The sequence below is a fragment of the Burkholderia sp. APQ4-4ca genome (genome assembly GCF_057837105.1).
In genome coordinates, this window is record NZ_JBYQCG010000234.1 from 57,672 (window position 1) to 105,565 (window position 47,894).

The 47,894-nt window shown below is 66.3% G+C and carries 39 protein-coding genes and 1 pseudogene (1 of these 40 only partly in view); 14 read left to right on the forward strand and 26 right to left on the reverse strand.

The features are described from left to right. Window positions 1-1,129: the beginning of an ATP-binding protein gene (locus tag AC3IFE_RS29290; protein ID WP_489193670.1), read on the reverse strand. The gene continues 1,439 nt to the left of window position 1, outside the view; 1,129 of the gene's 2,568 nt are visible here — the first part of the coding sequence; its start codon is at window positions 1,127-1,129; its stop codon lies beyond the left edge, outside the window. 249 nt (window positions 1,130-1,378) lie between these two features. Here AC3IFE_RS29290 and AC3IFE_RS29295 point away from each other — a divergent pair, with 249 nt between their 5' ends. Continuing rightward, the gene (locus tag AC3IFE_RS29295; protein WP_489193672.1) at window positions 1,379-2,350 is read left to right on the forward strand and encodes a LysR family transcriptional regulator; all 972 of its coding nucleotides are present in this window, start codon (window positions 1,379-1,381) and stop codon (window positions 2,348-2,350) included. A gap of 307 nt (window positions 2,351-2,657) precedes the next feature. On the opposite strand, the gene AC3IFE_RS29300 is transcribed toward AC3IFE_RS29295, so the two are convergent. After that, a complete protein-coding gene (locus AC3IFE_RS29300) occupies window positions 2,658-3,704 on the reverse strand; it encodes an MBL fold metallo-hydrolase (RefSeq protein ID WP_489193674.1) in 1,047 nt (348 codons plus the stop codon). Window positions 3,705-3,920: 216 nt separating this feature from the next. On the opposite strand from AC3IFE_RS29300, the gene AC3IFE_RS29305 reads away from it, so the two are divergent. Then, window positions 3,921-4,826, forward strand: coding sequence for a LysR family transcriptional regulator (locus AC3IFE_RS29305; RefSeq protein WP_489193675.1), 906 nt, complete (start codon window positions 3,921-3,923; stop codon window positions 4,824-4,826). 23 nt (window positions 4,827-4,849) lie between these two features. Here the strand turns inward: AC3IFE_RS29305 and AC3IFE_RS29310 are convergent, their stop codons facing one another. The 5 genes from AC3IFE_RS29310 to AC3IFE_RS29330 all read right to left on the reverse strand — a co-directional run bounded on the left by AC3IFE_RS29310 (window position 4,850) and on the right by AC3IFE_RS29330 (window position 10,392). After that, entirely contained in the window at window positions 4,850-6,322 is a 1,473-nt protein-coding gene (locus AC3IFE_RS29310) for an alginate export family protein (protein WP_489193677.1), read from the reverse strand. 14 nt (window positions 6,323-6,336) lie between these two features. Continuing rightward, window positions 6,337-7,290, reverse strand: coding sequence for a VOC family protein (locus AC3IFE_RS29315; RefSeq protein ID WP_089471100.1), 954 nt, complete (start codon window positions 7,288-7,290; stop codon window positions 6,337-6,339). Between the two features lie 170 nt (window positions 7,291-7,460). Then, a complete protein-coding gene (locus AC3IFE_RS29320; protein WP_089471676.1) occupies window positions 7,461-9,350 on the reverse strand; it encodes an amidohydrolase in 1,890 nt (629 codons plus the stop codon). Window positions 9,351-9,369: 19 nt separating this feature from the next. Then, window positions 9,370-9,537 carry a DUF1427 family protein gene (locus tag AC3IFE_RS29325; RefSeq protein ID WP_014725963.1) on the reverse strand — a complete coding sequence of 56 codons (168 nt, stop codon included), beginning with the start codon at window positions 9,535-9,537 and terminating at the stop codon, window positions 9,370-9,372. 168 nt (window positions 9,538-9,705) lie between these two features. Next, window positions 9,706-10,392 carry a hydrolase gene (locus AC3IFE_RS29330; protein ID WP_301736789.1) on the reverse strand — a complete coding sequence of 229 codons (687 nt, stop codon included), beginning with the start codon at window positions 10,390-10,392 and terminating at the stop codon, window positions 9,706-9,708. 306 nt (window positions 10,393-10,698) lie between these two features. On the opposite strand from AC3IFE_RS29330, the gene AC3IFE_RS29335 reads away from it, so the two are divergent. Both AC3IFE_RS29335 and AC3IFE_RS29340 read left to right on the forward strand, forming a co-directional pair. Further along, window positions 10,699-10,977: a XapX domain-containing protein gene (locus AC3IFE_RS29335; RefSeq protein WP_301736788.1), complete on the forward strand. Its 279-nt coding sequence runs from the start codon at window positions 10,699-10,701 to the stop codon at window positions 10,975-10,977. A 158-nt stretch (window positions 10,978-11,135) separates the two neighbouring features. Next, on the forward strand, window positions 11,136-12,044 hold the full coding sequence (locus tag AC3IFE_RS29340; protein ID WP_301736786.1) for a LysR family transcriptional regulator: 909 nt from the start codon (window positions 11,136-11,138) through the stop codon (window positions 12,042-12,044). A gap of 155 nt (window positions 12,045-12,199) precedes the next feature. Here the strand turns inward: AC3IFE_RS29340 and AC3IFE_RS29345 are convergent, their stop codons facing one another. Beyond that, the gene (locus AC3IFE_RS29345; protein WP_301736784.1) at window positions 12,200-12,937 is read right to left on the reverse strand and encodes a YoaK family protein; all 738 of its coding nucleotides are present in this window, start codon (window positions 12,935-12,937) and stop codon (window positions 12,200-12,202) included. Continuing rightward, on the reverse strand, window positions 12,919-13,260 hold the full coding sequence (locus tag AC3IFE_RS29350; RefSeq protein WP_489193682.1) for a hypothetical protein: 342 nt from the start codon (window positions 13,258-13,260) through the stop codon (window positions 12,919-12,921). Before AC3IFE_RS29350 ends, AC3IFE_RS29345 begins: the two co-directional genes overlap by 19 nt. Window positions 13,261-13,305: 45 nt before the next feature. On the opposite strand from AC3IFE_RS29350, the pseudogene AC3IFE_RS29355 reads away from it, so the two are divergent. The 3 genes and pseudogenes from AC3IFE_RS29355 to AC3IFE_RS29365 all read left to right on the forward strand — a co-directional run bounded on the left by AC3IFE_RS29355 (window position 13,306) and on the right by AC3IFE_RS29365 (window position 16,221). Next, a pseudogene (locus AC3IFE_RS29355) lies at window positions 13,306-14,025 on the forward strand (TetR/AcrR family transcriptional regulator). A 136-nt stretch (window positions 14,026-14,161) separates the two neighbouring features. Continuing rightward, window positions 14,162-15,037, forward strand: a complete 876-nt coding sequence (locus AC3IFE_RS29360) for an alpha/beta fold hydrolase (protein ID WP_301736781.1) — start codon at window positions 14,162-14,164, stop codon at window positions 15,035-15,037. Between the two features lie 41 nt (window positions 15,038-15,078). Next, window positions 15,079-16,221, forward strand: coding sequence for an FAD binding domain-containing protein (locus AC3IFE_RS29365; protein ID WP_489193685.1), 1,143 nt, complete (start codon window positions 15,079-15,081; stop codon window positions 16,219-16,221). A 193-nt stretch (window positions 16,222-16,414) separates the two neighbouring features. Here the strand turns inward: AC3IFE_RS29365 and AC3IFE_RS29370 are convergent, their stop codons facing one another. The 5 genes from AC3IFE_RS29370 to AC3IFE_RS29390 form a co-directional block, all read right to left on the reverse strand. After that, window positions 16,415-16,693 carry a DUF4148 domain-containing protein gene (locus AC3IFE_RS29370; RefSeq protein ID WP_089471675.1) on the reverse strand — a complete coding sequence of 93 codons (279 nt, stop codon included), beginning with the start codon at window positions 16,691-16,693 and terminating at the stop codon, window positions 16,415-16,417. 173 nt (window positions 16,694-16,866) lie between these two features. Then, entirely contained in the window at window positions 16,867-17,616 is a 750-nt protein-coding gene (locus AC3IFE_RS29375) for an amino acid ABC transporter ATP-binding protein (protein ID WP_301736775.1), read from the reverse strand. Beyond that, a complete protein-coding gene (locus AC3IFE_RS29380) occupies window positions 17,603-18,253 on the reverse strand; it encodes an amino acid ABC transporter permease (protein WP_089471090.1) in 651 nt (216 codons plus the stop codon). Before AC3IFE_RS29380 ends, AC3IFE_RS29375 begins: the two co-directional genes overlap by 14 nt. Then, the gene (locus tag AC3IFE_RS29385) at window positions 18,250-18,936 is read right to left on the reverse strand and encodes an amino acid ABC transporter permease (RefSeq protein ID WP_089471089.1); all 687 of its coding nucleotides are present in this window, start codon (window positions 18,934-18,936) and stop codon (window positions 18,250-18,252) included. The genes AC3IFE_RS29380 and AC3IFE_RS29385 overlap by 4 nt, the downstream gene beginning before the upstream one ends. An 89-nt stretch (window positions 18,937-19,025) precedes the next feature. Continuing rightward, window positions 19,026-19,832, reverse strand: coding sequence for a transporter substrate-binding domain-containing protein (locus AC3IFE_RS29390; protein WP_089471088.1), 807 nt, complete (start codon window positions 19,830-19,832; stop codon window positions 19,026-19,028). 469 nt (window positions 19,833-20,301) lie between these two features. Here AC3IFE_RS29390 and ansP point away from each other — a divergent pair, with 469 nt between their 5' ends. Continuing rightward, window positions 20,302-21,792 (forward strand): L-asparagine permease, encoded by a 1,491-nt coding sequence (gene ansP / locus AC3IFE_RS29395; RefSeq protein WP_301736774.1) that lies wholly within the window; start codon window positions 20,302-20,304, stop codon window positions 21,790-21,792. A 67-nt stretch (window positions 21,793-21,859) separates the two neighbouring features. Here the strand turns inward: ansP and AC3IFE_RS29400 are convergent, their stop codons facing one another. Beyond that, window positions 21,860-22,186 (reverse strand): DUF4148 domain-containing protein, encoded by a 327-nt coding sequence (locus AC3IFE_RS29400; RefSeq protein WP_489193689.1) that lies wholly within the window; start codon window positions 22,184-22,186, stop codon window positions 21,860-21,862. 141 nt (window positions 22,187-22,327) lie between these two features. Continuing rightward, the gene (locus AC3IFE_RS29405; RefSeq protein ID WP_489193796.1) at window positions 22,328-22,591 is read right to left on the reverse strand and encodes an AbrB/MazE/SpoVT family DNA-binding domain-containing protein; all 264 of its coding nucleotides are present in this window, start codon (window positions 22,589-22,591) and stop codon (window positions 22,328-22,330) included. A 207-nt stretch (window positions 22,592-22,798) separates the two neighbouring features. On the opposite strand from AC3IFE_RS29405, the gene AC3IFE_RS29410 reads away from it, so the two are divergent. The 4 genes from AC3IFE_RS29410 (at window position 22,799) to asnB (ending at window position 31,467) form a co-directional block, all read left to right on the forward strand. After that, window positions 22,799-26,038, forward strand: coding sequence for an efflux RND transporter permease subunit (locus tag AC3IFE_RS29410; RefSeq protein WP_489193691.1), 3,240 nt, complete (start codon window positions 22,799-22,801; stop codon window positions 26,036-26,038). A 49-nt stretch (window positions 26,039-26,087) separates the two neighbouring features. Continuing rightward, window positions 26,088-27,542 carry an efflux RND transporter periplasmic adaptor subunit gene (locus tag AC3IFE_RS29415; RefSeq protein WP_489193693.1) on the forward strand — a complete coding sequence of 485 codons (1,455 nt, stop codon included), beginning with the start codon at window positions 26,088-26,090 and terminating at the stop codon, window positions 27,540-27,542. A 31-nt stretch (window positions 27,543-27,573) separates the two neighbouring features. Then, window positions 27,574-29,082, forward strand: a complete 1,509-nt coding sequence (locus AC3IFE_RS29420; protein ID WP_489193695.1) for an efflux transporter outer membrane subunit — start codon at window positions 27,574-27,576, stop codon at window positions 29,080-29,082. A 612-nt stretch (window positions 29,083-29,694) separates the two neighbouring features. Continuing rightward, window positions 29,695-31,467 carry an asparagine synthase (glutamine-hydrolyzing) gene (asnB, locus tag AC3IFE_RS29425; RefSeq protein WP_489193798.1) on the forward strand — a complete coding sequence of 591 codons (1,773 nt, stop codon included), beginning with the start codon at window positions 29,695-29,697 and terminating at the stop codon, window positions 31,465-31,467. A 245-nt stretch (window positions 31,468-31,712) separates the two neighbouring features. Here asnB and AC3IFE_RS29430 read toward each other — a convergent pair whose 3' ends face one another. From AC3IFE_RS29430 to AC3IFE_RS29455, 6 genes are all read right to left on the reverse strand, one after another. Beyond that, window positions 31,713-33,173, reverse strand: a complete 1,461-nt coding sequence (locus tag AC3IFE_RS29430) for a heavy metal sensor histidine kinase (protein WP_489193697.1) — start codon at window positions 33,171-33,173, stop codon at window positions 31,713-31,715. After that, window positions 33,170-33,847 carry a heavy metal response regulator transcription factor gene (locus AC3IFE_RS29435; RefSeq protein WP_050014215.1) on the reverse strand — a complete coding sequence of 226 codons (678 nt, stop codon included), beginning with the start codon at window positions 33,845-33,847 and terminating at the stop codon, window positions 33,170-33,172. The genes AC3IFE_RS29430 and AC3IFE_RS29435 overlap by 4 nt, the downstream gene beginning before the upstream one ends. Window positions 33,848-34,167: 320 nt before the next feature. Continuing rightward, window positions 34,168-35,568, reverse strand: coding sequence for an efflux transporter outer membrane subunit (locus tag AC3IFE_RS29440; RefSeq protein ID WP_301736767.1), 1,401 nt, complete (start codon window positions 35,566-35,568; stop codon window positions 34,168-34,170). Between the two features lie 71 nt (window positions 35,569-35,639). Next, window positions 35,640-37,634, reverse strand: coding sequence for a MacB family efflux pump subunit (locus AC3IFE_RS29445; protein WP_489193699.1), 1,995 nt, complete (start codon window positions 37,632-37,634; stop codon window positions 35,640-35,642). A gap of 4 nt (window positions 37,635-37,638) precedes the next feature. Beyond that, window positions 37,639-38,820 carry an efflux RND transporter periplasmic adaptor subunit gene (locus AC3IFE_RS29450; RefSeq protein WP_489193701.1) on the reverse strand — a complete coding sequence of 394 codons (1,182 nt, stop codon included), beginning with the start codon at window positions 38,818-38,820 and terminating at the stop codon, window positions 37,639-37,641. A 322-nt stretch (window positions 38,821-39,142) separates the two neighbouring features. Then, window positions 39,143-39,388 carry a hypothetical protein gene (locus tag AC3IFE_RS29455; RefSeq protein ID WP_089471077.1) on the reverse strand — a complete coding sequence of 82 codons (246 nt, stop codon included), beginning with the start codon at window positions 39,386-39,388 and terminating at the stop codon, window positions 39,143-39,145. A gap of 457 nt (window positions 39,389-39,845) precedes the next feature. Here AC3IFE_RS29455 and AC3IFE_RS29460 point away from each other — a divergent pair, with 457 nt between their 5' ends. Both AC3IFE_RS29460 and AC3IFE_RS29465 read left to right on the forward strand, forming a co-directional pair. Further along, the gene (locus tag AC3IFE_RS29460) at window positions 39,846-41,498 is read left to right on the forward strand and encodes a sensor histidine kinase (protein WP_489193703.1); all 1,653 of its coding nucleotides are present in this window, start codon (window positions 39,846-39,848) and stop codon (window positions 41,496-41,498) included. Continuing rightward, a complete protein-coding gene (locus tag AC3IFE_RS29465; RefSeq protein WP_489193705.1) occupies window positions 41,480-42,859 on the forward strand; it encodes a sigma-54-dependent transcriptional regulator in 1,380 nt (459 codons plus the stop codon). The genes AC3IFE_RS29460 and AC3IFE_RS29465 overlap by 19 nt, the downstream gene beginning before the upstream one ends. Window positions 42,860-42,939: 80 nt before the next feature. Here AC3IFE_RS29465 and AC3IFE_RS29470 read toward each other — a convergent pair whose 3' ends face one another. The 4 genes from AC3IFE_RS29470 to AC3IFE_RS29485 all read right to left on the reverse strand — a co-directional run. Beyond that, on the reverse strand, window positions 42,940-44,505 hold the full coding sequence (locus tag AC3IFE_RS29470; RefSeq protein WP_489193707.1) for a methyl-accepting chemotaxis protein: 1,566 nt from the start codon (window positions 44,503-44,505) through the stop codon (window positions 42,940-42,942). Window positions 44,506-44,606: 101 nt separating this feature from the next. Further along, window positions 44,607-45,080: a hypothetical protein gene (locus AC3IFE_RS29475; RefSeq protein ID WP_489193708.1), complete on the reverse strand. Its 474-nt coding sequence runs from the start codon at window positions 45,078-45,080 to the stop codon at window positions 44,607-44,609. A gap of 91 nt (window positions 45,081-45,171) precedes the next feature. Continuing rightward, a complete protein-coding gene (locus tag AC3IFE_RS29480; RefSeq protein ID WP_489193710.1) occupies window positions 45,172-46,458 on the reverse strand; it encodes an MFS transporter in 1,287 nt (428 codons plus the stop codon). A gap of 54 nt (window positions 46,459-46,512) precedes the next feature. Continuing rightward, window positions 46,513-47,894: M20 family metallopeptidase (locus tag AC3IFE_RS29485; protein ID WP_489193712.1), on the reverse strand; the 1,382-nt coding region annotated here is incomplete at its 5' end.

The following is a 47,894-nucleotide window of genomic DNA, read 5'->3' on the forward strand; positions in this document are numbered from 1 at the left end:
CCTGCGTGAGCAGCGCGAAGCGGTCGTCGAGCCGCGCTGCAATCGAATGCACGTCCATCAAGCCGACGCGCGCCGCCGCAAACTCGATCGCGAGCGGGATACCGTCGAGCCGTCGGCAAATATCGATAACGGGGCCCAGATTCGCGTCGCTCAACGCAAACCGGTCATTGGCGGCGCGCGCGCGGTCCTGAAACAGCGCGATCGCCGGGAACTGCACGGCGTCGTGGAGGCTCACGCCTGCGTCGGTTTCGGGCGACGGCAACGCGGCGAGGCGATGGACGGATTCGCCTTCCGCGCGCAGCGGCTCGCGGCTCGTAACCAGCAGATGCACGCCGGACGCGCCTTGCAGCAGTTGCTCGGCGAGCACGGCAATGGCATCGATCAGATGCTCGCAGTTATCCAGCACCAGCAGCACCGGCGATGCTCCCAGCGCCTGGATAAGGTCGGGTACCGGATCGCCGCTGGAGACGGCAACGCCGAGCGCCGAGGCGACCGTACTGGCCGCGCTCGCGGCCGCCGAAACCGGCGCGAAATTGACGAACACGGCGCGCATGCCGGTGCGCTGTGTGAAGCGATGCGCGACAGCGATGGCGACGGTCGTCTTGCCCATGCCTCCCGGGCCCGCGATGGTCAGCAAGCGTCGCTCGGGCAAGTGGTCGGTCAGGCCTGCGATGACGTCGTCGCGGCCTATCACGCGAGCGAGCGTGACCGGTAGACCGCGTGAACCGCTTTCGGCCCCGGCGGAAGGCCGGGCGGCGTGCGTATGAGGCCGTGGCGCGGCAGGGTCCACGGCTTCGGCCCGGGTAACGGGCGCGGCGAAACGATAGCCGCGTCCGGTCTCATTGACGATGTAACGCACACCGTCCGGTCCGTCACCGAGCACCTTGCGCAGCGCCGACAGATGCACGCGCAGCGCGCCTTCCTCGACGACGTTGTCCACCCAGACGCTGTCGCACAGATTGCGCGTGGAGACCAGCGCGCCCGCCTGCTCGACCAGTACGACGAGAATGTCGAGCGCGCGGCTACCGATTTTCAGCGGCGTCCCGTCCTTGAGCAGGACCCGTTGCGGAAATTGCAGCGTAAAAGGGCCGAACGCGAGGCTGTAAGGAGCGGTCATCGAGAGCGTCATCGCGCGGGTTGAGTGTCGGCCAATACGGTGCGCCGGGCGCGCGCATTGACGCAAAAACAGCCAATCATTGCTCAAAAGCGCGGTACGCGCCCTTAAAATATCTTAAAAAAACCTGTCTTGTTGCAGCCGACGAGGATCGGCACGGCTCCGGGCGCCGACTTAGCAACGCTTAACAAGTCGTAACTGGCCCGATGCGCGTCTCCCCGCCAACATGGCTCCATGCAAGCCAATCAATGATCGGAGGTCGAGATGGAGCGTCTGAAAGCGCTGGAGGTATTCAAGGCAGTGGCGGACCACGGCAGTTTCACGCGGGCAGCGGACGCCACCAATCTTGGCGTACCGTCGGTGAGCCGCGCGGTGCAGGATCTCGAAACGATGCTCGGTGTGCAACTCTTCAACCGGACCACGCGCCGCGTCGCGTTGACCACGGCGGGCCATGCGGTACTCGAGCGCGTCGCTGGCGTCCTGTCCTCCTATGAAGACCTCGCGCGCACCGGCAGCGACGAAGCCGGCGATTGCGCGGGTAACGTCCGCATCGAGGTGCCGGCAATCTTCGATACCGCCCGCCTCACCTCCGTCCTGGTCCGCTTCATGCGTGCGTGGCCGAAAGTACGGGTCGACGTGCGGCGCGTCGATCACCTGGCCGATACGCTCGGCGATCTTGCGGACCTCGCAATCGTCGTCGGTCGCTCGGCGCCGTCGTCGTGCATCGCGCGATCGCTCGCGGCCGTGCCTCTCGGGCTCTATGCGAGTCCTGCCTGGCTCGAACGGACCAACGATCTCGCTCACCCGCTCGACGTGCCTGCCGAAGCTTGCCTCGCGACCGGCGCACAGCATTCGGTATGGACGGTCAGCCATGAAGCATCCGGGGAGTGTGTGTCGCTTGCCCCGCGCGCGGCGCTGCGCACGAATTGTCCTCATGCGCTGCTCGCGGCGGCCGTCGACGGCGAGGGAGTAGCAATCCTGCCCGACCCGCTCGCACACGCGGCGCTCAATCGCGGCGAACTCGTGCGTGTGCTCGATGCGTGGCAGGTGGCGCCACTGGAAGCCTGCCTCGTCTACCGGTCCAGACGCAATCTCCCCGCGCGGGTGCGCAGATTGACCGAGTATTTGCTCGACGCCTTCGCCGAGCAACGAGACGAGGTTGGCGCCATGGCGGCTGTACCGAACATTGCCCGAATTGCAGCGACGCAGGCGACGCTCACGCCGTGCGCAGCTTGATGAAGATTTTGCTGATACGAATGCAGGGGAAACAACGAAATGATGGTTGATTTTGCTGGATGTCTGCTGGACGTGTCGTCGCGGTATCTCGGACTCGCGATCAAGAACCGCACGGTCGTGGCTTACGTCGAGGCCGGACCAGGACACGCCACGCGCGCGAGCGATTCACCTCGTGGCGCGTCGTCCGCCAGAACGCCGCAGCATGCGCGCGGCCACGGACGTGGCCTCGCCGATGTAGCCGGCCCGTCAGAGGAGCGATGTGACGGCACTTCGCGTGCGGTGACGAAGGACGCCGGGCGCCGGCTCGTCACCGCACCGGCGTCGCGTCATAGTTGACCGGCACCCAGTCGTATTGCGCACCATCCCGGCGCAGGTGGCCGAGCCCGGGAAAGGCGATATGCGCGGCGCCGACGAGATAGCGCCGATCGGCGACGCGCTTCAGCGTGTCCCGTCGCGTGCGGCGGGCCGCGCCCGCATCGCTGTCGTACTGGACCGTCGCGTCGACGTCGCGCAACTGGATCGCCGCCACGTGCACGATGTCGCCCCACGCGAGCAAGCCCGCATTGCCGCTCTCGATCAGATAAGCCGTATGGCCCGGCGTATGGCCGGGCATCGGCACCGCGCGAATGCCGGGCGCGAGGGTCGCTTCGCCGCGAAACGTCTTGAAGCGGCCGGCCGCGACGTAAGGCGCGACCGCCGCCGCGGCCGCATCGAAGAACGACGCGAGGAACGCCGGCGCTTGCGCCTTGTTGGCGGGATCGAGCCAATACGCAGCCTCGACGGCGTTCACCCGAACGACGGCATTCGGAAACGTCATCGCGCCGTTCGATACGATGCCGCCCACATGATCCTTGTGCAGATGCGTGAGCAGCACTTCGTCGATCTGCCCCGGCGCGTAGCCGGCCGCGCGCAGGTCGTCGACCAGCTTGCCGCAGCAGTCGCCGTACAGCGTGCCGGCGCCCGCATCGACGAGGATCCGTTTCGATCCGGTATCGACCAGGAATGCGTTGATCGATCCCTGCACGGGCGGTTCGAGGAACGCGCGGTCGAGGTCGCGCCGGATCTCGTCCTTCGAGATGTCGCGAAACACCGTGTCGACCGGAAACGGATGGGTGCCGTCGGACAGCGCGATCACCGTGAAGTCGCCGATCTTCTGCCGATAGAAGCCGGGGGGCTGCCGGCCCGCGCCGGGGGCCGGCGCCGTGGACTGCGCTTCGGGTTGCGCATTGGCACGGGCGTCGGACGACGCCTCGGCCTGCGCGAACGCCGCGGATGCGAGCAGGCCCGCACATCCGGCCACGACGAGCAAACGGGCCGCATGCACGACGCACCCGTGCCGGAACAGGGTCTTCATATGTTCTCCGTGACGAACCGGACGCCCGCCCGGCCACGAACGGACCGACCCGAGCGACACGCGATGTGGCCGAGCTTATCGGGCGCCTTGGCGAAAATCCCGCGCGTGGCCTGAATTGTCCTGAAGACTGGTACGCGCGCGCGGCCACCACGCCGGCCGGCGCTAGAATGCGAACCGCATGCACCCGGACCTTACGACCCGCATCGAGGCGACCCCATGGACAAATTCTCCGCGCTGCGCGCCTTCGTCGAAGTCGCGGAAGCCGGCGGCTTCTCGAGCGCGGGGCGCCGGCTCGATCTCGCCGCTTCGTCGGTCGTGCGCGCGGTGGACGCGCTCGAGGCGTCGCTCGGCACCGTGCTGCTGAACCGCACGACACGGCAGGTCACGCTGACCGATGCGGGCGCCGTCTACTATGCGCGGGCGAAACGCGTGCTCGGCGAACTCGCCGATGCCGACGCGCTGGTGGCCGATCGCGGCGACGCGCCGTCCGGCCCGCTGCGCGTGTCGGTCCCGGTCGCCTACGGTGTACGCCGCATCGCGCCGCACGTCGCCGCGTTCGTCGCGCGCCATCCGAAGCTCGACCTCGACCTGCAACTGACCGACGAACGCGTCGATCTCGTGTCCGCGCGGATCGACGTCGCGATCCGGCTCGGCGACGCGGCCCCGACCGCGGAAGTCGTCGCGCGGCCGCTCGGCACGTTCCGGCGCTACGTGGTCGCGAGCCCTGCCTACCTCGACGCGCACGGCACGCCCGCGACCCCGGGCGAACTGGTCGATCACGCGTGCCTGCGCTTTCACTTCGGCGTCGACCAGCAGACGTGGACGTTCGCCGGCGCGCAACGCACGACGCAGGTCGTCGTCACCGGCCGGCTGAAATCGAATCACAGCGAGGTGCTGCGCGAGGCCGCGCTCGACGGCGCCGGCATCGCGCTGTTGCCCGACTGGCTGATCGATGCGGACCTCGAAGCAGGCCGCCTGCAGCGGCTGTTCGATCAATACGACGTGACGCCGGGCTCGGCACGCGCGGTGATCACCGCGCTGTACCTGCCGAACCAGCGCGGCTCGAAGCGCGTGAGCGCGTTCATCGATTTCGTCGAATCGCTCGCCCGCGCACAGGCCTGACACGCGCGGCGCCGCGCGACGCGTCACCAGCCGAACTTCGCTTCCATCCCGAGATAGTCGGCATTGCGTGCGCCGAGCGCGCGAATCGACGAGCCGAGCTGGAAGTGCACGGCCTCGAGCGCGAGCGCGACGTTCGCGTTCACGAGCCAGTCGACACGCGCCTGTGCATACATCCCCGTCCACGCGCCGCCCTTGCCGGCCGTGCCCGGCACCGCCGACATCCCCTGCCCGTAGATCGCGTCGGCGGTCGTCTGCCGCCACTGGAAGCCGACGGCGGTGAGCACCGTCACCGAGCTGGCCGGCTTGAACGTCAGCGACGGCTTCACGTGGATCAGGTTGCTGTATCCGGTATAGCCGGCCAGCGTGAAGTAATAGCCGTTCGGAAACATCGGGTTGAACGTCCCGACGCGCCGGTCGCCCGGATGCGCGTCGCCCGATGCGCCATCGACCTGGATGCCGACGCGCGGCGTGCCGGCCGTCTTCGCGAACGTGTAGCCGCCCAGCGCGCCGAACGCCCACGCGCCGACCGTGTCCTGCCCGACGTGGCCGGTCTGCAGCATCGCCTCGACGTCCCAGTCGAACCCGTCGGTCTTGCCCGCGTAGCGCATGTCGAACACGTCGCGCCGCTCGGTGCCGGAGGCATCCGGATAGCGCGCGTTGTCGCGCGTATAGCGCGACCAGTACGCGGACAGATCGCCGGGCCCCGTGCCGGTGCGCTCGACGCGCACGCCGTCGAACCGCAGGTGCCGGTTCGACACGTCGTCGAACACGGCCGCATTGCGATACTGCACCGGCCGCGTCACATAGCCGATCAAGCGCCATTTGCCGATTTCGTAATCGGTCCACAGTCCGTCGTACGCCTGCCGCACGTTCGGGCCGTCGCGCACCGACACGAAGCGCTGCAAGTCGAACGCCATCTCCTGCCGGCCGACCCGCGTCTTGAACGTGCCGGGCCCCAGTTGATCGACGTACGCGACGAACGCCTGTTCGAGGTCGAGCTGATCCTTGTCGACCGGGCCGACCGTGTCCTTGCCGAACGGCCGCGCATCGACGAACTGCACGAACGCCTGGAAATGCCCGCGATAGCGCAGGTCCGCATGCACGTTCGCGCGCTGGATCACGTAGTTGTCGTCGTGCGCGGCGCCGAGGCCGAACAGCGGCGCGTTGTTCAGTTCGAAGCGCTCGCGCAGGTTGGCGCCGAGCGACAGGTAGGTCGACGGGTCGTCGCCGAGCCGTATGTATTTCAGCGCGTCGAACGGCTTGCGCGGCACGCACGGATTCGCGAGCACCGACCAGTCTTCCTGCCAGCGGTTGAACGACACCGTCGGGCGCTTCGCGGTGCACGCCGCCGCGGCGGCGGCCGGCGACGCGGCCGCGCCGGCCGCCGCCACATTGGCATCGACAGCGGCATCGGCGCCGACGGCCGACCCCGCGTGCAACGCGGCGCCGCCCGCCAGCACGACGCACGGCAGCGCACCGCGCCACGATCGCTTCATCGGCCGGCGCACCGTCATTTCGACCGCGCGTGGATTTCGGCGACGTAGCCGCCCGGGAACTGCACGAGCGCCGCGTCGCGGCCGTCCGACTTGAACGGCGGCACGAGCACCGTCACGCCCGCGGCTTCGGCCTGCTTCAGCGTCGCGGCGAGATCGGCCACTTCGTAGCCCGTCATTTCGCGCCCGAACGGGTAAGGCAGGTGGCCGTCGGTCGCGAGCACGGTCATCTTGCCGAAGCCCGACTCGATGCGAATGCGGCGGTACGTGTCGTTCGGCCGGCCGATCTCGATGCCCGGCGCATGGCGCACGTCGGACACGATCTTGCCATGCGAGAACGCGGCGAAATCGCGTGCGAGCTTGCTCGCGCTTTGCGGCGATACGTACACGCGGTTCTCCGGCACCGTCTGCAGCGGGTCGTAGTTCGGCGCCTGCGTGTGCCAGTACAGCTGCATGTTCACGCCGCCCGGCCAACGGACGATCGCGTCGCGGCCGATCGGGTCGGGGAACGTCGTCACGACGATGTCCGCGCCATGCGCGCGCGCCGACTTCACCGCGACGTCCATGTCGGTGACGAGATAGCCGGTGCGTTCCTCGCAGAACGGATACGGGATCGGCGTCTTGAAGCCGAACACCGAGATCGTGCCGACCGGCGTCAGCACGAGTTGCGACATCGTCTGGCTCGGCGTCGGCGTGACCTGGAACACGCCCTGCTTCGACTTCTTGCCGCCGAACGTCGCGACGAAGCTGTCCGTGAAGCGGTCGAAGTCTTCGGGTGCGACGCACACGTGGGTCGTGTCGTATTGCGGGCCGACCGCAATCGCGGGGGAGCGCGCCGCGGCGGCCGGCGACGCGATGTCGTCGAGGTGGGTTTCGTCGGCGAGTGCCGGCGCGCCGGCCAGCAGCGCGGCGAGCACGGCCGACGACGCGGCGGTGATGCGCAGCATGTTGCGCAGATTCAGTGAACTCATCGGTTTTCTCCTTGATGGTGACGCGCGCGGCGTGGCGCCGCGCGCGGATTCGGATTCAGCGGAAGGCAAGCCACTCATCCAGGCGGCCCGGACGGCAGGCGAGAAACACGCGCCGCGAGCGGCGGCGTGCGGCTCCCTGCCGGGGCGTTGCAAGCGGTATGCACGCGATATCAGATCGCCCAGCACGAACAGCCGAACGCGCCCCAGAAGCCCTTCGCGTCCGACGTCGGCAACGCGCTGGCCCATGCGCTCGCGTGCGCATGCTGGTGAAGGTTGCATTCGTTCGCGCAGCCGCACATCGCGGCGGCCGCCGCACGTTGCAGCGGCGCGCCGCTACGCTGCGTCGCGCCCCAGCCGCCATAGCCGCCGAACTCGCGCACCGGCGACCAGTCCGGCATCGCCGGCGGGATCGGCGCGTCGTGCGACGCGAACGGCCCCGCGCCCCACACGATCTTCCCGTCGACCACCGTCAACAACGCGGTCGTGGCGGCGATATCGTCCTCCGCGCACCCGAAGAAATCGCGATCCGGGACGACCAGGTCGGCAAGCTGCCCCACCGCGATCCGGCCTTTCTTGCCTTCCTCGTTCGAGAACCACGTCACGTACTCGGTCCACATCCGCAGCGCGGTTTCGCGATCGAGCAGGTTGCGCTGCGGATACATGCGCATGCCGCCCACCGTCTTGCCCGTCACGAGCCACGCGAGCGACACCCACGGGTTGTACGATGCGACGCGCGTCGCGTCGGTGCCGGCCGATACCTTGAGCCCCTTCGCGAGCATCTTCGCGACCGGCGGCGTCGCCTCGGCGGCCTGCGCGCCGTAGCGTTCGACAAAGTATTCGCCCTGGTACGCCATCCGGTGCTGAACCGCGATGCCGCCGCCGAGCGCGGCGATCCGGTCCATCGATTTTTCGGTGATCGTTTCCGCGTGATCGAAGAACCAGTTCAGCCCGTCGAGCGGGATGTCCTCGTTGACCTTCTCGAACACGTCGAGCGCGCGGCTGATGGTTTCGTCGTAGGTCGCGTGCATGCGCCACGGCCAGCGGTTTTCCGCGAGCACGCGCACGACGCCTTCGAGGTCGTCCTCCATCTGCGCGGGCAGGTCCGGACGCGCGACGCGGAAATCTTCGAAGTCGGCCGCGGAAAACGCCAGCATCTCGCCCGCGCCGTTGTTGCGGAAGTAGTCGGTGCCGTCGTGGTACTTGACGCTCTTCGTCCAGTTCACGAAGTCTTCCTTCTCCGCGTTCGGCTTCTGCGTGAACAGGTTGTACGCGATCCGGATCGTCATCTCGCCCGCGTCGTGCAGCTTGCGGATCACTTCGTAATCGTCGGGATAATTCTGCGAGCCGCCGCCCGCGTCGATCACGCCCGTCACGCCGAGCCGGTTCAGCTCGCGCATGAAATGACGCGTCGAGTTGTACTGATATTCGAACGGCAGCTTCGGGCCCTTCGCGAGCGTCGCGTAAAGGATCGTCGCGTTCGGGTTCGCGAGCAGCAGGCCGGTCGGGTTGCCGGCGGCATCGCGCAGGATGGTGCCGCCCGGCGGCTCCGGCGTGTCCTTCGTATAGCCGACGACACGCAGCGCGGCCGCGTTCAGCAACGCGCGATCGTACAGGTGCAGGATGAACACCGGCGTGTCCGGCGCGACTGCATTGAGTTCGTCGATCGTCGGCAGCCGCTTCTCCACGAACTGGTGTTCGGTGAAGCCGCCGACCACGCGCACCCACTGCGGCGCGGGCGTCACGGCGACCTGACGCTTGAGCATCTCCATCGCGACCGCGAGCGACGGCACGCCGTCCCAGCGCAGTTCCATGTTGTAGTTCAGTCCGCCGCGAATCACGTGGCAGTGGTTGTCGATCAGGCCCGGCAGCACGCCGCGGCCGCCGAGATCGATCGTCTTCGTCGCGCGGCCCGCGAGCGGCATGACGTCCGCGTCGCTGCCGACGGCGACGAAGCGGCCGGCGGCAATCGCGACTGCCGTGGCGACGGGGTTCGTGCGGTCGAGCGTCGTGAATCGTCCGTTATGCAGGATCAGATCCGGTTGGGTCACGGTTGCGGTCATGTGCATCACCTCTTGTTGATCAGAAGCCAAACAGCTGTTTCACGGTGGGTAAGGCTTGCACGCCGATCAGCATGCCGAGCAACCCGACCAGCGCAATCAGCGGCGGTGCGGGAGAGCGAACCTTGATGGCGCTGTAAATCACACCGATCAGCAGGCCCGCACCAAGGGAAACCAGATAAGGTTCCATGCGATAAATCTCCCGGACAAATTCAAATGCAGGCGCAGTGTTTCGAACGGCATGCCGCGGGCGGCATTCGTGTTTCGGTCACGTCCGCCGCCCGCGGCAAGGGAGCCCATGCGGCGCGTTCGCATCGAACCCGCCGCACCGGCATCGGCCGTTACAGGCCGTCAGCGCTTACTTCGCCGGAACGGGCGCGATCGACTCGTGCGGCGTCGCGGTGCGCTGCGGCGCCTTGTGGAGCATCGTGTACGCGTAGTCCACGCCCATCCCGTACGCGCCCGAATGCTCCTTCGCGATCGCCATCACCGCGTCGTACGTCTCGCGGCGCGCCCAGTCGCGCTGCCATTCGAGCAGCACCTGCTGCCACGTGACCGGCACCACGCCGGCCTGCACCATGCGCTGCATCGCGATATCGTGCGCCGCCTGCGTCGTGCCGCCCGATGCGTCGGCGACCATGTAGATCTCGTAGTCGCCTTCCAGCATCGCGCACAGCGCGAACGTCGTGTTGCAGACTTCGGTCCACAGGCCCGACACGACCACTTTCTTGCGGCCGTTCGCGGCCAGCGCGTCGCGCACCTTCTGGTCGTCCCACGAGTTCATCGACGTGCGTTCGAGCGTCTTCTGGTTCGGGAACACGTCGAGCAGCTCGGGATAGGTGTGACCCGAGAAGCTCTCGCTTTCGACCGTCGTGATCGTCGTCGGGATGTTGAAGACCTTCGCGGCCTTCGCGAGGCCGATGACGTTGTTCTTCAGCGTCTGGCGATCGATCGACTGCACGCCGAACGCCATTTGCGGCTGCTGGTCGATGAAGATCAGCTGGCTGTTGTGCGGGGTAAGTACTTCAAGCTTGGGGTTGCTCATGATGGTGATGTCCTTTGACGCGGAGAAAGATGAGGCTTGCCTGGCCGACGCATCCGCGCGGCGTCCGATGCGCGGTGTCGGAAGCGTCGGCAGCCGGCCTGCGTCATTCAATACGCGAATGCGCGACCGCACCAGTTAATTGTTCTGATTCTCGCCACGCGCTGAATTCAGACTGAAAAGATCTGAATTTCATTGAATGCGCTGACGACGAACGCGCAGACCTGATAGGCTGGCCCAACACTTTCGGATCGACGCCAGCCCGGTATTCATCCGTATTTCTAACGGCCGTCACTCCATTCCACATCCATGAAACCGTACATTGCTTCACTTCTCGCCGGCATCCTCGCCGGCGTCGTTTACGCGCTGATCGGCGTGCAATCGCCGGCGCCGCCCGCCGTCGCCCTGGTCGGCCTGCTCGGCATTCTGGCCGGCGAGCAGATTCTTCCCGTGGTGCGCCGGATGTTCGACGGCATCCGCCCGGGAACCGCGTGGCGCGACGCGAAGTGCAGCCAGCACATGTTCGGCGCACTGCCCGGCGCGCACGCGGATGCTGCCGTGAAGCGCCGCGAATCGACGCCGACGTGACAGGCGGATGTCGAGCGCATGCGGCGGCGGCCCGACGGTTGGCGCACATGCGTGCGTGTCTCGGTACGTCGGACGACGAACCGTTTTGAACCGTACTGGATTCAGCGTCGCTCGACGGCGCGACATCGGCTGATGCCCTTGCCGTAGCGGAACTCGTGATGAAGCTGTCATTCGAAGCACTCGAGGCACTGGACGCGATCGACCGCACCGGTACGTTTGCCGACGCGGCGGAGTTGGTGCACCGCGTGCCGTCCGCACTGACATACGTCGTACAGAAGCTCGAGAACGATCTCGGCGTCGCGTTGTTCGATCGCAGCGGGCGTCGCGCGAAGCTCACGCGCGCGGGTCGCGTCGTCGTCGAGGAAGGCCGCCGCCTCCTTCATGCCGCCGAACAACTCGAACGGAAGGCGCAGCGTGCGCAGCAAGGTTGGGAAACCGAGGTCCGCGTCTGCATCGCCGAGATACTGCCCTTCGACATGATGTGGCCATACGTCCACGCGTTCTACGATCTTGAAATGGACACGCGGCTGCGACTCTCCACCGAAGTGCTCGGCGGCACCTGGGATGCGCTGATTTCGCGGCGGGCCGACCTGATCGTCGGCGCGGCCGGCGAGCCGCCGGAACTGCCGGACATCGTGGCGCAGCCCATCGGCACGCTCCGGCACGTATTCGCGGTCGCCCCTACCCATCCGCTCGCTGCGCTGCCCGAACCGCTGTCGATGGCGTCGATCGTCGCGTATCGCGGCGCGGTGATCTCCGACACGTCCCGTGAACTTCAGCCGCAGTCGGTCGCGCTTGACGCCGGCCAACCGTATCTCGCGGTGCCGACGCTCGCCGCGAAACTGGCCGCGCAATGCGAAGGACTCGCGGTGGGTACGCTCCCGGACTGCATCGCGGCGCCCGCGATCGCGCAAGGCAGGCTCGTCGCGCGGGAAGTCACCGGCATGCGCGACACGACCCATTGCCATATCGCGTGGCGTGCCGACGAAGCCGGGCACGCACTACGCTGGTGGGTCGACCAGCTCGGTCACCACGACCTCGTCGACCGGTTCACCGCGCTCGCGTGACGCCGCGCTTTCCGCAAACAGTCGAGCGGTCTCGCGCTTGCCGGCCTGCATCCAGCCGTTCTCGAAATCAGCGTTGAAGGAAACGAAGAAACGCGGAGCGGCTTCGCCGCCGCTCCGGTCGCGCACGCAGCCGACGCCGCGCGCGGAATCGGCGTTCAGCGCGACGCGGACGGCTCGCCGGCTCGGCCGGATCGCCAGGTGAGGAAACCGAGCGCCGCGAGCGGCAGCGCCAGCGCCCAGAATCCGGCGTACAGGTAGGCGCTCGCCCCGGCGCCCGCGCCGAGCGCGAACCCGACCACCGGCGGCAGCGTGCGTCGCAGCCGCGCGCGCGCGGCTTCCCGTTCGGCCGGCGCGGCGATCGGCACGAGCCAGTCGAATGCATCGATGACCGCTTGCGTGACGTTGCCGGTCATCACGGTGTTCGCGACGACGGTGCGCGCGGTCAGCCGGCCGTGCGCGTTCTGCACGCCCATCGCCGCCGCACCGAGCAGCCCGCAGACGATCGTCGCGGGCGCATCGGCGCTGCCGATCGGCGACGCCGCGACGCCCGCGAGCATGAATCCGGCCAGCAGGATCGTCTGCAGCGCGTACAGCGAGCGCGCCCGCGGGCCATGCCCGCGCACGCGCATCCGGTGATCGAGCAGGCGGGCGGCCACGATTCCCGCGATGAATGCCGGAAACGCGAGCCACTTGATCATGAGGCCCTGACCGACACCGGCGAGGCCCGAGCCGATCAGGATGAAGTTGCCGGTAACGTGTGCGGTAAAGAGCCCGAACAGCGCGACGAAGCCGAGCGTGTCGACATAACCGGCGATCGACGCGAGGAACACGTCCTCGCCGCGCACGTGATCGGGGGCCGCCGTGCCCGCTGCCGTTACTTGCGCGGGCTGCATGTCGTGGCTTCCGCGGTTGTGTCGGCGGTGTCCGCATCGCGGACCTGTGCGGCGGGCGATGGCACGCGCCCGAGAGGGGGCAGGAAGCCGACTGCGATGCCGGCTCCCGGCGAGATCAGATGAGGCATGGTCCATTCCGGTTGCGCCGCGAGCCGGGCCGACAGGATGACGCCCGGCCCGTGCGGCGGTTCTGAAGCAAGATTAGGGAACGCCGGCCTGAAAGTCATGGCGGCGAGCTGAATTTTCCTGAAAGCGCCGAACGGCCCACGGCTCTGCACGGTGCCCGCCTGCGTGGCCGGCCGCGCCGGGGCGCGCGTTGCCATCTTTCGATCGACAAGGGCAGAATGGCCGCATTCAGGAGCCGACGCATGACCGAAGCCAAGCGCAATGCCGCACCCCGCACGCGCGGGACGACCGTCGACGCCACCGCCGGCCCGTCGGGCCGCCGCCTCACGCCCGAAGCGCGCGAGCGCCAGATCGTCGAAAAAGCGGTCGAGCACTTCGCGACCCACGGGTTTTCCGGCAGCACGCGCGAACTTGCGCGACAGATTGGCGTCACGCAACCGCTGCTCTACCGGTATTTCCCGAGCAAGCAAGCGCTGATCGACCGCGTGTACGACGAGGTCTACACGTGGAATCCCGACTGGGAAAAACTGATCGCCGATCGCTCGGTGCCGCTGCAGCAGCGACTCGTCGCGTTCTACCGGTCGTATGCGCAGACGATCCTGCGGCGCGAATGAATCCGCACGTTCATCTTCGCGGGGCTCAGCCGCGAAGGCTTCAACACGCGCTATCTTTCGCGGCTGCGCGAACGCGTGTTCCTGCCGGTGCTGCGTGAACTCCACCACGCGTACGACATCGCGACGCCGGGTTCGGAAGCGCAGCGCAACGCGGAAATCGAGCTCGTATGGAGCCTGCACGCGAGTATCTTCTATCTCGGCGTGCGCAAGTGGGTATACGGGCTGCCGATCCCCGACGATCTCGACGCGGAAATCGAACGGCAGATCGACGCGTTCCTCAACGGCACGCCGGCCGCGCTCGAGCGTGTCGCGTCCGCCGCGGCCGCGAAGCGCCCGCGCCGCAGGTGAGGCAGCGGCGCCGCGCACGGGCCGCACTTGGGCCGGTTCAGAACGATTCAGCCGCGACGCACGTCGCCTGCCCTATGCTCGGACAGCATCGGACGCGTGCCATATCGCGCACCGCCCGCAGAACCAGGATTCCCACATGACGACCGACACGCTTGCACCGACCCATCACACCGTTACGGCGAACGGCATCCGCCAGCACGTCATCGATGCCGGCGCGGGCCCCGTCGTCGTGCTGCTGCACGGCTTCCCCGAAACCAGCTTCGCGTGGCGCTTCCAGATTCCGGCGCTCGCGCGGCACTATCGCGTGATCGTGCCCGACCTGCGCGGCTACGGCGAAACCGACAAGCCCGCGGCCGGCTACGACAAGCGCAACATGGCGCGCGATCTCGCCGCGCTGCTCGATGCGCTCGGCATCGAGCGCATCGCGCTCGTCGGGCACGATCGCGGCGCACGCGTCGCGACGCGTTTCGCGAAGGACTTCCCCGAACGCGTCGACCGGCTCGTCGTCATGGACAACGTGCCGACGCGCATCGTCGCGCAGAACATGACCGCGCAAACCGCGCGCGCGTACTGGTTTTTCCTGTTCCATCAGGTGCCCGACCTGCCGGAGGCGCTGATCGCCGGCAAGGAGGCCGAATGGCTCAGCTACTTTTTCGCCGACTGGTGCTACAACCCGCACGCGATCTCGGGCGATGCATTCGACACGTACGTGCGCGCGTATCGGCGTCCGGGCGCCGTGCGCGGCGCGCTGGCCGACTATCGCGCGAACGCGGAAGACGTGCGGCAGGACCTCGTCGATGCGGATGTCAGGATCGCGTGCCCGACCATGGCGATCTGGGGCGAGGATTTCTACGCGGTCGGCAAGATGTTCGACATGAAGGCCGTGTGGGAAGGCATGGCGACCCATCTCCGTGCCGAGCCGATCGCGCAGTGCGGACATCTGCCGCACGAGGAGCAGCCCGAGCGCGTAAACGCGCTGCTGCTCGATTTCCTGCGCGGCTGGGCCGGCTGACGCAACGCCCGCCGCACGCGGCATCATCGAGGGAACATCGGATGGAACACGGAACGGGCCGCAAGGCCGTCATCGCCGGCGGATCGGTCGGCGGGCTGTTCGCGGCGACTGCGCTGCGCGCGGCCGGCTGGGACGTCCGCGTCTTCGAGCAATCGCCGCACGCACTCGACAGCCGCGGCGGCGGCATCGTGCTGCAACCGCCGATCGAGCGCGCGTTCGCGTTCGGCGGCGTGGCGCTGCCGCGCGACGCGGGCGTCGATTCGGTCGACCGCATCTACGTCGACGCGCAGGACCGGATCGTGCAGCGCTTCGCGATGCCGCAGACGCAGACCGCGTGGAACGCGATCTACACGGCGCTCAAGCGTGCGCTGCCGGCCGAAATCATCCACGCCGGCGACGCGTTCGAGCGGTTCGAGCAGGACGGCGAGCGGATCGTCGCGCATTTCGCGAGCGGCCGCGCCGAGACGGCCGATCTGCTGATCGGCGCGGACGGCGGCCGCTCGACCGTGCGCGCGCAGTTGCTGCCCGACGTGCAGCCGACGTATGCGGGCTATGTCGCGTGGCGCGGGCTCGTCGACGAACGCGCGCTGCCCGAGCAGGTGCTGGTGATGCTGCGCGAACGCTTCACGTTCCAGCAAGGCGACCGGCACCTGTTCCTGACCTATCTGGTGCCCGGCGCCGACGGCACGACCGAACCGGGCGGGCGGCGCGTGAACTGGGTGTGGTACCGGCGGCTCGCGTCCGAGCGGCTGCCGTCGCTGTTCCTGGCGCGCGACGGCACGCAGCGCGACGGGTCGCTGCCGCCCGGCGCGATGCGCGACGACAACCGCGCGGAACTCGTCGACGCCGCCGACCGGATGCTCGCGCCGACGCTCGCCGCGCTCGTCGATGCGACCCCCGCGCCGTTCGCGCAGTCGATCGTCGATCTCGCGGCCGCACGCATGGCCTTCGGCCGCGCTGTGCTGCTCGGCGACGCCGCGTGCATCGTGCGTCCGCACACGGCGGCGGGCGTCGCGAAAGCGGCGGACAACGCGGTCGATCTCGCCGAAGCGTTGCACGACGTCGCACGCGGCGCCGCGTTCGACGCCGCGCTCGCGGGCTGGGACGCGCGTCAGCGGGCGGCCAGCGCGTTGTTGTCCGCGCGCGGGATCGCGCTCGGCGCGCGGCTGATGGGCGCGGCGTGACGGCTCGCCGCGCGGAGGTCGACTGCCGCGCGGTGCGGATCGAAGTCGGGATTGAGCGCGCGCAGCACGCTGGCGCACCCGCCATCGTCATCGGGCAGTTGCGGCTGCCCGCGCGCGAAAGCCGGGGCCGCGGCCGCCGCGAGCCATGCGGCGGCCGCCAGCCCCATCGCGCACGTCGATATGGCGGCCCGCTTCATTGCGCGCTCGCGGTCGACACGGCGGCCGACGTCATGGCCATTGCCGTGTGGCTGTCGCCATGGGCGATCGCATACAGCTCGCGATTGCGCGCAATCGTCTGCGTGCTCGGCGGATAGTCCCAGTTCGACGTCGGCAGCGTACCGTCGCGTTCCGCCTGAATCAGCTCGGCGCGCACGTCGGCGCGCGTGACCGTATGGTCGGCGGTTTGCGCGAATGCGACGACCGGTGCGCTCAGCGCACAGGAAAGCAGGACTGCACGAATCAGTTTGTTCATGACCTTCACCTCTCAAAGATGGCGTGTTCGCGTCCGCAGATCAGGCCGGACATCCGCTCCGCATCGATGCGATGAGGAGTGGTGTCCATTCTGCGATTCGCGCGCTTTCCGGAAGGTGAGGCTTCGATTACGGTCTTGTCATCTGACGCGGCCCGGCCGCTCGGCCGTGTCGGTCAGCGCGCAGCGGTTTCCGGATTGCGCACGCTGCCCAGAAACCGCGTCAACTCCACCGTCCGCGGCCGCTCGAAGATCTCCTCGGCCGTCCCGCTCTCCCACACGCGCCCCTGGTGCATGAACACGATCCGGTCGCTCACCGCCCGCGCGAAGTTCATCTCGTGCGTGACCATGATCAGCGTCATGTCCTCGCGCGCGAGCTGCTCGACCACGCCCAGCACCTCGCCGACGAGTTCCGGATCGAGCGCGGACGTGATTTCGTCGCACAGCAGCACGCTCGGCTTCATCGCGAGCGCCCGCGCGATCGCGACACGCTGCTGCTGGCCGCCCGACAGCTGTTCCGGAAACGCGTCGAACTTGTCGCCGAGGCCGACGCGCTCGAGCATCAGCTCCGCGATCGCGCGCGCCTGCTGGCGGTGCGACTTCTTCACCACCGACTGCGCGAGCATCACGTTCTGTCCGGCGCTCAGGTGCGGGAACAGGTTGTATTGCTGGAACACCATGCCGACCTTCAGCCGCAGCGCACGCAAGTCCGCATGCCGTGCATCGACGCGTTCGCCGTCGACCGAGATCGTGCCCGCGTCGATGCTCTCGAGCCCGTTGAGCGTGCGCAGCAGCGTGCTCTTGCCCGAGCCGCTGCGGCCGATGATCGACACAACCTGCCCGCGCTCGACGGAGAAATCGATGCCCTTGAGCACATGATGGGTGCCGAAGTTCTTTTCGAGACCCCGGGTTTCAACGAGCGGCATGCCATCTCCTTTGCAACGTGCGCGCATAACGGGTAAGCGGATAACAGAGCGCGAAATAGATCAGCGCGACGAGGCCATACACGACGAACGGCCGGAACGTCGCGTTCGAGATCGCGATGCCGGCCTTCGTCAGCTCGGTGAAGCCGATGATCGACACCAGCGCCGTATCCTTCACGGCCTGCACGCCGAAGCCGACCGTCGGCCCGATCGCGATGCGCGCGGCCTGCGGCAGGATCACGTGACGCAACTGCTCGACATAACTCATCGCCAGGCTGGCCGATGCCTCCCACTGCCCTTTCGGCACCGCCTCGACACAGCCTCGCCAGATCTCGGCCAGATACGCGCTGGTGAAGAACGTGAGCCCCGCCGTGGCCGCGACCCACGGCGAAACGTCGAGCCCGACGAGCGGCAGGCCGAAGAACACGATGAATAGTTGCATCAGCAACGGCGTGCCCTGGAACACTTCGATGTAGAGCTTCGCGACGCCGCGCAGCACCGTCGAATTCGACACGCGCATCACGAGCAGCCCGAGGCCGACGAGGCCGCCGGACACGAACGACACGATCGACAGCACGATCGTCCAGCGCGCCGCCAGCAGCAGGTTCGCGAGAATCTGCCCGAACGTGAAATCGGTCATCGCGCACCTCGCACGCGGCGGGAGAACAGGCGGCGGCCCATCGCGCCGAGCGTCGCGCGCATCAGCAGCGCCATCGCCAGATACGCGAGCGTGATCACGAAGTACGTCTCGAACGCGCGGAAGTTGCGCGACTGGATGTAGCTGGCCGCATAGGTCAGATCGGCCACCGAGATCTGCGATACGACCGCCGACCCGAGCATCGTGATCACGATCTGGCTCGACAGCGCGGGAAACACCTTGGCGAGCGCCTGCGGCAGCACCACGTGGCGCAGCATCTGCGCGCGCGACATCGCCAGCGCGGACGCCGCCTCCAGATGCCCTTTCGGCACGGCGGCCACGCCCGCGCGCACGATCTCGACCGAGTACGCGCCGAGGTTGAGCGTCATCGCGAGGATCGCGGCCGTGTATTCGTCGATGTGCACGCCGAGCGCCGGCAGGCCGAAGAAGATGAAGAACAGCTGGACGACGAACGGCGTATTGCGAATTGCCTCGACGTACGCGCCGATCAGCGGGCGCAACCGCACGGCCGCGCGCGCGTCGGCGCTGTACGCGGCCGCGCCGAGCACGCCGACGGTCACGCCGAGCACGGTCGCAACCGCGGTCAGCGCGAGCGTGATCGCCGCGCCGCTCGCGAACACGCCGGCGTACTCGGCAAGCTCGCCGAATTGAAGCTGGTAGCTCATGGGAACGGAATGAATTCGGGTTCGGACAACGACACGCGCCGCGCCGGCCATGCCGGCCGCGGCGGCGTGTCACGCGACACGGCGCTTCGTCACAGTCCGGCCGGCAACGGCTGGCCGAGCCACTTGCGCGACATTTCGCCCAGCGCGCCGTCCTGCTTCGCATGCGCGATCGCATCGTCGATCTTCGCGAGCAGGCGCGGTTCGTTCTTGTTGACGCCGACGAAGCACGGCGAATTCTTGATCACGAACTTGACCTCGGGGCGGCGCGGCGGATTCTTCGCGAGAATCGCCGCCGCGACGATGTTGCCGGCCGCGATCAGTTGGACCTGCCCCGACAGGAACGCCTGGATCGTCGCGTTGTTGTCCTCGAAGCGCTTGATCGTCGCGTTCGGCGCGAGCTGCGACAGCGCGATCTCCTCGAGCGCGCCGCGCGTCGCGCCGACCGTCTTGCCGGTCAGGTCGGCGGGCCCGCTCACCTTCACGTCGGACGGCCCGAACACGCCCTGGAAATACGGGGCGTACGCGGTCGAGAAGTCGATGACCTTCTCGCGCTCCGGCGTCTTGCCGAGCGACGAAATCACCATGTCGACCTTGTTGGTCGTCAGGTACGGAATCCGGTTCGCACTGTTCACGGGCACCAGCTTCAGCTTGACGCCGAGCGCCTTGGCGAGGAGTCCTGCCATGTCGATGTCGTAGCCCTGCGGCTGCATGTCCGTGCCGACCGAACCGAACGGCGGATAGTCCTCGGGCACCGCGACGCGCAGCGTGCCGTTTTTCGCGATGGTGTCGAGCGCATCGGCATGAGCCGGCGCGGCGGCGAACAGCGCGATCACGGGGGCGGCGAGCAGCGCAGCCAGCCAGGTGCGTCGGGGGAACGGTCGGGTCGTCGGGCTCACGGTGAATCTTCCTTGTCTGGTATGTCGTCGGGCAGCGCAACGATTGCGCGGCCGACACCACTCCAGCAAAAACCGGGCCATCGACGTGAAACGCTTGCCGCACCGGCGCGAGACGGAAATTTCGGCGGACCTTGCGGCGAACCGGATTCCTCATTTCGGTGCATGAGCCGGCGCCGTCGGTAACGGTTGCCCTCGCAGCGCGCGCGGGCGCACCAAATTACCTATCCGGTTCACCCGGCGCCGCGACGCTATGCACGGATTCGAACAGCCCCAGTCTAAATTTGCATTCCGTTTGTGACCGGAATTACGGCTGAATACGTTCGCGACGTACCGTGCCTTTCGTCACGTCAGACGAATCGCAATCGGGACGGACGCGCTCGATTGCGCGCGCCGGACCGCCGGTACCGGTGGTCCCGATCGTCCCGCGATCGGGATGAATCCAATCCCATCCGTGCGCGAGGATACCGTCATGGCATCGATTCCCGACCCGTCGACAACCGGCGAAACCGACAAACGCAGCTGGCTCGAATCGCACGAAGCCGGCTATCACAAGACCCTCGGCAATCGACAGGTGCAGATGATCGCGATCGGCGGGGCCATCGGCACAGGGCTGTTTCTCGGCGCCGGCGCCCGGCTGCAGGCCGCCGGCCCGGCGCTCGCGATCGTCTATCTGGTATGCGGCGCGTTTTCGTTCCTGATCCTGCGCGCGCTCGGCGAGCTCGTGATGCATCGCCCCAGCAGCGGCAGCTTCGTGTCGTATGCACGCGAATTCCTCGGCGAGAAAGCGTCGTTCGTCGCGGGCTGGATGTACTTCCTGAACTGGGCGATGACCGGCATCGTCGACATCACCGCCGTCGCGCTCTACATGCACTACTGGGCGCCGTTCGCGGCCGTGCCGCAGTGGATCTTCGCGCTCGTCGCGCTGTGCATCGTCGCGACGATGAACCTGATCGGCGTGAAGTGGTTCGCGGAGATGGAGTTCTGGTTCGCGCTGATCAAGGTCGCCGCGATCGTGCTGTTTCTCGTGATCGGCGCGGCGATCCTCGGCACGGGCATGCCGGTGGCCGGGCACGGCACCGGCATGCATCTGATCACCGACAACGGCGGGTTCTTTCCGCACGGACTGATGCCGGCGCTGGTGCTGGTGCAGGGTGTGGTGTTCGCATTCGCGGGCGTCGAGCTGGTCGGCACGGCCGCCGGCGAATGCAAGGATGCGCGCAAGGTGCTGCCGCGCGCGATCAACAACGTGATCTGGCGCATCGCGATTTTCTACGTCGCATCGGTCGTGCTGCTGGTCTGTCTGCTGCCGTGGAGTGCGTACAAGGCGGGCCAGAGCCCGTTCGTCACGTTCTTCGGCGCGCTCGGCGTGCCGGGCATCGGCTCGGTGATGAACCTGGTGGTGCTGACGGCCGCGCTGTCGAGCCTCAACTCCGGCCTGTATTCCACCGGGCGCGTGTTGCGTTCGCTGTCGATGGGCGGCTCGGCCCCCGCGTTCCTCGCGCGGATGAGCGGGCAATCCGTCCCGTACGCGGGCATTCTCGTGACGGTCGCGATCTATGTGGTCGGCGTGCTGCTCAACTATCTGGTGCCGTCGAGCGTGTTCGAGATCGTGCTGAACATCGCGTCGCTCGGCATCATCAGCACATGGGGCTTCATCGTCGTGTGCCAGATGAAGTTCCGCGCCGCGGTCAGGCGCGGCGACGTGGAAGACGTGTCGTTCAGGATGCCGGGCGCGCCCGTGACGTCGTGGCTCACGCTGCTGTTCCTGCTCGGCGTGCTGGTGCTGATGGCGTTCGACTACCCGAACGGGACGTGGACGATCGCATCGATCCCGCTGGTCGCGCTGCTACTCGTGGCCGGCTGGAAGTGGCTGAGCCGTCGTGCGCGCCGTGCGTTGCTCAAGCCGACGATTCCGTCGATCGCGCTCACGCAGAACGTGCTCGAGAACGGCGAGAACTGACTCGCGGCGGCATGCGCGCCGCCGAACGATCCGCCGTCGGGCCACCGACGGCGGTCGACGGCCGCATTCAGTGATGCTCGTACAGCGGCTGCGTGTCGAGCGACGCGAGCGATGCGAACGACGGCGCGGCGGTCTTGGCGGCGGTCTTGGCGGCAGCGCTCGGCCGTGCGGCGGCCGATTGCGCCTGCTGCGCGACGACCTTCGCTTCGGCGGCCTGGATGTCCTCGGGATAGTACGGATCGCTGCCGACCGGACGATAACCGGCCTTTTCGACGCGGACGAGATCGGCGCGCACGTCGGCCCGTGTGACCGCATGGTCGGTGGTTTGCGCAAATGCGACGATCGGTGCGCTCAGTGCGCAGGACAGCAGGACTGCACGAATCAGGTTGTTCATGATGTTCACCTCTCAAAGATGGCGTGTTCGCGTCCGCAGATCAGGCCGGACCTCCGCTCCCCATCGATGCGATGAAGAGTTGGGTGCATTCTGCGATTCGCGCGCTTTCCTGAAGGTGAGGCTTCGATTACGGTTTTGTTATCAGCGCGTATCCAGTCCGATCATCGAGCGGACGCCCTGTTCGACGATGGCCCGACTCATGTCCTCGATTGACACCGGCTTCTCGGGCTTCTTCACGACGCCCTTCAGCGATGCGAGCGAGCGCGTGGCCGGGTGGATCTCATACCGGCCCGTTGCCTCGTTGAAGCTGAATTCGATCCGGTCTCTGGACTCCAGGCCCAGTCGATTGCGGACGTCCACCGGAATGGTGACCCGCCCCTTTGACGTGATAGCGGCTGCCGTCATTGCGGCACCGCCAATATTCCTGGCTTTCTTGTAAGGCATATGAAAAAGCAAGGGCGAGCCGCAGGCGACCAAACGCCGACGCTGCCGCCGCCCGCACAGATAACGGTTTCGTAATCCTCGAGTCAGGGTCGGGTCAACGCCGCGCCGGCAGACTGCATGCTCGTCGCATCGAATGCGCATCCAAGCCCTGCTTCGAGGAGCACCATCATGTGGATCGTCCGGCTGGCGTTACGCAGGCCCTACACGTTCGTCGTACTCGCGCTGCTGATCTTCATCGCGGGGCCGCTCGCGCTGCTGCGCACGCCGACGGACATTTTCCCGAGCATCGACATTCCGGTCGTCAGCATCGTCTGGTCGTACAACGGCTTCTCCGCGGAGGACATGGCCAAGCGGATCACGTCGAACTACGAACGCGCGCTCACGTCCGACGTCGACGACATCGAGCACATCGAGTCGCAGTCGCTGAACGGCGTGTCGGTCGTGAAGATCTTCTTCCACCCGGGCGCCGACATCAATCGCGCGATCGCGGAAGCCGCGAGCAACGCCGCGTCGATCCTGCGCATCCTGCCGCCCGGCACGCTGCCGCCGAACATCATCACCTACAACGCGTCGACGGTGCCGATCCTGCAGCTCGGGCTGTCGAGCGACACGCTCGCCGAGCAGCAGCTGTACGACCTCGGCAACAGCTTCATCCGCACGCAGCTCGCGACCGTCCAGGGCGCGGCCGTGCCGCTGCCGTTCGGCGGCAAGATCCGCCAGATCGTCGTCGATCTCGATACGCGCGCGCTGCAGGCGAAGGGCCTCGCGCCGATCGACGTCGTGAACGCGATCAACGCGCAGAACCTGATCCTGCCGGGCGGCACCGCGAAGATCGGCACGCACGAATACAACGTGCAGATGAACGGCAGCACGCAGACGGTCGCCGCGCTGAACGACCTGCCGGTGAAGACGATCGGCGGCAACGTCGTGTACGTGCGCGACGTCGCGCACGTTCGCGACGGCTACGCGCCGCAGACCAACATCGTGCGGGCGGACGGCAAGCGCGCGGCGCTGCTGACGGTCGAGAAGACCGGCAGCACGTCGACGCTGACGATCATCGACCAGGTGAAGACGATGCTGCCGAAAATCGCGGCCGGGCTGCCGAAAGCGCTGCACATTTCGCCGCTCGACGATCAGTCCGTGTTCGTGAAGGCGGCCGTCCAGGGCGTCGTGCGCGAGGCGCTGATCGCCGCTTGCCTGACCGCGCTGATGATCCTGCTGTTCCTCGGCAGCTGGCGCGCGACGCTGATCATCGCGATCACGATCCCGCTCGCGGTGCTCACGTCGCTGCTCGCGCTGTCCGTGCTCGGCCAGACCATCAACATCATGACGCTCGGCGGGCTCGCGCTCGCGGTCGGCATTCTCGTCGACGACGCGACCGTCGCGATCGAGAACATCACGCATCATCTCGAGCTCGGCGCGCCGCTCGAGGAGGCTATCCTGACCGGCGCGGGCGAAATCGCGGTGCCGACCTTCGTGTCGACGCTGTCGATCTGCATCGTGTTCGTGCCGATGTTCCTGCTGACCGGCGTCGCGCGCTATCTGTTCGTGCCGCTGGCCGAGGCGGTGATCTTCGCGATGATCGCGTCGTACTTCTTCTCGCGCACGCTGGTGCCGACGCTCGCGATGGCGCTGATGCGCGCCAAAGGGAGCAGCCGGCCGCCGCGCGGCGTATTCGCGCGCATCGCGCGTTTTCAGGCCGCGTTCGAGCATCGCTTCGAGGCCGTGCGGCTGCGCTATCGCGCGCTGCTGTCGGCGGCGATCGCGCGGCGCCGCCGCTTCGCGGCCGCGTTCCTGCTCGCCTGCATCGCATCGACCGGCCTCTACGCATTCGCCGGGCAGGACTTCTTCCCGTCGGTCGACACCGGCGAGATCCGCCTGCACCTGCGCGCGCCGACCGGCACGCGAATCGAGGAAACCGCGCGGCTGACCGACGAAGTCGAAGCGAAGATCCGCAACGTGATTCCGGCGAACCAACTCGCCGGCGTGCTCGACAACATCGGCGTGCCGGTGAGCGGGATCAACCTCACGTACGACTCGTCGGATCCGATCGGCACCGAGGACGCCGACGTGCTCGTCACGCTAAAGCCGAATCACGCATCGACGGCCGCATACGTCGCGAAGCTGCGCAACGTGCTTGCGCAGTCGTTCCCCGGCGTGACGTTCGCGTTCCTGCCGGCCGACATCGTCAGCCAGATCCTCAATTTCGGGCTGCCCGCGCCGATCGACATCCAGATCGTCGGCAACAAGCTCGACCAGAACCGGGCGGTCGCGAATGCGCTGCTCGCGAAGCTGCGCGGCGTGCGCGGGCTCGTCGACGCGCGCATCCAGCAGCCCGGCGACGAACCGGCGATCAACGTGAACGTCGATCGCACGAAGGCGATCCAGGCCGGCCTCGAACAGCGCGACGTCGCGCAGAACCTGCTGATCGCGCTGTCCGGCAGCTCGCAGACGACGCCGAACTTCTGGCTCGATCCGCGCAACGGCGTCAGCTACCCGGTGCTCGTGCAGACGCCGCAATACACGGTGAATTCGCTGCAGTCGCTCGCGAACGTGCCGCTGCCCGCCGGCACCGCCCGCTCGCCGCAGACGCCGGCCGGCGGCCCGGCCGCGGGCGTGCCCGCGCAAAACCTGCTCGGCTCGCTCGGCACGTTCTCGCGCGCGACGCAGCAGGCCGTGGTGTCGCACTACAACGTGCAGCCGGTGCTCGACATCTTCGCGTCGGTGCAAGGGCGCGACCTCGGCGGCGTCACGGGCGACGTGACGAAGCTCGTCGACGCCGCGCGCGCGCAACTGCCGCCCGGCTCGTCGATCGTGCTGCGCGGCCAGGTGCAGGCGATGCACGAATCGTTCACGGGCCTGCTCGGCGGCCTCGTGCTCGCGATCTCGCTGGTCTACCTGCTGATGGTCGTGAACTTCCAGTCGTGGCTCGATCCGCTCGTGATCGTCGGCGGGCTGCCGGCGTCGCTCGCCGGCATCGCGTGGATGCTGTTCGTCACGCACACCACGCTGTCGGTGCCCGCGCTGACCGGCACGATCCTGTGCATCGGCATCGCGACCGCGAACAGCATCCTCGTCGTGAATACGGCGCGCGAGCGGCTCGCGGGCGGCGAGCCGCCGTGGCAGGCGGCGCTCGACGCGGGCTTCAGCCGCTTCCGGCCCGTCGTGATGACCGCGCTCGCGATGCTGATCGGCATGCTGCCGATGGCACTCGGCCTCGGCGACGGCGGCGAGCAGAACGCGCCGCTCGGCCGCGCGGTGATCGGCGGGCTCGCGTTCGGCACGGTGTCGACGCTGCTGTTCGTGCCGGTGCTGTTCGGCTTCGTCCACGCGTGGCTCGCGCGGCGTCGCGCCCCCGCGGCCGCCCGGCACGCGCAGCACGCGCCCGATACGCCCGCGCTGCGTTGAGCGCGGACGCCCCCTTCCCATCCTTCGATTCGCCCGACCCGGACCCATCATGAACGACTCGATCGAACCCGTCGCCCCGCCGCCCGCCGCCGAAGCGGCCACCACGGCCACCGCGGCCGCAGCCGTGCCGCCCGCCGTGCGCGGCGGCGCCGCCGACACCCCGCCGGCCCGCCGCGGCCGCAAGCTGGCCGTGCCGCTCGCGGCCGCCGCGCTCGCCGCCGCGCTGCTCGCGCTCGGCATCGTGCCGCGTATCGATGCACGCGCCGCGCAGCGTGCGCAAGTGGCCGTGCAGCAGGCGCTGCCGGTGTCCATCGTCGTGCCCGGCGCGGCGCCGGCCGACCAGACGCTGACGTTGCCCGGCTCGGTCGCGCCCTATGCGGACGCATCGATCTATGCGCGCACGAGCGGCTATATCGCGCACTGGAGCGTCGATCTCGGCACGCACGTGAAGGCCGGCCAGACGCTCGCGCAGATCTCGGCGCCCGATCTCGACGCGCAGCTGCGCCAGGCGCGCGCCGACGAAGCGAGCGCGCAGGCGAACTACGACTATGCGAAATCGACCGCGCAGCGCTGGCAGGACATGCTGAAAACGCAGTCGGTGTCGCAGCAGGACACCGACACGAAGGTCGCGGACATGAACGCGAAGCGCGCGATGCTCGCGTCCGCGCAGGCGAACGTCGCGCACCTCGCCGAACTCGTGTCGTACGAGTCGGTCACCGCGCCGTTCGACGGCGTGATCACCGCGCGCAACGTCGACGTCGGCACGCTGGTCACAGCGGGCGGCACGCCGGGCAGCCCGGGCCTGTCGGGCGAACTGTTCCATCTCGAACAGACGGACACGCTGCGCGTGTTCGTCGACGTGCCGCAGGACAGCGCGAGCGGCGTATCGACCGGCACGCCGGTCTACCTGACGACCCCGCAGTATCCGGGGCGGCGCGTGGCCGCGCGTGTCGCGCGCAGCGCGGGCGCGATCGATCCCGTCACGCGCACGCTGCGCGTCGAGATCGACGTCGACAACCGCGACGGCACGCTGATGCCCGGTGCGTATGCGCAGGCGCATCTCATCTTGCCGAGCGCCGCGCCGGCGCTCGACCTGCCGGTCAGTGCACTGCTGTTTCGCCCGAACGGCGTGACGGTCGCCACCGTCGGCGCGAACGGCCGCACCGCGCTGAAGACCGTGCAGATCGGGCGCGATTTCGGCACGCGCGTGGAAATCGTCGCGGGGCTCGCTGCGACCGATCGTGTGATCGATAACCCCGGCGATGCGATCACGGCCGGGGAAGCCGTGAAGATCGTGGCGACGTCGCACGATGCGGCGCCGGTTGCGGCTTCGTCTGCTTCGTCTGCTTCGTCTGCTTCGTCTGCTTCGTCTGCTTCGTCTGCTTCGTCCGCGCAAGCCGCGCAACCGGCGTCCGCGGCCGGTGCGCGCGACGTGCCGCCGCTGCGCGCGGCCGGCATCGCGCCCGCTGCTTCAACGCCCGCTCCGGCGCCCGCCCGCGGCTAACCCATCGACGCCCATCCACGAGATGCCTGCCATGCGCCTTCTTCATCCGCTCCCGTTCGCTCGCCGCATCGTCGCGCTCGGCGCCGTCGCCGCACTGACCGCCTGCTCGACGCTGCCACCCTATTCGCCGCCCGCCGTCGCGGTGCCCGCGCACTACGCGGGCGCGCCGGCCGCACCGGCCGCGCAAGCCGGCTGGCGCGCCGCAATGCCGGCCGACGCCGCCGCGCGCGGCGCATGGTGGACCGTGTTCGGCGACGCCGACCTGAACGCGCTCGAAGCGCGCGTCGACGTGTCGAACCAGACGGTGAAGAAAGCCGTCGCCGACCTGCAGCAGGCACGCGCGATGGTCGACTATCAGCACGCCGGGTTCCTGCCGACGATCACGGCAGGTGTCGCGCAAAGCCGTGCGCGCGTGTCGCAGAACCGGCTCGGCTCGTCGCTCGCCGGCAAGACGACGCCCGACTACCAGGCCGGCGTGGCCGCGAACTGGGAGCCCGACGTGTTCGGCCGCGTGCGCGACGCGGTAACGGGCGCGCAGGCGAATGCCGCCGCGAGCGAGGCCGACTTGCAGGCCGTGAAGCTGTCGGTCACGGCCGAACTCGCGACCGACTATTTCGCGCTGCGCTCGCTCGACACGCAGAAGCAGTTGCTCGACGACACGGTACATGCGTACGCGGACGCGCTGACGCTGCTCAAGCAGCAACTCGCGGCCGGTGCGATCGACGCGTCGGCGGTTGCGCAAGCCGAGACGCAGCTCGAATCGACACGCACGCAGGACACCGACATCGACGCGTCGCGTGCGCAGTTGCAGCACGCGATCGCGACGCTGGTCGGCGAAAGCGCATCGACGTTCGCGCTGCCGCCGCGCGTGCAGGCATTCCACGTGCCGGCCATTCCGGCCGGCGTGCCGTCGCAATTGCTGGAGCGGCGGCCCGACATCGCGGCGGCCGAGCGTCGCGTCGCGGCCGCGAACGCGCAGATCGGCGAGGCACGCGCCGCGTTCTTCCCCGATCTCGTGCTGTCGGCCAGCGCCGGCCTCGAAAGTTCATTCTTCGCGCCGTGGCTCGCGGCGCCGAGCCTGTTCTGGTCGCTCGGCCCGCAACTCGCCGGCACGCTGTTCGACGGCGGCCGCCGCAGCGCGTCGCTGCGCGGCGCGCATGCGCAATACGACGGCGCGGTCGCCGATTACCGGCAAACCGTGCTCGTCGCGTTCCAGCAGGTCGAGGATCAGTTGTCCGCGATCGATGCGCTCGCGTCCGAAGCCGGCAGCCAGCAGCGCGCGACCGACGCGGCCGACCTGTCGCTGCGGCTGACGACGAATCGCTTCAACGCGGGCGCCGTCAGCTATCTGGACGTGGTGACCGCGCAGACGATCGCGCTGACGAACCGGCGCACGGTCGATCAGATCGACGCGCGCCGGATCGAGGCCGAAGTCGGGTTGCTGAAGGCGCTGGGCGGCGGCTGGCAGGCGAGTGCGAGCGCAAGCTCAGGCGCGGAATCGAAAGCCGACGCGAAAGTCACGAACACGATGTACCCGTAACGTTTTCTGTCCTTCACCCTGGTTGCCCCGCTTCTGGCAGTCGGAAAAATTACAGATGTGGGAGGGCGAGGCGATGAGTTCGTTCTGGCGTGTGTCCGGAGATACAGGGGCAAGTTCACTGAGCAGCAGCAGGCCATTATCAATGGTGTATCCACGAAACGCCAAACGATGGTGTTGAAGCGCGGCCTGGGCGTGCGTCAACGCTCAATGTGAACCTCCCACACCCTGTAAAACGAGCACTGGCGTCGCCCCACCGGGCTTCGGACGATGATTGTATCGTTGTGCATGCACCCAATTTGTTGCTCATCTGCTACGTGCACGCTATGCTCTTGTCATAAGTCGCTTTCCTCATCACGCCGCTCATGAACCCCATCTGACATTGCAAGCTCTTGAAGGCGCATTGGCCAAATCTTCGCGCATACACCCCCATTTTTTTGCATGAGCGCAACGCGTGCAGACACGAAAAGAACGTCGCTCTCAGCCTTTGCTGACGGCACTACCACGAGTTTTCCCAGTAGCAGTATCCGTGGTGACTGTTAGCAGAAACTTCGAACGGCAACAGCAATGGACCATGCTGTTGCCCGCCCCCGTTCAACTGGGCGTGCCCGTCTGATGTGCGGCTTGGCTGGGCTGATTCGCCATGACGGCCACGCGCCCGCACAGGTCGAGCGGGTGCTCGCGATGCGCGAGCGACAACGGCATCGTGGGCCGGATGGCAGCGGCTTATGGCATGACCAGCACGCCGTGCTTGCTCACGACCGTCTGGCTTTACTCGACGCCGAACATGGCGCGCAACCGATGTACAGCGCCGACCATCGTTACGTGCTGGTCTATAACGGCGAGATCTACAACTACGCGGAGCTACGCCGCGAACTGAGCGGGCACTGGTCGTTCCGCACGAACACCGACACCGAGGTGGTGCTCGCCGCGTATGCGGTATGGGGCGAGGCGTGTCTTCGGCGCTTCAACGGCATGTTCGCGTTCCTGGTATGGGACGCCCATCGTCAACGAGCCTTTGCCGCGCGCGACCGGCTGGGCGTCAAGCCGTTCGTTTACCTGCAGCAGGGGGCGGAATTCCTGTTTGCGTCGGAGGCCAAAGGACTGCTGCCTGCGATGCAAGCGCCGCGTGCGAATATCGACGCCGTGCTGGAATACCTGGTGGCGCCGTTCTTCAGCGGCGTGACCCAACCGATGTTCGATGGCATGGCGTACCTGCCGCCCGGGCATCTGCTGCGCGTGGATCGCGATGGCTTGCAGCTATCGCGCTGGGCGCCGGAGATTGCCGAAAACCCCGCTGCGAAGGCCGACGATGTCGCCCACGCGCTGCGCGAGCGCCTCGCCGCGGCTGTCCAGCGTAGCTTGATCGCCGATACACCGGTCGGCCTGTTTTTCAGCGGCGGCCTCGACTCCACGCTGATAGGCGGCCTGGCGCGAGCGGCTGGTGCGACACCGTCCTGCTTCACCATCCGTTTTGAAGATCACCATCGCTACGACTACACGCGTTCGCTGATCGTGGCTTCCGACGATCAACCTTTCGCCGAACAGGCTGCGAACGAATTGGGCCTGCCGCGCGAAGACGTCGCACCGACGCGCTCGACACTCGCCCAGGATCTGCTGCAACTGGCCACGCAAAACGATGCACTGCCCGCGTGGGAACAGGAGCTGGCGCAACATTACTTGGCGCGAGCCGCCAGCACGCGCGTCAAGGCGGTATTGGTGGGCGATGCCGCGGACGAAACGCACTACGGTTATCACTTCCTGCTCGACCCGCACGCCACCCGCGATCCGACCCATATCCTGCAGCGCTTGACCGCCGATCCCTATCTACGGCCCGGCGTGCTGGCGCAACCGTTGCAACACTACGGCGAGGTCTATCGCGAACTGGCGACCGCAGCCGGACACGATTGGCATACGCCCGCCTCGCGCGTGCGCGCCACGCAATGGCTGGTGCGCCATCGTTGGTTGCAGCGGCTGTTGCATAACGGCGATATCCACGGCATGGCGCATGGACTGGAAGCGCGCGTCCCCTTCAGCGATACCGAAGTATTGGACCTGGCTGCCACCATTCCGGCCGAGCTGGCGCTACGTGATGGCGTGGAAAAAGCCATGTTGCGTGAAGCGTCGCGCGGTGCGTTGCCGGAAGCCGTGCGCCTGCGCAGGAAGTCGGCCTTACCCAAGGATCAAGGCAACGGCGAGGCATTGCGCCAGCACGCCCGCGAAATACTGGCGACGGACGCCGACCGCATCGCCGGTTTGCTCGACGTACCGCGGCTGCGGCGCCGCTGCGCCGATCCGTCCCCGCTGAACGAGCACGAGCGCGCCGTGATGTTTCGGGCTTGCTCGCTCGCGCACTGGTCGCGGGTTCACGGCGTGAGCATGCCATGAGGCAGCCCTCGCTTTGCGTGGTGCCCGAGAACGAGCATCTCAATCCTCCTATCGAACCGGATCAGCGCGTGCGAACCGGTAAGCTTTGAGGTGGCGTTCTACGCACCAACCATCCCGGCCTTGGTCGGATTGGTGAAGGCGCTGGGCGGCGGCTGGCAGGCGAGCGCGAGCGGTGACTCGAGATCAGGCGCGGAATCGAACACCGGCGCGAAGGAACCCGCGGCCGCCGTGCGCCCGTGCCGCCGTCAAGCAGCCGGCGGCCGGTTGAACGTAAGCACGAACCGCGTGCCGCGCGCATCGCTTTCGACCTGCGCGGTGCCGCCGTGCAGCTCCATCACCGAGCGCACGATCGCGAGGCCGAGCCCGGCCGTGCCGCCCGGCGCGCCGCCGCTGCGTGCCGGGTCGCCGCGCACGAACCGGTCGAAGATCCGCGGCAGCAGTGCGGGATCGATCGGCTCGCCCGGATTCGCGACGACGACGCGCACCGCGTCCGGCGTTTCGTCGACCGCGAGCGTGATGACGCCACCGGCAGGCGTGTAACGCAGCGCGTTCGCGAGCAGGTTGCCGACGGCCCGCCGAAACAGCTCGACGTCGGCGGTCAGTTGCCCGTGCCCGTCGACGCGCAGCGTCGAGCCCCCTTCGTCGGCGAGCCCCTCGAAATACTCCGCGATGCGCTCGAGTTCTTCACGCACGTCGAACGCGCGCTGCCGCGTGACGAAGCTCGGATGCTCGGCACGCGCGAGGAACAGCACGTTCTCGATCATCCTCGCGAGACGGTCGTATTCCTCGAGATTCGATTCGAGCAGCGTCTGGTACTCGTCGATCGAACGCGGCCGCGCGAGCGCGACTTCGGTAGCGCCGCGCATGTTGTTCAGCGGCGTGCGCAAATCGTGCGCGAGATCGGCGCTGAATTGCGACAGATGCGCGAAGGCCTGCTGCAGGCGGCCGAGCATCGCGTTCTGCGCATCGACGAGCGCGCGCAGCTCGGGCGGTGCGCGCGACGCGTCGAGCCGCGTGTCGAGCTTGTCGACCGTGATCCGGCCCGTGTCGTCGACGATCTCGCGCAACGGCGCGAGCGCCCGGCGAATCAGCCAGTAGCCGAGCAGCAGCGCGAACAGCGCGCCGAGCCCGCCGGCGAGCTCGAGCCGGTCGCGATAGCCTTCGAGCAGATCGGCCCGGTCGCGCATGTTGCGCACGATCGCGATGCGGATCGGCGTGCGGTCGCCGAGCGCGGCCTCGATCACGACGCCGCGCATCGGCATGCCGCCGCCGGCGGTCCACGTGACGAGCTGGTCGGTCGTGATCCGGTCGTTCGCGGGAACCGGCACCGCATGCGGCGCGAACAACTGCGCGTCCGCCAGCGGAACGGATGCGGCCGCGGGCGCGTCGTCGAGCGCGGCGAGCCGGACGTTGTGGCGCGCGAGCACGTCGCCCTGCGCATCGACGACGACCATCGACAGCGCCTCGTTGCCCAGCACCTGGCTCGTGAGTCGCTCCGCATGCGCGCGAACCGCATCGAGCGACTCGAGCTCGCCCGCGAGCCGGCGCGTGTGGCGCGCGGCCAGCACGATGTCGAGGTCGTCCTGCGTGTTCACCTGCCGCTCGAGGCCCGCATACACATACGCGCCGACGAGCGCGAACGCGGCGAGCGTGGTCACGGCGAACGCGAGCGCGAGCGTCGCCGCAAGCGAGCGCGGGCGCGTCATGCGTCGTCCTTCGGTTCGAGCACGTAGCCCACGCCGCGCACGGTATGGATCAGCTTGACGGGGAACGCGTCGTCGATCTTCGCGCGCAGGCGCCGGATCGCGACCTCGACGACGTTGGTGTCGCTGTCGAAATTCATGTCCCACACGTACGACGCGATCTGCGTGCGGCTCAGCACCTCGCCCTGCCGGCGCGCGAGCAGCTGCAGCAGCGAGAATTCGCGCGGCGTCAGGTCGATTCGCGTCGCGCCGCGCTTCACGCGGCGGCGCACCACGTCGATTTCCAGATCGCCGACCACCAGGTGTTCGGTCTCGCGCGGCGGCCCGCGACGCGCGAGCGTGCGGATGCGGGCGAGCAGTTCGACGAACGCGAACGGCTTCACGAGGTAGTCGTCGGCGCCGAGTTCGAGGCCGTGCACGCGGTCCTGCACGTCGTCGCGCGCGGTCAGGAACAGCACGGGCGTCGTGTGCGTTTCGCGCAGCCGCTTGAGCACGCCCCAGCCGTCGAGCACGGGCAGCATCACGTCGAGCACGATCACGTCGTAACGCTCTTCCTGCGCGAGCATCAGCCCTTCGGCGCCATCCTTCGCGAGATCGACGCTGAAGCCCGATTCCTCGAGCCCCTTCTTCAGGTACGCGCCCGTCTTCGGTTCGTCTTCGACTATCAGGATGCGCATGGCCGGCTCCGTCGCTTTGGTGGGGACATCCGGCGATGTTACCCGGAAATGGCGACACGGCTTCGCTCCGTGCAAGCGCGGATGGCGTAGATGACAAAACGGTAATCAGACGGTCAGCCTGGCGTGCGGCGCGGCGGGTCGAGCGTGCCCGCCTTCTGGTCGAATGCCTCGAACAGGACGCCAGCCCGGCGAACACGGCCCGGCCCGAGCGGTGGCTTCAAAACGAGCCCTCGACCACGATCGACAGGGCGTTGCTATCCATCAGCGAGTCGACCGCGGTCTTCGAGTGGCAAGGCGTCTCGTCCGCACCTCGCCGCCGGCTATCTTCCGCCGAGCGCGACGTAAAGGGCGACCTGATTCGTGAGGATCGAATAGCGTGCGTTCGCGAGTTCGGCATCGGCGTTGCGGCTCGCCTGCTGCGCGTCGAGCCAGTTTTGCAGCGGAATCGAACCCGCCCGGTACTGCCAGCCGATGCGTTGCTCGCTTTGTCGTGCTGCTTCGAGCGCATCGGCCCATTGTGTGATTTCGGCCTGATAGTCGGCGCGCGCAGCAAGCGCGTTCTCCACATCAGCGAGTGCCTGATAAAACGTCCTGGCGAATGCAACCGCCGCGGCGTCATAGGCTGTTTGTGCCGAACCCACCTGCGCTTTCATCGTCCAGACATTCAGAAACGGCGCCGCGACATCGGCTGCGATCGTGCCGAGCGGGTTTTGCAACAGATTGCGCAATGCGTCGCTCGCGGTACCGGCCGACCCCGTCAACGTGAGGTTGGGGTAGAAACTGGTCCGTACGGCATCCACCCTTGCGAGCGTGCTTCGCGTGCGCAATTCCGCCGCCATGACGTCCGGACGGCGAACGAGCACGGAGGCCGGCACGCCCGCGGCGACGGCGGGCAACGGGGTCGTCAGACGCGCCGAAGGGACGACGAAGACTTCGCCTGGTGGCTGACCGAGCAAGATCGCGAGCGCATTTTGGGTTTGTGTTCGCTGCGCCAGTAGAACACTGCGCGACGCGCGTTGCGACGCGAGCGATTGACGGGCCGCAAGCAGGTCCACTGCCGTAATCGCCCCCGACGCATACCGGACATTCGTCAATGCCAGCGTTTGCTCGCCGTAAAGAATCGATGCGTCGCTCTGTTCGATCTGTTCAGTCAGCAGCGCGAGCAACCAGTAGTCTTGGGCGACCAGGGATGCGACGGTCATCTTGACCGTCCGCTCATCCTGCTCGGTTGCCCGCGCCTCCCAGCGCGATGCATCGGTCGAACTCGCCAGCGAACCCCATAGGTCGACGACGTAGCTAGCCGATGCGAGAAGCGACTTCGAATGCGACACGACGCGCGTGCCACGCAGCGAATGAGAATTCGACAACGCCGCACTCGAGCTGATCAGGGGCAATTGATTTGCGCGGGCGAGATCGACGGCAAATTGCGCCGCGCGCAGATTGACGACGGCGGTCTTGAGATCGTGATTGCCCGCCAATGCGCGCTCGATAAGCCGGTTCAGTTCCGGATCGCCGAACGCGTTCCACCACGGGTCGATATTCGCATCACCGCCGGGGTTCGCTGCCGTGTCCGCCGGCGACGACCTGGACGCGGCGGATTCTGCCTGCCAATGCCGGGGAATCGAGACGTCGGGCCGCGTCCATGTCGTGCGCGTCAACGTCCCGCATGCGGAGACGCCCAGCGACACGATCACCAAGGCGATCGTGCCGAATCGCGACATCGACCTGGACGCTCGAACCGGTCGTAGAACCGTACGTGTCAAAACAGCATGCAGTGAATGAGAGAACGTGTTCATTCGCGGGCCAGTGCTTCTGCCGGGTTGAGGCGCGCGGCCTGACGCGCCGGGAAGTAGCCGAACACGACACCGACGAGCGCGGCACTGGCGAACGCGGTCACGACCGAGTCGGGCGACAGCACCATGTAGAAGCGACTATGAGGCTCGGAAAAAAACCGGATGATCCCGAACGCAAGCGCCACGCCGACCACGCCACCGGCGACGCATAGCCAGACGGACTCGATCAGAAACTGATCGCGAATATCGGAGCGACGAGCGCCGATCGCCATGCGGATGCCGATTTCATGGGTGCGCTCCGTCACCGACACGAGCATGATGTTCATCACGCCGATGCCACCGACAAGCAAGGAAATGCCCGCGATCGACGCAATAAAGAGGCGAAAAGTTTCGTTCGACGCCGTCGCGACCTGAAACAAGGCGTCCGAATTGAAGGTCGTGAAATCGATGGCGCCATGGCGCATCTTCAGAACCTTGTTGATGCCGGCAAGCGCGGCGCTCGAAGGTATGCCGTCGGCGAGCCGGACGGTCACGCTCTGGAGGTTGTACGAGCCGGTCATACGCGACATGACCGAGGTGTACGGCATATAGACTCCCAGCGTACCGGGTGCAAACGACATGGCGTTCGAACCCGCCACGCCGATCACATGGCCCGGCAGATTTCCGACGAGTACCACTTTCCCTATCGGTGAATCGGAGCCGAACAGCGTTTGCCGGGCCTTCTCATCGACGACGACAACCGGAGCGTTCGATTCGACCAGCGACTCGTCGAAAGGGCGGCCTTCGATCATATGGATGCCGTGGACGCGAAAATAGTCGGCGCCCGTGCCATGAACCGTCGCGGATACGTCTTTGTTGCCCACGCGAATCGTTCCTGTGCTCGTCACTTCCGGCGTCACGCTATCAATGTAGCTTTGCGCCTGCAGCGCGTGCACGTCGCCGAGACTCAGCGTATGAATCGAGTTCGCACGCAAGTCGCCGGCCATCCGTCCTGGATAGATGCTGATCGTGTCCGTACCAAACTGCCGTAAATGATCCATGATCGCCCTGCGGCTTCCTTCGCCCCGCGCGACCATGCACGCGACCGACGCAATACCGGCAATAATGCCCAGCATCGTCAGGAATGAGCGCAGACGATGGTTCGCCGCCGAGTGCATGGCAAGCCGGAATGCTTCGATGAGCCGGCCCAATGCGAGCGGCTGCGCATTTTTGCGTCGAAGCAGGACCGCAGGCTCAATGGGCGAGGCAGACGGCACATCGCAGGCGTTCGCCGATCGCGTCGATTCAGGGCGACTGTCTCCGACGATGCGCCCGTCGCGAATCTCGATGATGCGGCGCGCATGCCGGGCGACGTCCATATCGTGCGTGACGATGATGATCGTATGGCCCTGCCCGTTGAGCTCGTGGAACAGCGCCATCAGTTCTTCGCCGCTCTGGCTGTCGAGTGCGCCTGTCGGTTCGTCGGCGAGAATGATGTCGCCGCCGTTGATCAAGGCGCGCGCGATGCTGACCCGCTGCTGTTGACCGCCAGAGAGTTGCATCGGCCGATGGCCGAGGCGGTCACCCAGACCCAAGCGCTCGAGAAGCTTCCTTGCTCGTCCGCGTCTTTGTTCCGCGTCGAGGCCCGCATAGACGGCAGGCGCTTCGACGTTGGCGAGTGCGGTCAGATCGTTCAGCAACTGATAGCGCTGGAATACGAAGCCGAAATGCTCGCGACGCAACTGCGCGAGCGCGTCCGCGTCGAGCGACTGCGTCTCGACTCCGGCGATCCGGTAAGTACCGGACGTCGGCGTGTCGAGACAACCGAGGATATTCATCAACGTCGATTTTCCCGAACCCGATGCGCCGACGATGGCCACCATCTCACCTCGCTCGATGCGCAGACCGATCTGGTGCAGGACGGTAAGCGCCGCCTCGCCGGCGCCATAGGTGTGGCTCACATTATCGAGTTCGATCAGCGCCGGATTCGACGTCCGTGCGTGTGGCGTGGACATTCCGTTACCCTGCCATGCCGTAAGGGTCACGCGGCCCCGCGCCGGAAGACTGACCGACGACGATACGATCGCCCGCCCCCAGGCCGCTGACGATCTGCACGACGGTGTCGTTGGCAATGCCGGTCCGTACCATCCGGCTCGTGACGGTGCCGTCGGCCGCCAGCACCCGCACCATCGCGCGCCCGTCGCGCGGCGGTGCGGTCAGTGCAGCGACCGGCAGGACCGCCACGTGTCGCGCCCGCGCAAGCACGACCGACACCTGTGCCGTCATCGAAATGCGAAGTCGATGATCGGGATTCGGCATATCGAGCCGGCCGTTGTAATAGATGGCCGTATTCGTCGCCGACGAAGTGGTCGTGGGACTGGTTGTCGTGTCGGTCATGATCGAGTCCGGCGCGGGCTCGATGGCTTTTAGCGTGGTTTCATATCGATGCGACGGGTCGCCGAGAATCGTGAAATAGGCGGGCAGGCCAGGCCTGAGCCGCACGACGTCGGCCTCCGAGATTTGCGCCTTGACCTGGATCGTGTCGAGGCGCGCGATCTTCACTAGATTCGGCGTCGTCTGATTGGCGTTGACGGTTTGGCCCTCTACCGCGAGGACGGCAACAACTTCCCCGTCGCTCGGGGCGACAATGCGCGTGTAGCCGAGCGTGACGCGCGCGGTGTCCACGTTGACCTGCGCTACCTTCATCTGGGCATGACTCGTTTCGACATTCGCGCGAGCCACGTCGAAGGCTGCCTGTGCCGTTTCCAAATCGGCATGCGCGCCGGCGTCATGTTCAGCCAGTTCCTTCTGCCGTCCCAGCGCGAGCCTGGCCTGGACAAGCGACGCCTCGCTCGAATGCACTGCGGCCACCGCGCTTTGCAATTGCGCCCGAGCCGTGTCCAATGCGTAGATCTGTGGCTGCGAGTCGATTTCCGCGATCAGTTGACCTTTCCTGACATGATCGCCGAGCGCCACGTGCATCGACTTGATCTGGCCGTTGACCTGCGCGCCGACGCTAACGAGATCCGCCGCGCGGATCGTTCCCACGGCCTCGACGGTGGACTCGATGTCCTGATACGAAACCTGGGCGGTAACGTATTGAATATTTGGCTTGTCGTGCCGTGTATATCTATATGCGACGACAGCCGCTGCGGTAATCGCGAAAGCCAAGATGAAATACTGAATAATTTTCTTGTTCACGCCCCATCTGCCTTATTCTGCGAAGCCTTCGCTCTCTCGCTCGTTGTTGTCTCGCCTCCGAATTCCCGGATCGACACAGCGTCAACGGTCAATTCAGATTTCCGCATTGGCCGTCAACTTCGATCCGAATGCCATGGTAACCCGCGAAAACTGGAATAATTTTGCTTTTTCGTTCCCGCAAGGGGAGCAGCAGTGAGTGGTGGCATCAATGCGTCGGCGTAAAAACGGTATGAGATTCCACATGCGACGCCTGTATTAATTTAAAAATAGCTCAGTGAAATAGCGAATCTGTCGGCCCCTATGGTCACGTATCCAGAGTCGACTACAGCCACGGACGGGCTCGCTCCTCCCGTATCGAACAGCAAGACACGAACGTAGCATCGAGCACGAATTCGTAAAGATATTGAAAGACAATACGGTGCACGATTAGCAATATCGGGATCACGAAGGTTTGCAGCCAGTCGTCCAGCGCAGTGCCGACGCGCTCGTACGCGTCGTCGAAGCCGAAGCCCTCGGGGCAATCCGGCGAAGCATCGGTTTCGATCGACCCGCCGAATGCCGGGTGCAACGCCCGCGCGTTCGCGGCCTCGATCGATGCGATGCCGAGCCACGGCCGACGAGGCCACCGAATGCACCTCAATAAAAGTCAGCCCGCCTACCTGCGGCACGGACCCATCTGCGTGCGTGTTCCGAAGGCCCGACCTGCTTGCGTGCAACGTCCCAACGCTGCCGGGATGACACTTTCACGCTCGCGGCGTGACGGTGTCGGTTCGGGACCGCATTGATTTATTGACGCGCACCGCGCGCAAACGATTGCGCACAAGACGAAAGCAAAACGTTTATGTACCATTCAGATAATAAGGATCACTTCCAGATACGAACACGAACCGTGTCTGACACATGGATTTCATTATGTACTTAAGACGGGCGTGAAACGGGACGCTCGTCGCCCCGCGCCCATGTGGGAGCTTCCGCGCCTCCACCGCCTGGTTATTGCACATACCGCCTGCCCCATTGCTTCGAGCGTGACCGAAATCGGCGCGCTCGTCCGTCGCTCGATCGTCGACACACACGCGAACGCGATTGCCCTGCATTGCGCAGACCATTTCCATGAGCACCGACGTAGCACCCTTCAACGCAAGACCATGCCGCTAGTCAGACCGAGGTTTTCAACGCAATTGTCGCTACTCAGGGCACTTGCCGCAGTGTTGTGCGCGTCGCTGGTCGCAATCGTCTGGTTAATGGCCAGTTGCACCGAAGGCCAGCGGATCGCATCCGCCAGGCAGCGCGCGAGCGACGCGTGCGAGGCGATTGCTTCCCACTACACCCTGTCCTTACCGCACGCGACGGAGCCGAACGTTCAACTGTTGCACGACGTGCTCAACGCAGCCCTTGCCGCATCCGCGGGTATCGAGGGAGGGTTCTGGCGGGCTGGCGCGTCGTATTCCGCGCCGCCGGCGAGTGCGCCCGGGCATGCTGGTGGATTCCTGGCCTACGCGTTTCCCTCTTACCCCGGCAGCGGCATCAAACGCGACATTCCGGAAGCGGAAACGCCGCTGATCCTGAGCGCACTCTCCGCTGCTTCCACCGCCGTTCGTACTGCCGCCGAGATAGTCGGACGACGCCGCGAGGCAGTCATCGCGACCGCGTGCCCCGTGAACGGACATACCGGGCTCTATGCGTGGACCCTCGTGCGCGCGCAATCGATGCTGGTCCACCAAGGCGACACCATCGTATCGACGTTCGCCGTCGTTCTGGCGGTGCTGTTCGCCGTTTCCCTGTATCTCGCATTCGCCTTGTGCGCATGGCGCGACAAATTCGAGCGGCTCGACACCGCGCTCTCGAACGACGACGCCGATTCGATCGGCAGCATCTCCTGCCCGGGCGAACCGGAGCTCGATCGAATCGCGCATGCATTCAACCGCTGGATTGCGCGTACCCGCGACGCTCGCGAACAGGCGAGCGAACTGGAAACCCGCCTCGCTCACGCGCATCGTGTCGCGCTGCTCGGCACACTGGCCGCCGAGGTTGCGCATGAAATCCGCAATCCGGCCGGCGCGATGCGCTTGAAAGCCGAGAACGCGCTGGCCGGCGATGCCTCCCGGCAGCAATCGGCGCTGCGCTCGATACTCGGCCAGATCGAGCGCATCGAAATCCAGGTGTCGAGGCTGCTGGCGCTCACCCAGCCCGTTACGCCGCGCATCGAGCCGGTCGATCCGGGCACGTGGCTCCCGGAAAGCGTGCAGACGCATGACGAGCTCGCGCGCAGCAAGGACGTCGCGTTGACGGTGGCCTGCACTATGCCGACAGCACCCACCGGGGAAACGACCGATCGCCCCGTTTTCGATCCCGCCCAGATGCGTCGTGCGCTCGACAATCTGATCGTCAATTCGCTGGCGCACGTTCGACCGGGCGGCACGATTCACATCGAAGCCAGCCGTCGCGCTTCGCCATGCGGCATGCGCTTCGTGCTCCAAGTCGCCGACGACGGCCCCGGCGTGACCGAAGCCGAGCGCGCGCGCATCTTCGAACCTTTCGTCAGTGCGCGGCCCGGCGGCTGCGGGCTGGGTCTCACCCTGGTTCGAGAGATCGCGGCGTCGCACGGCGGCAACGCCTATCACGCCGCCACCCCTACTGCCTGCTTTGTCATCGATATCCCATGGCGACCATCCTGCTGATCGACGACGACGATGCCTTCCGCGAAGGATTGTCCGAAACCCTGACCGATCTCGGTCACGAAACCCTATGCGCCGGCACGGGCGAGCACGCGCTCGCCCGCATCGAGCGAGGTCTGCAACCCGCCTGCATATTCCTCGACGTCCGGCTGCCCGACATGGACGGAATAGCCGTGCTCGAGAAACTGCGGCGCGTCGACCGACTCGCGACAGTACCCGTCGTGGTATTGACCGCCTATGCCCGTAGCGGCAACACGATCGCCGCGATGCGCCTGGGCGCGTTCGACCATCTGGCGAAGCCGGTCGGCCGCGACGATATCGCGTGCCTGCTCGAGCGCATCTTCGCGGCGCATTCTCCGTCCGACGCCGTTGCCCATGCGCACGCGAACGTCGACACATTCGACGAGCCTGTCGGTGCGGAGCCGCGCTTGCTCGGCATCAGCGCGGCGATGCGCGAAGTACAAAAATGTATCGGCCGCGCGGCAGCGTCGGACGCGACCGTTCTCATCACCGGGGAAACGGGAACCGGCAAGGAAGTCGCGGCCAGGGTGCTCCACGTCGAGTCGTCGCGTAGCGGCCGCCCGTTCGTTGCCGTCAATTGCGCGGCGATTCCTCACGAGCTTCTCGAAAGCGAGCTCTTCGGCCATTGCAAAGGCGCTTTCACGGGCGCCACGGCCGCACGGACGGGCCGAATCGTCGAAGCCGATGGCGGCACACTATTTCTGGATGAAGTCGGCGACATGGCGACCTGCATGCAGGCCAAGCTGCTGCGCGTGCTGCAGGATCAGCAAGTCACCCCGCTCGGCGTCAACCGGTCCATTTCGGTAAACGTCCGCGTGATTGCGGCAACCCACCGGGATCTGCGAACCATGGTCGCGAACGGAACGTTTCGCGAAGATCTGCTTTACCGACTCAACGTCATCCCCATTCATCTGCCGCCGCTGCGCGAGCGGCTGGCCGATATCCTGCCGCTCGCCGTTCATTTTCTCGACACGACGTCGAACTCGACTACGACGAAGCGGCTGTCCGTGCAGGCGGAGCGCCGCCTGCTCGCGTATGCGTGGCCGGGCAACGTACGCGAGTTGCGCAACGCGATCGCTCGCGTGAATGCGCTCGCGCCCGGCGCCGTCGTCACCGGATGCGATCTCGCGTTCCTCGACGAACCGAGTGTTCCGTCGCGCGGCGCGCTGCTGCCGGCGGCGATGCTCAATCGTCCGCTATCGGAGGCCCTCGCCGCCGTCGAGCGCGAGATGATCCTGCGCACGCTGTCACTCACCGGCGACAATCGCGCGGAAGCGGCGAAGCGGCTCGGCATCAGCCGCCAGTCGCTGTACACGCGCATGGCGAACCTCGATATCGGCTAGCGTCGGATTGCCGGACATACGGGTCCGGGCGCGTCGACACGCTCGCTGCCGCACCGCCGGCAAAGCCGTGTCGCCCGGCGCTACAGTGCTTCAGCGCGTCCAAGCTGAAAAACCGAGACGACCTCCACCAGTTCCCGTGACTGCTGGCGCAGATTGATCGCGGCCGCCGCCGTTTGCTCGACCAACGCGGCGTTTTGCTGCGTCGTGCGTTCCATCTGGCCGACGGCTTCGCCGATCTGGGCCACGCCGAGCGATTGCTCGGTGCTCGCGGCGCTGATTTCGCTCATCGTCTCGGTGACGCGACGAATCGAGTTCACGACTTCCGTCATCGCCACCCACGCGCGCTCGACTTCCGTCGAGCCTTGAGCGACGCGCCCCACGCTCGAGCCGATGAGCTTCTTGATCTCCCTGGCCGCATCGGCGGAACGTCCGGCCAGGCTGCGCACTTCGCTGGCCACCACCGCGAAGCCTCTGCCCTGCTCGCCGGCGCGCGCGGCCTCCACCGCGGCATTCAAGGCCAGGATGTTCGTCTGAAAGGCAATGCTGTCGATGACACCCGTGATGTCCGAGATCTGGCGGGAACTGTCGTTGATGCCCTTCATGGTTTCCACGACCTGATTGATCACTTCGCCGCATTGCGCGGTCACCGTGGACGCATTCATCGCCAATTGATTCGCTTCGTGAGCGTTGTCGGCGTTCCGTGCGACGGTGGAACTCAGTTCCTCCATGGAGGCGGCGGTTTGCTCGAGCGCGCTGGCCTGGCTCTCCGTGCGGGAACTGAGATCGTCGTTGCCCTGCGCGATTTCGGCGCTCGCCGCCGCGAGGTTATCCGAGCCGCGGCGCACGTTGGACACCACGCGAAGCAGTGCAGCCTGCATGTCATGCAAGCTGCCGAGCACTTGGCCGAGTTCGTCCGTGCCATGAACGTCGACACGAACGCTCAGGTCGCCTCTGGCCACGCGATGCGCGACGTCCGTCGCGCGCATGAGCGGCCGGGTAATACTGCGGGTGATCAGCCATCCGCATACCACGCTCAGCAGCATGCCGACCATGCCGAACGCGATCATCAGCGTGCGCCCGAATCGATAATTCGCGTCGATCTCGGCCGCGAGTCCGTCGATTTCTTCGCGCTGGTACTTCACCAGCGCGTCGACCTTTTCGACAAGTTGCCGCGCGGTCGGTATGAACTGCTGTTCGAGCAACTGGTCGGCCTGTTCCGCGTGTCCTTCCTTCTTCAGCGCATAGATCTGATCCCGGATCGCGAGGAAGCGCTTGCGTTGCTCGCCGATGGCGGCGAACAAGCGCTTTTCCGCGTCCGACGTCATCAATGCCTCGATGGCCGTCTGCTTCGCCGCGGACACTTTCGATGCGGCAATGGCTTCGTCGTTGAAATAGTTGGCCAGCCCCGGATCGGCGCTCTTGGCAATCGCGGTAGTACGCGTAACCGCGACGCTGATTTGCCGGGACCAGTCATTGACCAGCCGCTCGGTCTGCAACGGCCTGGCAACCATGTCGCGGGTGGCCTGGGCAACGGAAGACAGACGCGCCAGTCCGATGACGATCCCGATCAACGACATCGCCAATACCATCGCAAAACCGAGCCCCAGCCGCTTGCCGATGTTCAACTTCGAAATAACGGTCAACATACCTGTCACTTGTTTGTGTTGTTGAAGAAATGGATGAATTGCAGATACGTGACTCGCAAGCGTATGTCGCGACATGCCGAAGCAAGACCATTTCTACTGCATCAAAAGATCAACATGTTCTCGGCGATCGCGTGCTTCAACTCCTTCAGAACGAGCGCGAGAAGACGAGATACCTGCATGTCGACCTCGTCGCCCTCGAAGGTAACGAGGGCCCGCACCCTGTTGCCTTCGATACCGCCGAGCCAGTCGAGGTCTTGCGGGCGCGTCGACCACACCAGCAACGGCACGCCTCGCGGCAATCGACTCGATCGGCAATCCGCGCGCGTGTTCGCCGCATTGGGACCGTCACCCGACATGAGCGACTCGCTCCATGCACGGTGGGCATCGACGGGATCGTCGATCTGGAGAAGCGCGACTTCCGGCATCGCCGAGAAGCAGGCGACGGCCGCCGAAACCGCGGCCGCGCCGGGGCTCGGATCGATGACGACACACACGCGGGCCCGCTCCGAAGGCGGTAACAGCCAATTCCACGTCGACGCGGCCGACGATATCGTGTCCAGTTTCCTTGCACTCATTGCGATCTCACCTCGCCTGTCGTCGAAACAGTCTCGGCCGCACCCGGCGAAGCCATCGCCCGGCGGTGCGGGGTTCTCTCGATGCGCTGCCTTATCGGAGATTCAACATTGATCGACAGCCGCGCAATGCCATCAAGCTCAGCACGCCGAGCAACATCAGGTAAAACGCCGGCGATGCCAGATTGCCGGTCTGATGGATCAACGAGGCGACGATCAGCGGCGCGAAACCGCCGAACAGCGTGACGCCGATGTTGTAGCTGATGGCCATGCCCGTCGCCCGGGTTTCCGTCGGAAATACTTCCGCCATCAGCGCGGGCAGCGCGCCAAAATAGACCGCCTTCAGCGTCCCGATCCAGGCCATCATCGCGATGAGCCGTCCCAGATCGGGATGCGCCCCCAGCAATTTGAAAACCGGATAAATGGTCAGAATGAACGCGATCCCGGCCCAGATCATCAGCCTGACGCGGCCGATCCTGTCCGAGAGATAGCCGACGAACGGCGTCACGAACGTCAGGATGGCGCCGGTCAACATCGTTGCAATGAAGCCGAAACTGGCGGGCAGATGAAGTTCACGCACCGCGTAGGTCGGAATATAAAGAATGACGTAACTGGCGCCGGTGGAAAGGACGAGCGTACCGATCGCCAACAACATTCTGGTTTTCTGCTTGACGAACACTTCTCGTACCGGGAACGATGCGGGCCTTTCGCGCCTCGCGCCATCGGCCTCATGCACGTGCTTTCGCAAGTACAGGCCGACGGGGCCGATCAACACACCGAAGAGAAACGGGATGCGCCAGCCCCATGCGTCGATCGCATCTCCGTCGAGGGTCAAGGTCAGGAGAACGCCAAAACCGGCCGCGAGCATATAGCTCAACCCCTGACTCGCGAACTGGAAGCTGGCGAACAATCCCTTGCGTTCGGGACACTGTTCCACCAGGAACGCAGTGGTACTGCCGAACTCGCCGCCCGCGGAAAAGCCCTGAAGCAGTCGAGCGCAGATGACCAGAATCGGTGCGATCACGCCGAGCGACGCGTAACTCGGCGTCAGTGCGATCGTCGTCGTGCCGACCATCATCGTCACGATCGACACCATCATCGATGCCTTGCGGCCGCGACGATCCGCATACGAGCCCAGCACGAGCGCTCCGATCGGCCGGGCCAAATACGAGATCGCGAACGTCCCGAACGTCAGAAGAAGGGATACCCCGCTGCTCGATGCCGGAAAGAAAGCCTTTGAAATCGAGATTGCGAAGAATCCGTAAATCAGTATGTCGAACCACTCCAAGGAATTGCCGACGGTTGCGGCGGACACCAGCCGCAACACGTTTGGCCCCTGTTCTCTTGTCGGCGCGGCATCCACCATTTCCATAGTACGCATCTCATTCTCCGTTAACTGACGATAACAAGTGCATTAAAAACGGGCGTCTCATGCCTAGGCGACAAGCGCTCCTTCCTTGCGCCGATCCCGGACGGCGGATGCCGACTCCCCGAGATCCCAAAATATGCCGGCCATGATCTGCAGCGCTTCGCGCGCGACACTTCCAAGCAGGTGTTCGTTCGGGGCATGCTGGGAGCAGGCGCCGTATGAGTGCGGAATCCAGACCGTCGGAAGGCCCAGCACCTCGGAAAAGACGTCGTTGGGCAGCGACCCGCCAAGATTGGGCAGCAAATCCGGCTGCTTGCCGGTCGTCCGCTCGATCGAATCGAGCGCCCATGCGACCCACGGATCTTCCGGCGGCAGGCGCGTGGCGCCCATCCGCTCGCCGATGGCCACCTCGACCCGATCGAACCCGCATGCGTCGAGGTGATGCCGCAGAACTTCTTCGATACGCTCGCAATCCGTACCGACGACGTATCTGAGTTGGCAATGCGCGAGCGCAACGGGCGGAATCGCGCCGATCGGGCTGGTCGGGTTGCCGGTGGTAAAGGCCAGGACTTCCAGCGTGTTCCATGCATAGACGCGCTCCGGCGTGGTCAAGCCAGGTTCGCCCCAATTGGCATCGACGTGGGGATCGTTGGGTCCGCCACCCACGGCAATATTTTTCAGCGCAGTCCGCACCGCATCCGGAATATGCGTAGGCAACAGCGCGTCGACGAGGATCCGCCCGCGCCCGTCGACGAGTGACGAGATCGCGTTGGCGAGCACGGTGCCGGCATTGCCGAGCGCCCCGCCCCAGTTTCCGGAATGATGTGCGCCCGACCGGAGCCGGACGGAAAGCGTGAAGTTGACGAACCCGCGCGCCCCGAGAAAAACGCAAGGGACGTTCGATCTGGCGCGGGGGCCATCCGAAGCGATCAGAATGTCGGCGGCGAGAAGATCCTTGTTCTGCTCGCAGACCGCGCGTAGCCCGGGCGACCCCGTTTCTTCCCCCATCTCGAGCAGCAGCGTCGCATTGAAACCCAGGCGTCGATTCCTGGCCTCGACGACTTGCTCCAGCGCGGCCAGGTTGATCGTGTGTTGCCCTTTGTTGTCCGCGGTGCCCCGCCCAAACCATCGGTCTCCTTCGACCGTGACGTTCCATGGCGACATCTGATCCTGCCACTGTCCGTCATGGCCACGGACGACATCACCGTGCCCGTACATCAGGATCGTCGGAAGCGAGGGGTCCTCCATACGCGTCGCAATAAAAAACGGCGCGCTCCCCGCAACCGGGTTCTCGACGATACGAGACTCGAAACCCATACGGTCGATCGACGGCGCGATCTCGTCGACGAGGTAGGCTCGAAGCTCGCTTGCCCTTCCGGAATCCTGACTTTCCGTCATCATGTGGACGCGTCGCGCGAGATCTTTCAGGAAGCTTCCCGAATCGAAAT

Excerpts from the sequence above, each read along its gene's own strand:
- AC3IFE_RS29295 (WP_489193672.1), top strand. The coding sequence starts at position 1,379 with ATGGAGCGTCTGAAAGCGCTGGAGGTATTCAAGGCAGTGGCGGACCAC.
- AC3IFE_RS29300 (WP_489193674.1), bottom strand. The coding sequence starts at position 3,704 with ATGAAGACCCTGTTCCGGCACGGGTGCGTCGTGCATGCGGCCCGTTTG.
- AC3IFE_RS29305 (WP_489193675.1), top strand. The coding sequence starts at position 3,921 with ATGGACAAATTCTCCGCGCTGCGCGCCTTCGTCGAAGTCGCGGAAGCC.
- AC3IFE_RS29310 (WP_489193677.1), bottom strand. The coding sequence starts at position 6,322 with ATGAAGCGATCGTGGCGCGGTGCGCTGCCGTGCGTCGTGCTGGCGGGC.
- AC3IFE_RS29315 (WP_089471100.1), bottom strand. The coding sequence starts at position 7,290 with ATGAGTTCACTGAATCTGCGCAACATGCTGCGCATCACCGCCGCGTCG.
- AC3IFE_RS29320 (WP_089471676.1), bottom strand. The coding sequence starts at position 9,350 with ATGACCGCAACCGTGACCCAACCGGATCTGATCCTGCATAACGGACGA.
- AC3IFE_RS29325 (WP_014725963.1), bottom strand. The coding sequence starts at position 9,537 with ATGGAACCTTATCTGGTTTCCCTTGGTGCGGGCCTGCTGATCGGTGTG.
- AC3IFE_RS29330 (WP_301736789.1), bottom strand. The coding sequence starts at position 10,392 with ATGAGCAACCCCAAGCTTGAAGTACTTACCCCGCACAACAGCCAGCTG.
- AC3IFE_RS29335 (WP_301736788.1), top strand. The coding sequence starts at position 10,699 with ATGAAACCGTACATTGCTTCACTTCTCGCCGGCATCCTCGCCGGCGTC.
- AC3IFE_RS29340 (WP_301736786.1), top strand. The coding sequence starts at position 11,136 with ATGAAGCTGTCATTCGAAGCACTCGAGGCACTGGACGCGATCGACCGC.
- AC3IFE_RS29345 (WP_301736784.1), bottom strand. The coding sequence starts at position 12,937 with ATGCAGCCCGCGCAAGTAACGGCAGCGGGCACGGCGGCCCCCGATCAC.
- AC3IFE_RS29350 (WP_489193682.1), bottom strand. The coding sequence starts at position 13,260 with ATGGCAACGCGCGCCCCGGCGCGGCCGGCCACGCAGGCGGGCACCGTG.
- AC3IFE_RS29360 (WP_301736781.1), top strand. The coding sequence starts at position 14,162 with ATGACGACCGACACGCTTGCACCGACCCATCACACCGTTACGGCGAAC.
- AC3IFE_RS29365 (WP_489193685.1), top strand. The coding sequence starts at position 15,079 with ATGGAACACGGAACGGGCCGCAAGGCCGTCATCGCCGGCGGATCGGTC.
- AC3IFE_RS29370 (WP_089471675.1), bottom strand. The coding sequence starts at position 16,693 with ATGAACAAACTGATTCGTGCAGTCCTGCTTTCCTGTGCGCTGAGCGCA.
- AC3IFE_RS29375 (WP_301736775.1), bottom strand. The coding sequence starts at position 17,616 with ATGCCGCTCGTTGAAACCCGGGGTCTCGAAAAGAACTTCGGCACCCAT.
- AC3IFE_RS29380 (WP_089471090.1), bottom strand. The coding sequence starts at position 18,253 with ATGACCGATTTCACGTTCGGGCAGATTCTCGCGAACCTGCTGCTGGCG.
- AC3IFE_RS29385 (WP_089471089.1), bottom strand. The coding sequence starts at position 18,936 with ATGAGCTACCAGCTTCAATTCGGCGAGCTTGCCGAGTACGCCGGCGTG.
- ansP (WP_301736774.1), top strand. The coding sequence starts at position 20,302 with ATGGCATCGATTCCCGACCCGTCGACAACCGGCGAAACCGACAAACGC.
- AC3IFE_RS29400 (WP_489193689.1), bottom strand. The coding sequence starts at position 22,186 with ATGAACAACCTGATTCGTGCAGTCCTGCTGTCCTGCGCACTGAGCGCA.
- AC3IFE_RS29405 (WP_489193796.1), bottom strand. The coding sequence starts at position 22,591 with ATGACGGCAGCCGCTATCACGTCAAAGGGGCGGGTCACCATTCCGGTG.
- AC3IFE_RS29410 (WP_489193691.1), top strand. The coding sequence starts at position 22,799 with ATGTGGATCGTCCGGCTGGCGTTACGCAGGCCCTACACGTTCGTCGTA.
- AC3IFE_RS29415 (WP_489193693.1), top strand. The coding sequence starts at position 26,088 with ATGAACGACTCGATCGAACCCGTCGCCCCGCCGCCCGCCGCCGAAGCG.
- AC3IFE_RS29420 (WP_489193695.1), top strand. The coding sequence starts at position 27,574 with ATGCGCCTTCTTCATCCGCTCCCGTTCGCTCGCCGCATCGTCGCGCTC.
- asnB (WP_489193798.1), top strand. The coding sequence starts at position 29,695 with ATGTGCGGCTTGGCTGGGCTGATTCGCCATGACGGCCACGCGCCCGCA.
- AC3IFE_RS29430 (WP_489193697.1), bottom strand. The coding sequence starts at position 33,173 with ATGACGCGCCCGCGCTCGCTTGCGGCGACGCTCGCGCTCGCGTTCGCC.
- AC3IFE_RS29435 (WP_050014215.1), bottom strand. The coding sequence starts at position 33,847 with ATGCGCATCCTGATAGTCGAAGACGAACCGAAGACGGGCGCGTACCTG.
- AC3IFE_RS29440 (WP_301736767.1), bottom strand. The coding sequence starts at position 35,568 with ATGTCGCGATTCGGCACGATCGCCTTGGTGATCGTGTCGCTGGGCGTC.
- AC3IFE_RS29445 (WP_489193699.1), bottom strand. The coding sequence starts at position 37,634 with ATGTCCACGCCACACGCACGGACGTCGAATCCGGCGCTGATCGAACTC.
- AC3IFE_RS29465 (WP_489193705.1), top strand. The coding sequence starts at position 41,480 with ATGGCGACCATCCTGCTGATCGACGACGACGATGCCTTCCGCGAAGGA.
- AC3IFE_RS29470 (WP_489193707.1), bottom strand. The coding sequence starts at position 44,505 with ATGTTGACCGTTATTTCGAAGTTGAACATCGGCAAGCGGCTGGGGCTC.
- AC3IFE_RS29475 (WP_489193708.1), bottom strand. The coding sequence starts at position 45,080 with ATGAGTGCAAGGAAACTGGACACGATATCGTCGGCCGCGTCGACGTGG.
- AC3IFE_RS29480 (WP_489193710.1), bottom strand. The coding sequence starts at position 46,458 with ATGCGTACTATGGAAATGGTGGATGCCGCGCCGACAAGAGAACAGGGG.